The sequence below is a fragment of the Streptomyces puniciscabiei genome, from assembly GCF_006715785.1.
Classification (GTDB): domain Bacteria; phylum Actinomycetota; class Actinomycetes; order Streptomycetales; family Streptomycetaceae; genus Streptomyces; species Streptomyces puniciscabiei.
Window position 1 is genome coordinate 6,462,300 of the sequence record NZ_VFNX01000001.1, and the last position, 56,984, is coordinate 6,519,283.

The 56,984-nt window shown below is 72.8% G+C and carries 46 protein-coding genes and 4 pseudogenes (2 of these 50 cut by a window edge); 20 read left to right on the forward strand and 30 right to left on the reverse strand.

Annotation, left to right across the window (positions count from 1 at the left end; all coding sequences use genetic code 11):
* The 5 genes from FB563_RS29955 to xylB all read right to left on the reverse strand — a co-directional run.
* Nucleotides 1-231: the 5' end (the start) of an N-acetylmuramoyl-L-alanine amidase gene (locus FB563_RS29955; protein ID WP_055706096.1), read on the reverse strand. The gene continues 327 nt to the left of window position 1, outside the view; the window shows 231 of its 558 coding nt (coding positions 1-231); it begins with the start codon at nt 229-231; its stop codon lies off the left edge, out of view.
* A gap of 217 nt (nt 232-448) precedes the next feature.
* Entirely contained in the window at nt 449-1,462 is a 1,014-nt protein-coding gene (locus tag FB563_RS29960; RefSeq protein WP_055708291.1) for an acetamidase/formamidase family protein, read from the reverse strand.
* Between the two features lie 86 nt (nt 1,463-1,548).
* Complete coding sequence (locus FB563_RS29965) at nt 1,549-3,033, reverse strand: APC family permease (protein ID WP_055708290.1); 1,485 nt, start codon at nt 3,031-3,033, stop codon at nt 1,549-1,551.
* A gap of 275 nt (nt 3,034-3,308) precedes the next feature.
* Nucleotides 3,309-4,517, reverse strand: a complete 1,209-nt coding sequence (locus tag FB563_RS29970) for an ROK family transcriptional regulator (protein WP_055708289.1) — start codon at nt 4,515-4,517, stop codon at nt 3,309-3,311.
* Between the two features lie 34 nt (nt 4,518-4,551).
* Nucleotides 4,552-6,006: a xylulokinase gene (gene xylB, locus FB563_RS29975; protein WP_055708288.1), complete on the reverse strand. Its 1,455-nt coding sequence runs from the start codon at nt 6,004-6,006 to the stop codon at nt 4,552-4,554.
* A gap of 153 nt (nt 6,007-6,159) precedes the next feature.
* Between xylB and xylA the strand changes: the two genes are divergently transcribed.
* On the forward strand, nt 6,160-7,326 hold the full coding sequence (gene xylA / locus FB563_RS29980) for a xylose isomerase (RefSeq protein ID WP_055708287.1): 1,167 nt from the start codon (nt 6,160-6,162) through the stop codon (nt 7,324-7,326).
* Between the two features lie 84 nt (nt 7,327-7,410).
* Here the strand turns inward: xylA and FB563_RS29985 are convergent, their stop codons facing one another.
* Nucleotides 7,411-8,751 carry an esterase-like activity of phytase family protein gene (locus tag FB563_RS29985; RefSeq protein WP_055708286.1) on the reverse strand — a complete coding sequence of 447 codons (1,341 nt, stop codon included), beginning with the start codon at nt 8,749-8,751 and terminating at the stop codon, nt 7,411-7,413.
* Nucleotides 8,752-9,120: 369 nt separating this feature from the next.
* On the opposite strand from FB563_RS29985, the gene FB563_RS29990 reads away from it, so the two are divergent.
* The gene (locus FB563_RS29990) at nt 9,121-9,303 is read left to right on the forward strand and encodes a hypothetical protein (protein ID WP_055708285.1); all 183 of its coding nucleotides are present in this window, start codon (nt 9,121-9,123) and stop codon (nt 9,301-9,303) included.
* A 362-nt stretch (nt 9,304-9,665) separates the two neighbouring features.
* Here the strand turns inward: FB563_RS29990 and FB563_RS29995 are convergent, their stop codons facing one another.
* Nucleotides 9,666-10,523, reverse strand: a complete 858-nt coding sequence (locus FB563_RS29995) for a hypothetical protein (protein WP_055708284.1) — start codon at nt 10,521-10,523, stop codon at nt 9,666-9,668.
* A gap of 141 nt (nt 10,524-10,664) precedes the next feature.
* Complete coding sequence (locus FB563_RS30000; protein ID WP_055708295.1) at nt 10,665-10,961, reverse strand: hypothetical protein; 297 nt, start codon at nt 10,959-10,961, stop codon at nt 10,665-10,667.
* 98 nt (nt 10,962-11,059) lie between these two features.
* On the opposite strand from FB563_RS30000, the gene FB563_RS30005 reads away from it, so the two are divergent.
* Complete coding sequence (locus FB563_RS30005; protein ID WP_055708294.1) at nt 11,060-11,965, forward strand: oxygenase MpaB family protein; 906 nt, start codon at nt 11,060-11,062, stop codon at nt 11,963-11,965.
* Here FB563_RS30005 and FB563_RS30010 read toward each other — a convergent pair.
* Complete coding sequence (locus tag FB563_RS30010; RefSeq protein WP_055708293.1) at nt 11,942-12,475, reverse strand: PadR family transcriptional regulator; 534 nt, start codon at nt 12,473-12,475, stop codon at nt 11,942-11,944. The two genes, FB563_RS30005 and FB563_RS30010, sit on opposite strands and share 24 nt — an antisense overlap.
* 110 nt (nt 12,476-12,585) lie before the next feature.
* Here FB563_RS30010 and FB563_RS30015 point away from each other — a divergent pair, with 110 nt between their 5' ends.
* The gene (locus FB563_RS30015; protein WP_055708283.1) at nt 12,586-13,341 is read left to right on the forward strand and encodes an alpha/beta fold hydrolase; all 756 of its coding nucleotides are present in this window, start codon (nt 12,586-12,588) and stop codon (nt 13,339-13,341) included.
* Nucleotides 13,342-13,368: 27 nt separating this feature from the next.
* On the opposite strand, the gene FB563_RS30020 is transcribed toward FB563_RS30015, so the two are convergent.
* Complete coding sequence (locus FB563_RS30020; protein ID WP_055708292.1) at nt 13,369-13,968, reverse strand: class I SAM-dependent methyltransferase; 600 nt, start codon at nt 13,966-13,968, stop codon at nt 13,369-13,371.
* Between the two features lie 151 nt (nt 13,969-14,119).
* Here FB563_RS30020 and FB563_RS30025 point away from each other — a divergent pair, with 151 nt between their 5' ends.
* From FB563_RS30025 to FB563_RS30045, 5 genes are all read left to right on the forward strand, one after another.
* Nucleotides 14,120-14,893, forward strand: coding sequence for an MHYT domain-containing protein (locus FB563_RS30025; RefSeq protein WP_142218996.1), 774 nt, complete (start codon nt 14,120-14,122; stop codon nt 14,891-14,893).
* A 48-nt stretch (nt 14,894-14,941) separates the two neighbouring features.
* Entirely contained in the window at nt 14,942-17,485 is a 2,544-nt protein-coding gene (locus FB563_RS30030) for a sensor histidine kinase (RefSeq protein ID WP_208766316.1), read from the forward strand.
* Entirely contained in the window at nt 17,482-17,919 is a 438-nt protein-coding gene (locus tag FB563_RS30035; RefSeq protein ID WP_055708881.1) for a roadblock/LC7 domain-containing protein, read from the forward strand. The genes FB563_RS30030 and FB563_RS30035 overlap by 4 nt, the downstream gene beginning before the upstream one ends.
* Nucleotides 17,920-17,938: 19 nt before the next feature.
* Nucleotides 17,939-18,349 carry a DUF742 domain-containing protein gene (locus FB563_RS30040; protein WP_055708882.1) on the forward strand — a complete coding sequence of 137 codons (411 nt, stop codon included), beginning with the start codon at nt 17,939-17,941 and terminating at the stop codon, nt 18,347-18,349.
* A 197-nt stretch (nt 18,350-18,546) separates the two neighbouring features.
* Entirely contained in the window at nt 18,547-19,149 is a 603-nt protein-coding gene (locus tag FB563_RS30045; RefSeq protein WP_055708890.1) for a GTP-binding protein, read from the forward strand.
* A gap of 9 nt (nt 19,150-19,158) precedes the next feature.
* Here FB563_RS30045 and FB563_RS30050 read toward each other — a convergent pair whose 3' ends face one another.
* The gene (locus FB563_RS30050; RefSeq protein WP_055708883.1) at nt 19,159-19,587 is read right to left on the reverse strand and encodes a PPOX class F420-dependent oxidoreductase; all 429 of its coding nucleotides are present in this window, start codon (nt 19,585-19,587) and stop codon (nt 19,159-19,161) included.
* A 91-nt stretch (nt 19,588-19,678) separates the two neighbouring features.
* Between FB563_RS30050 and FB563_RS30055 the strand changes: the two genes are divergently transcribed.
* Together FB563_RS30055 and FB563_RS30060 are read left to right on the forward strand one after the other, a co-directional pair.
* Nucleotides 19,679-20,092: a roadblock/LC7 domain-containing protein gene (locus FB563_RS30055; RefSeq protein WP_055708884.1), complete on the forward strand. Its 414-nt coding sequence runs from the start codon at nt 19,679-19,681 to the stop codon at nt 20,090-20,092.
* Between the two features lie 127 nt (nt 20,093-20,219).
* Nucleotides 20,220-21,410: a DUF6397 family protein gene (locus tag FB563_RS30060; RefSeq protein WP_411573213.1), complete on the forward strand. Its 1,191-nt coding sequence runs from the start codon at nt 20,220-20,222 to the stop codon at nt 21,408-21,410.
* 30 nt (nt 21,411-21,440) lie between these two features.
* Here FB563_RS30060 and FB563_RS30065 read toward each other — a convergent pair whose 3' ends face one another.
* Nucleotides 21,441-22,310, reverse strand: coding sequence for an acyl-CoA thioesterase (locus FB563_RS30065; RefSeq protein WP_055708885.1), 870 nt, complete (start codon nt 22,308-22,310; stop codon nt 21,441-21,443).
* A gap of 52 nt (nt 22,311-22,362) precedes the next feature.
* Nucleotides 22,363-24,876, reverse strand: coding sequence for a DEAD/DEAH box helicase (locus FB563_RS30070; protein WP_055708886.1), 2,514 nt, complete (start codon nt 24,874-24,876; stop codon nt 22,363-22,365).
* A gap of 145 nt (nt 24,877-25,021) precedes the next feature.
* Here FB563_RS30070 and FB563_RS30075 point away from each other — a divergent pair, with 145 nt between their 5' ends.
* Nucleotides 25,022-25,816, forward strand: coding sequence for a metal-dependent hydrolase (locus tag FB563_RS30075; protein ID WP_055708887.1), 795 nt, complete (start codon nt 25,022-25,024; stop codon nt 25,814-25,816).
* Nucleotides 25,817-25,830: 14 nt separating this feature from the next.
* On the opposite strand, the gene FB563_RS30080 is transcribed toward FB563_RS30075, so the two are convergent.
* The 4 genes from FB563_RS30080 to FB563_RS30095 all read right to left on the reverse strand — a co-directional run bounded on the left by FB563_RS30080 (nt 25,831) and on the right by FB563_RS30095 (nt 30,998).
* Entirely contained in the window at nt 25,831-26,094 is a 264-nt protein-coding gene (locus FB563_RS30080; RefSeq protein ID WP_055708888.1) for a type B 50S ribosomal protein L31, read from the reverse strand.
* A 60-nt stretch (nt 26,095-26,154) separates the two neighbouring features.
* Nucleotides 26,155-26,622, reverse strand: coding sequence for a DUF5709 domain-containing protein (locus FB563_RS30085; RefSeq protein WP_055708889.1), 468 nt, complete (start codon nt 26,620-26,622; stop codon nt 26,155-26,157).
* Nucleotides 26,623-27,414: 792 nt separating this feature from the next.
* A complete protein-coding gene (locus tag FB563_RS30090) occupies nt 27,415-29,196 on the reverse strand; it encodes an ABC transporter ATP-binding protein (protein WP_055707312.1) in 1,782 nt (593 codons plus the stop codon).
* Nucleotides 29,193-30,998 (reverse strand): ABC transporter transmembrane domain-containing protein, encoded by a 1,806-nt coding sequence (locus tag FB563_RS30095; RefSeq protein ID WP_055707313.1) that lies wholly within the window; start codon nt 30,996-30,998, stop codon nt 29,193-29,195. Before FB563_RS30095 ends, FB563_RS30090 begins: the two co-directional genes overlap by 4 nt.
* 276 nt (nt 30,999-31,274) lie before the next feature.
* On the opposite strand from FB563_RS30095, the gene FB563_RS30100 reads away from it, so the two are divergent.
* From FB563_RS30100 to FB563_RS30110, 3 genes are all read left to right on the forward strand, one after another.
* Nucleotides 31,275-32,012, forward strand: a complete 738-nt coding sequence (locus FB563_RS30100) for a L,D-transpeptidase family protein (RefSeq protein WP_055707314.1) — start codon at nt 31,275-31,277, stop codon at nt 32,010-32,012.
* Nucleotides 32,013-32,196: 184 nt separating this feature from the next.
* Nucleotides 32,197-33,807: a peptide-N4-asparagine amidase gene (locus tag FB563_RS30105; protein WP_324615852.1), complete on the forward strand. Its 1,611-nt coding sequence runs from the start codon at nt 32,197-32,199 to the stop codon at nt 33,805-33,807.
* A gap of 171 nt (nt 33,808-33,978) precedes the next feature.
* The gene (locus FB563_RS30110; protein ID WP_055707316.1) at nt 33,979-35,355 is read left to right on the forward strand and encodes a cation:dicarboxylate symporter family transporter; all 1,377 of its coding nucleotides are present in this window, start codon (nt 33,979-33,981) and stop codon (nt 35,353-35,355) included.
* Nucleotides 35,356-35,530: 175 nt separating this feature from the next.
* Here FB563_RS30110 and FB563_RS30115 read toward each other — a convergent pair whose 3' ends face one another.
* Nucleotides 35,531-35,980 (reverse strand): MarR family winged helix-turn-helix transcriptional regulator, encoded by a 450-nt coding sequence (locus FB563_RS30115; protein WP_055707317.1) that lies wholly within the window; start codon nt 35,978-35,980, stop codon nt 35,531-35,533.
* A 113-nt stretch (nt 35,981-36,093) separates the two neighbouring features.
* Here FB563_RS30115 and FB563_RS30120 point away from each other — a divergent pair, with 113 nt between their 5' ends.
* Together FB563_RS30120 and mltG are read left to right on the forward strand one after the other, a co-directional pair.
* Nucleotides 36,094-37,902 (forward strand): ABC transporter ATP-binding protein, encoded by a 1,809-nt coding sequence (locus tag FB563_RS30120; protein WP_055707318.1) that lies wholly within the window; start codon nt 36,094-36,096, stop codon nt 37,900-37,902.
* 87 nt (nt 37,903-37,989) lie between these two features.
* On the forward strand, nt 37,990-38,874 hold the full coding sequence (gene mltG / locus FB563_RS30125) for an endolytic transglycosylase MltG (protein ID WP_055707319.1): 885 nt from the start codon (nt 37,990-37,992) through the stop codon (nt 38,872-38,874).
* A gap of 12 nt (nt 38,875-38,886) precedes the next feature.
* Here the strand turns inward: mltG and FB563_RS30130 are convergent, their stop codons facing one another.
* The 5 genes and pseudogenes from FB563_RS30130 to FB563_RS45545 form a co-directional block, all read right to left on the reverse strand.
* Nucleotides 38,887-39,966 (reverse strand): NAD(P)-binding domain-containing protein, encoded by a 1,080-nt coding sequence (locus FB563_RS30130; protein ID WP_055707320.1) that lies wholly within the window; start codon nt 39,964-39,966, stop codon nt 38,887-38,889.
* Nucleotides 39,967-40,143: 177 nt separating this feature from the next.
* A pseudogene (locus FB563_RS45540) lies at nt 40,144-40,257 on the reverse strand (alkanesulfonate monooxygenase); the annotation flags it as partial.
* A gap of 16 nt (nt 40,258-40,273) precedes the next feature.
* Nucleotides 40,274-40,435: pseudogene (locus FB563_RS30140) on the reverse strand (ABC transporter substrate-binding protein); the annotation flags it as partial.
* A 1-nt stretch (nt 40,436) separates the two neighbouring features.
* Nucleotides 40,437-40,853 (reverse strand): annotated as a pseudogene (locus tag FB563_RS44245) (ABC transporter permease); the annotation flags it as partial.
* A gap of 139 nt (nt 40,854-40,992) precedes the next feature.
* The gene (locus tag FB563_RS45545; protein WP_313884353.1) at nt 40,993-41,076 is read right to left on the reverse strand and encodes a putative leader peptide; all 84 of its coding nucleotides are present in this window, start codon (nt 41,074-41,076) and stop codon (nt 40,993-40,995) included.
* Between the two features lie 121 nt (nt 41,077-41,197).
* Here FB563_RS45545 and FB563_RS30150 point away from each other — a divergent pair, with 121 nt between their 5' ends.
* Both FB563_RS30150 and FB563_RS44250 read left to right on the forward strand, forming a co-directional pair.
* On the forward strand, nt 41,198-41,620 hold the full coding sequence (locus FB563_RS30150; protein WP_055707323.1) for a secondary thiamine-phosphate synthase enzyme YjbQ: 423 nt from the start codon (nt 41,198-41,200) through the stop codon (nt 41,618-41,620).
* Nucleotides 41,621-41,745: 125 nt separating this feature from the next.
* Nucleotides 41,746-41,970 (forward strand): annotated as a pseudogene (locus FB563_RS44250) (amidase); the annotation flags it as partial.
* Nucleotides 41,971-42,339: 369 nt separating this feature from the next.
* Here the strand turns inward: FB563_RS44250 and FB563_RS30160 are convergent.
* The 4 genes from FB563_RS30160 to FB563_RS30175 form a co-directional block, all read right to left on the reverse strand.
* The gene (locus FB563_RS30160) at nt 42,340-43,131 is read right to left on the reverse strand and encodes a helix-turn-helix transcriptional regulator (protein WP_055707324.1); all 792 of its coding nucleotides are present in this window, start codon (nt 43,129-43,131) and stop codon (nt 42,340-42,342) included.
* A gap of 210 nt (nt 43,132-43,341) precedes the next feature.
* The gene (locus tag FB563_RS30165) at nt 43,342-45,201 is read right to left on the reverse strand and encodes a hypothetical protein (RefSeq protein ID WP_055707325.1); all 1,860 of its coding nucleotides are present in this window, start codon (nt 45,199-45,201) and stop codon (nt 43,342-43,344) included.
* 8 nt (nt 45,202-45,209) lie between these two features.
* Nucleotides 45,210-49,004, reverse strand: a complete 3,795-nt coding sequence (locus FB563_RS30170) for a DUF5682 family protein (protein ID WP_167528515.1) — start codon at nt 49,002-49,004, stop codon at nt 45,210-45,212.
* Nucleotides 49,005-49,131: 127 nt separating this feature from the next.
* Nucleotides 49,132-50,304: an ATP-binding protein gene (locus tag FB563_RS30175; RefSeq protein ID WP_142218998.1), complete on the reverse strand. Its 1,173-nt coding sequence runs from the start codon at nt 50,302-50,304 to the stop codon at nt 49,132-49,134.
* Nucleotides 50,305-50,421: 117 nt separating this feature from the next.
* Between FB563_RS30175 and FB563_RS43140 the strand changes: the two genes are divergently transcribed.
* The gene (locus FB563_RS43140) at nt 50,422-50,664 is read left to right on the forward strand and encodes a hypothetical protein (protein WP_167528516.1); all 243 of its coding nucleotides are present in this window, start codon (nt 50,422-50,424) and stop codon (nt 50,662-50,664) included.
* Here FB563_RS43140 and FB563_RS30185 read toward each other — a convergent pair.
* The 3 genes from FB563_RS30185 to FB563_RS30195 form a co-directional block, all read right to left on the reverse strand.
* Complete coding sequence (locus FB563_RS30185; RefSeq protein ID WP_055707888.1) at nt 50,627-55,633, reverse strand: hypothetical protein; 5,007 nt, start codon at nt 55,631-55,633, stop codon at nt 50,627-50,629. The genes FB563_RS43140 and FB563_RS30185 overlap by 38 nt on opposite strands.
* On the reverse strand, nt 55,630-56,484 hold the full coding sequence (locus FB563_RS30190) for a DUF4132 domain-containing protein (RefSeq protein ID WP_055707889.1): 855 nt from the start codon (nt 56,482-56,484) through the stop codon (nt 55,630-55,632). The genes FB563_RS30185 and FB563_RS30190 overlap by 4 nt, the downstream gene beginning before the upstream one ends.
* A 194-nt stretch (nt 56,485-56,678) precedes the next feature.
* A protein-coding gene (locus tag FB563_RS30195; RefSeq protein ID WP_055707890.1) for a DUF5997 family protein crosses the window boundary here: on the reverse strand, nt 56,679-56,984 show its 3' portion. It continues 96 nt past the right edge of the window; only the last 306 of its 402 coding nucleotides appear in the window; the start codon falls outside the window, past its right edge; it ends in the stop codon at nt 56,679-56,681.

Genomic DNA, 56,984 nt, shown 5'->3' on the forward strand with positions numbered 1-56,984 from the left:
CACCTTTTTCTCCGGATTGCCGAAGATCGCCAGCGTGTTGGTGTACGTCTCCTGTGTGACGTGGATGATCACACGGTCGATGACGTAGCCGCCGGGGCGGTCGGACGCGGTGTAGTTGGAGGGGCTCGCCGGCCGCCACTCGGCGGGCGGGTAGTCGACGGTGCCGGACTGCGCACCGGCGCGCGGGTCGGGGAGCAGCGCGTAGGGGACGGCGGCGAGCGCCGCACCCATCAGCAGCCGGCGTCTGCTCACGCGCGGCCTGCCCTGTCTCGCCGGCTGCTCCGGCTCTCTTCGCTGTGCCGTTCCGGCCGGGTCCATGTCCATGCCCATGTCCATCGGCGGGTGCCTTTCGGGGGTGGGGGGCTTTCAGAGGTTGTGGGGGTGGGAGCGTCACGAGCCGGGAGCCGGGAGCCGGGAGCCGGGAGCCGTCGCCGGGGACGTGGTGCTGTCAGCGTCGAAGGGCCCGCGCGGTCTCCCGTAGCCGCGCGTGCATGCCCCGGTACGTCTCGCGTGCCGGCAACCACTCCTTGCGGAGCTTGGCCACACACGTGTAGTTCGTGTCGCACACGTTGGCCAACGGTGATTCGACCGCCTGGGTTGCGAATTGGTACGCGTCCGGCTCACTGAACCCGTAGTCGCGGGCCAGCCACTGCACCAGGTCCAGCTGCGATATGCGGAACGCGTCCTCCAGCGGGCGGGCCGAGCCGGTCGAGATGATGTGGGTGTCCGACTCCAGCCGGGGCCACGGCGTGGCGACGTCCTTGAGGAGCTCGACGACCACCACGGTGTTCATCGCGCACTCCACGGCCACGCCGCAGGTCTCGCCCTCGCCCTGCCGGGCGTGCCCGTCGCCGAGGCTGAGAAGGGCGCCCTCGACGTTGACCCCCAGATAGCAGGTGACGCCGGTCCGCATCTCGGGTGTGTCCATGTTCCCGCCGTGCGCGTCCGGCACCAGGGCCGAGCGCACCTCGAGATTGGCGGGGGCCACGCCGACCGTGCCGTGCATGGGGTCTATGGGCAGCTCCACCTCGATGTCGCTGTCCTGCGCCTGGAAGAGGGCGGTGCGCCGGGCGCGGTCCAGCTGCCAGATCCAGACGCGCTCCGGCAGCGGGGGCTGCAGCGAGGCCGTGGTGTGCGTGGAGGTGAGCGCGCCGAAGAGCGGGACCGTCGTCGACGCTGCCCAGTCGCGGGCCGGCTCGATCGAAACGAAGTGCACGGCCACCGTGTCGCCCGGCTCGGCGCCCTCGATGTGGAAGGGTCCAGTCTGCGGATTCAGGAACGGGAACTCGCAGACCTCGGAGACCAGGTCCTTCTCGGAGCGCACCCGGCCGGCGAAGCAGTCCTCCGTGTACAGGTCGAGAACCGTGCCGGGCGCGATCCGTGCCACGGGCGGTGCGCCGCCGAACGTCCAGGCGTATGCGTCCGGTTCCGGGCGCACGGTGAGGATCCGGGGGTCGGTCATCGTGGAGTGGTCCCTTCTGACGAGAGCGGTCGTGGGACGGGGCTTGCGCAGACCGGGGCCGGGAGCCCCCGCGCGGTGCCGGCGAGTCAGCGGGGGACGGTCCCGTCCTGCCGGGGACCGGCCGTGTCGTACGTGTCGAGGTGCACCCGAGCGGTCTCGGCCATGCGCTCGGGGTGGCGCCGTATCAGTACGACGAGCACGACCGCACCGGCCGCCATCCAGACGCCGACGATCGGGCCGGCGTAGGAGACCGGCGCGGTCAGTTCGGTGACGAAGTCGAAGACCGGGAGGCCGGCGGCCGTCAGCAGGGCGGGGACGAAGGCCGCGATGCCGAGCACCGGGAACAGCAGGTGCCGGACCGGCTTGACGGCGGCCCGGCCGGCCCGCAGGAAGTAGCCGGCGCAGGCGAGGTTCACGACGATGTAGACACCGACGACGACCGTGACGATCACCGTGGCGAGCAGCAGGAACGCGGTCACGGGCTCGTAGCCGAAACCGAGTCCCAGGACCGCCCCGACCGCTACGAGGGTCTGCAGTGCGATACCGGCGACGGGGGAGCGGTGCCGGGGGTGAAGGGTGGCGAGCAGGCGGGGCAGGACCCGGACGCGGGCCAGGGCGAAGGCCGTACGGGTCGAGACGTTCGCACACGCGTTGGCGTTGGCGATCGTCGAGTTGACCACCGCCAGGAAGACCAGCACCCAGAAGAGCCCGAAGGACGCCCGGGCGACGCCGTCCCAGGAGGCGGCACCCGAGGCGCCGAACTTCGCGAAGCGGTCCGGGCCGAAGTAGACGGTCATCGCGTAGGTCGTGATCACATAGAACAGGCCGATGCCCAGGGCCGCTCCGAGGACCGCGCGGTGCATCGTCCGCCGGGGATCGCGTGTCTCCTCGGCGAGCGGCGCTGCCGCCTCGAACCCCGCGAACGCCAGCACCGTGTACACGGACCCGGCGAACACGCCGCTGATCCCGGCGTAACCGTCGGCGGTGTGCGAAGTGCCGAACACCGTCAGGGTGTTGGCGCCGCCCGCCCTGCCGATGAGCAGGACCGCGAACACCAGGAAGACGAGGATCTCGAAGACGCCGAGGACGGTGCCGAAGCGGGCCGAGGCACGGATCCCCAGGTAACCGGCGACGGCGATCACACCGGCGCCCGCCAAGGACCACGGCCACCACAGGTCCGCCGGATACGAGGACCACTCCTCGTGCAGCGTGCCCGCCGCCGTGAAGCCCAGTTGGAGGAGCAGCAGTGGCGGGACCAGCATCTCCACGAAGACGTAACCCCAGCCGACGAGGAACCCGACGGCGGGGTGCAGCCCCCGCGCCGCATACGTGGCCACCGAGCCCGCCGCAGGCAGCTCCCGGGCCAGCTCGGCCACGCACGACGCAGTGAACAGACAGGCCACCAGGGCGATCAGCACCGCCAGCGGCAGGCTGCCGCCCGCGAAGGCGGCGCCGGCCGGGATCGACGCGGCCACGGCGGCCGCCGGGGCCATCGCCGTGACACTCTGGAAGAGCACCTCGCGCAACCCGATGGCGTCACGCCTCAGCGTCCCGGTCGTCTCCTGGTGCATGTGTCCCCCGATGTCTGTCAGCCCACTGCCACCCGGCGCTCGTGAAATACGGTCAACCGCTCGGCGACACGCCCTTGACGGGCCGTCGGCCGTGCCTCGCGTGAATCACGGTACGGCGCGGGCGGGTTGGGCAGAAGAGCGCACACCGCATCCGTGGAGAAGCCTCCACTTGTGGAAAACCCGGCCACCCGATCGGGTGAACACAGGCGGTCGCCGGCCCGTTCGTCCCCAGCCGGTTGCACAAGCCCGGACCCCGCTGGACCCGGCGAGGGACCTCAGGAACGTTCCGCCACCACCGCGGGATCGTCCAGCACACCCCGGACGACCGAGTGCGCCGCGCCCAGCAGGGGTCCCTCGGGCCCCAGCCGGGAGACCGTCACCGGGCAGGGCGGGCCCGCCGTACGGCTCGTCAGCTCCGTCTCCAGCGACGGCAGCAGCCAGGGGGAGAGGCCGGCCAGGGCGCCGCCCAGGACCACCGTCTCCGGGTCGAGGAGGTTCACCGCCCCGGTCAGGGCGATGCCGAGGGCCGTACCGGCGTCCCGCAGGGCTGCCCGCACGCCCTCGTCGCCCTGCTCGGCGCGCCCCGCGAGCAGGCCCACCAGGTCCTCGCGCGGCTCCAGCCCCGCCGCGCGCAGCACCGCCTCCTCGCCCGCGTACTGCTCCAGGCAGCCCCGGCCGCCGCACGGACAGGGCGGTCCGTCCGGCCGTACCGGCACGTGCCCCAGCTCGCCCGCGAAGCCGCGCGTGCCGCGCAGCAGTCCGCCGTCCACGACGACCGCGGCACCGATGCCGATCTCGGCCGACACGTGCAGGAAGTCACGCGCCGTTCCGTCACCCAGCCACAGCTCGGCGAGCGCGCCGAAGTTGGCCTCGTTGTCCACGGTCAGCGGCCAGGCGTGGGGCAGCAGGACGCCGAGGTCGGTGTCGTGCCAGTCGAGGTTCGGGGCCCGGACGACCGTACGGCCGTCCCGCGCCACGAGCCCGGGCACGGCGACCGCGAGACCGGCGGGCCAGAGCGCCTCCCCCTCCGCCTCCGCGACGACCCGGCGCACCAGTTCGGTCAGTTCCTCGACCACCGGCCCGGGTGGCCGGCCCCGGTTCGCTCCGTGCCGTACGGCCCGCGCCCGGACCACGCCGCGCAGATCGACCGCGCACACCGCGAGGTGGTCGACGCCTATCTCGGCGCCGATCCCAGCCGGCCCGCGGCCGCTCAGTGCGAGCGCCGACCCCGGCCGGCCCACCCGGCCCGGCCGCTCGGGACCCAGTTCCTCCAGCAGACCCCACCGGATCAGCTCGTCCACCAGCGTCGACACGGCCGCCCGCGTCAGCCCGATGCGCGAGGCGACGGCGGCCCGCGACAGCGAACCCTCCGCGCCGACGGCGTGCAGCACACGGGCCAGGTTGCGCCGACGCATGCCCTGCTGGGTGTCCGGCAGGGCGCGGCCGGCGCCCGGCGGGCGGGCCTCGTGCAGCGGTGCGGTCATGCCTGGAGTCAGTCCTCGGTGTCTGCGGCCCGGCTCATGCGCGCGGGGTGGTCTGCGTGCCCCGCTCCAGCAGCGGGGATGCGTCGGAGAGTACCCCGGTGATCCGCTCCAGTGTCTCCTGGTCCCGCTCCACGGCGTCCAGCACCGGCCCGGCAGCCGTGTTCCAGCGGCGGGCCACCGCGGCCGGGTCCTCGCCGGTGAGCAGGCCGGCGGCCTGTGCCGCGGCGCCGAGGGCGACCAGTTCGCGGGCCTCGGGGACCTGGACCGGCCGCCCGGACAGCCGCCGTACCGTCTGCTGCCAGGCCGTCCCGCGTGATCCGCCGCCGATCAGCAGCAGCGGGGTGCTGCGGTCCGCGTCCTCGTCCAGGACCAGGTCGAGTGCGCCGAGCAACGCGTGCACGGCGCCGTCGTACGCGGCCTGCAGAAGCTGCCCGGCGGTCGTGTCGTGACGCAGGCCGTGCAGCAGACCGGAGGCGTGCGGCAGGTTCGGTGTGCGCTCGCCGTCCAGGTACGGCAGCAGGGTCACGGAGCCGCCGGGCTCCACGGCCTCACGGTCCAGGCCCAGCAGCGCCGCGACGCGGTCCACGGCGAGTGTGCAGTTCAGGGTGCAGGCCAGCGGCAGCCAGTCCCCGTGCGCGTCGGCGAACCCCGCCACCGTGCCGGTCGGATCGGCCGGGCGGCGCCGGGAGACGGCGTAAACCGTGCCGGATGTGCCGAGGCTGAGCACCGGGGTGCCGGGCCGCAGGCCGAGCCCGAGCGCGGCCGCGGCGTTGTCGCCGGTGCCGGGGGCGACCAGCGTGCCCTTGGAGAACGGCAGGTCATGGCTGTCGCGCACGGTGCCGGCCACCTCTCCCGGCCGCACCACCCGGGGCAGCAGCGCCGGGTCGAGCCCGACGTGCGCGAGGGTCTCCGCGTCGTACGTCTCCGTGCCGGAGGCCCACCAGCCGGTGCCGGACGCGTCGCCGCGGTCGGTCGTGCCCTGCCCGGTCAGGCGCTCGGTGAGGTAGTCGTGGGGGAGCCTCACCGCCTTGGTGGCGCGGACCGACTCCGGCTCGTGCTCGGCCAGCCAAGCCCACTTCGTGACCGTGAACGACGCGCCGGGCACGCTGCCCGTGCGCTCCGCCCAGGCCTTCGGACCGCCCAGCTCCTCCACCAGCCGGCGGGCCTGCGGTGCCGAGCGGACGTCGTTCCACAGCAGCGCCGGACGCACCGGCTCGCCCCGCCCGTCCAGGGTGACCAGGCCGTGCTGCTGGCCGCCGATCGACACGGCGGCCGCCTCGTGCGCCGCGTCACCGCACTGGCGCAGGGCCTCGCACAGCGCGTCCCACCACTGCCGCGGGTCGCTCTCGCGGCCCGCGCCGGCGGACACGGTGTGCGGCGCCTGGCCGCTGGCCACCACCTGGCCGGTGGACGCGTCGACGACCAGTGCCTTCGTGGACTGAGTGGATGTGTCCACGCCGACGACGAGCGGACCCTCGGCTGCTGACATCGGGCTCTCCCTTTTCCGCGACGTTCCGCGACTTCGGTGACTTTCGACGGCTCTGCGGGACAAAGACATCTTGTCTCTTCCCAGAGGCGCGAGCGCATACTAATTTGTAAACGGCCATGACGAAATAGTCGCAACGCAGCAAGGAGCCGCGGCATGAGTTACCAGCCCACCCCCGAGGACAGGTTCACCTTCGGCCTGTGGACCGTCGGCTGGCAGGGAAGGGATCCGTTCGGCGACGCCACGCGCCGCGCCCTGGACCCGGTCGAGACGGTGCAGCGCCTGGCCGAGCTCGGTGCCCACGGGGTGACCTTCCACGACGACGACCTGATCCCCTTCGGGTCCTCGGACACCGAGCGCGAGTCGCACATCAAGCGGTTCCGGCAGGCCCTGGACGCCACCGGCATGACGGTGCCGATGGCCACCACCAACCTGTTCACCCACCCGGTGTTCAAGGACGGCGCGTTCACCGCCAACGACCGCGACGTGCGCCGCTACGCGCTCCGCAAGACGATCCGCAACATCGATCTGGCGGTCGAGCTGGGTGCGAGGACCTACGTGGCCTGGGGCGGCCGCGAGGGGGCGGAGTCCGGCGCCGCCAAGGACGTGCGCGTGGCGCTGGACCGGATGAAGGAGGCCTTCGACCTGCTCGGCGAGTACGTCACCACCCAGGGCTACGACATCCGTTTCGCCATCGAGCCCAAGCCGAACGAGCCGCGCGGCGACATCCTGCTCCCCACCGTCGGCCACGCCCTGGCGTTCATCGAGCGCCTGGAACGCCCCGAGCTGTACGGCGTCAACCCCGAGGTCGGCCACGAGCAGATGGCCGGCCTGAACTTCCCGCACGGCATCGCGCAGGCGCTGTGGGCGGGCAAGCTCTTCCACATCGACCTCAACGGCCAGTCCGGCATCAAGTACGACCAGGACCTGCGGTTCGGCGCCGGTGACCTGCGCGCGGCGTTCTGGCTGGTGGACCTGCTGGAGAGCGCCGGCTACGAGGGCCCGCGGCACTTCGACTTCAAGCCGCCGCGGACCGAGGACCTCGACGGTGTCTGGGCCTCGGCGGCGGGCTGCATGCGCAACTACCTCATCCTCAAGGAGCGCGCCAAGGCCTTCCGCGCCGACCCCGAGGTCCAGCAGGCGCTGCGGGACTCGCGCCTGGACGAGCTGGCCCGGCCCACCGCCGCGGACGGACTGCAGGCCCTGCTCACCGACCGCACCGCCTTCGAGGACTTCGACGTCGAGGCCGCGGCCGCGCGCGGCATGGCCTTCGAACGCCTCGACCAGCTCGCCATGGACCACCTGCTCGGCGCGCGGGGCTGAAGGCACGGAGGGCCGGTGTGCGGCATCCGCCGCCCCGGCCCTCCGTCAGTCCAGTTTCCGGACTGTCCGGTCAATGAGCGTCAGTCACAGGTCCTCGGGCAGCCGGACGTACACGACGGTCGTCTTGATGCCGCTGTCGACCAGCCGGCCCTGCGCGTCGAAGGCGCCGGAGCCGTCGGTCATCCCGAAGTCGTTGTCATTGATCAAGGCGAGCGAGTCGTGGTCCACGCGCGCGATGCCCTCGATCTTCTGCGGCACGCCGTCGACCTTGTTCAGGTCGACCACGAGCCGCTTGGCGAGCACCGGCACGCCGGCGGTGGCCGGATCGGCCAGCTGCTCCAGGGACGGCGAGGTCGTGTCGTTGTCCCAGGGGCTGCCCAGAATGCTCGACCTGCGCCCCAGCCGCACCAGCTGCAGCCGGGCCGCCTTGTCCGTGCGCTCCTCGACCAGTAGCCGGTCGCCGCCGATGGCGACGATCGAGGACATCTTGAGTTCGGAGGTGTCGTTCTCGCTCGGGTCGACCACGTTCACCGGGTCGAACCGGTAGGCGTACTCTGCGGTGACGGCCTTCTCGCGCGGCGAGAAGAGCAGCAGCCGGGTGGTGCGCGAGGCGCCCCCGGCGTCCGCGTCCGGCAGCGACAGCGGGCTCTGAAGGGCCATCACCAGATCACCGTCGGGAAACTGCGCCAGCCCCTCGAACCCCCGGTTGATCTTGCGGTGCAGGAAGATCGACGGGAGCGCCTCCACCACCGGGTAGTCGGCGCCCGTCAGGCCGAGCCCCTCGGGCACGTACCGGGTGAGCACCTGCCCGCGCGCGGAGACGTGGACCAGCGAGGGGCCGTACTCGTCGACGAGCCAGAACGTACCGTCGGCGGCGCGCACGATGCCCTCGGTGTCGAGTCCGTTCGGGTTGTACGAGAGCGGCGTCCTCGCGTCGTAGGTGTACGGCGCCTCGTCACGGCTCTGCTGATCGGGGAGCCCGGTGACGGCCTTCCCCGAGGAGGTGGTCAACGGGATCGCGTCGACGACCTGGACCGAGTCCCCGCGGACCCGGATCTTCACGATCGCGGGGTCGAATCCCGGCACCGGGAAGGTACGGCGCTTCTTGCCGTCCACCTTGACCTGCCCGTTGGGGCCGCGGTCGGTCACCGTCCAGTACTCGCCGTCGCGGCCCGCCGGGTAGATGTCACTGCCGATGCCGCCGAGCTTCACCCCGTGGTCGTCGTCGACGCTGCCGGGCAGCAGTGCGTTGCTGAACGCGCCGAGCGGGATCTCGCCGAGCGTCGCCGTGCGGATGACACGGGCGTCCCGGGACGGCGCCGCCGTGGCCGTTCCCGCGGCCACGAGCGCGGCCGCCAGGGCCAGGGGCAGGGCCGTGGCGACGGAACGGGGGACGCGGCGCCGGCCGGGATCGTGCGGGAACATCGGGCCTCCTGAGGACAAGTACGTTGACGGCGACCAGATTTGGGCCCCATGAGGAACGTCGTACGACCGCGGGGTGAACGGCTCGCGTCGACCGCTCATCGGACAGCGGTGGGGCGCGCTGCACCGGCAGCTGGGGCGCGGGCAGGGTGCGGCTCGACGTCGCCGTCCGTCGTGGGCACAGCAGATCGAGGACGGCCCCGGCATACGGCGTCGCGATCCGGGTCACTTCACAATCTGTTCGACTGTTGGCCACTGGTCCACTAGGGGGCGTGCCTCAGGGACATCTCAGGGGCGCGTTCTGGAACCGCGCGGGGCGGGGCGCCGTTCTCAGTGCAGAGAGCGGCAGTGGCCGCGAAGGAGGCGACGCTCATGTCCAACTACGCGAAGATCGCCGTCGGGGGTGTGGCGGTCGGGCTGATCCTGCTGATCTGGCTGCCCTGGTGGGTGGCGTTCCTGATCGTGGTCGGGGTTCCGGTGGCCGCGTATCTGGCGCTGGACCCCTCACAGCGGCGCAGGCTGCGCAGGGTCTCGCGCAAGGAACTCGGCCGCTGACGGGGCCGCTGACGCCGTGGGCAGGCGCGCGGAGGTGACCGCGGGGCCGGAGCCGGACGGGCCTCGGGCCGCGCGGCGGCAGGCGCGCTGTACGGGTGGACGACCGCGCCCGCGGGCTGGGCAGCCGTGCCGGCCGACAGACCCCGTGGCGCGAGGGGTCGTGCGGGCTCGGGTGGCGCGGGCCTGCGGTCGTCCGGCTTCGGACGGCGAGTTCGCCAACGCCTGCCGTCCCTCGGACGGCGACCGTATGCGCGTCCGGCAACAGGCCCGGGCCTTGGGGAGGCCCGGCACCAGGCGGTGGGCCTTGGGGAGCCCGCGCCTCGTCTGCCGGCCCGCCCCGCCTGCCCCGGCGCCCTCCGGCCTCAGAGGGGCCGTACGGCCATCTTGTCGAGTGCCTCCAGCAGGCCCGGCAGCTCGGGGCCCCGGCCCACCGGCAGGACCTCGCCGGGCTCCTCGTCGAGCAGGACGAAGGCGATGTCGTCGGTGCGGGCCACGATCGACCAGCCGGGGCCGTCGGCGCGCAGCGTACGGGCGTCACCTGGGGCGAAAGAGGAGCGGACCCGGCCGAGCGGCGGCGGTGCCTCGACGTAGGCGCGGGCCTCCGCGAGCACCCGCCTGATCCCCTGGTGGCCGCGGTGCGGCGCACCCTGCCCGCCCTCCGGTGACGACTCCCCGGCCCTCTCCGGCTCGCCCGGCTGCGTCTGCCCGTCCGCCGAGAAATCCTCGTCGTTGATCTGCTCCCGCCATGCCGCCCACTGCAGGGCTATCTCGTCGGCGCCCAGGCGGCGCTGGGCCGGTCCCCAGGAGCTGGTGTCCGGCGGGCTCAGCGCAGGCCGGCCCGCCACCTCGGGAGCGGGGTCGTGCGGGGCGGGGACACCGGGAGCCGAGACGGCGACGGCCAGTGGCCAGCCCGGAAGGGCGGCCACAACGGCGCGCTCGTCCGGGGACAGTTCGTACTCCATGCCGCAGTCCCAGGACGCGATCGCCACGGCGACCAGCGAGACGTCGTCGATCACGACCGTCCAGCGCGCACCCTCACCGTCCTGCCCCAGCACCAGGCCGTATCCGTCGGCGAGCGGCGCCAGTCCCAGCGCCGCACACGCCTCCGGATAGTCGTCGCCCAGAACGCTCGGAAACTGCGCCGGCGTCAGCAGCACCGCCGTCAGTACGTACAGCGCATCGTCCGCGGCGGCGACGGCCTCATCGGCTGTCCCGGCCATCCCTGCCTCCCAGTGGTTCGTCCATCGGCGCGCACCCTAGTGCGAGCGGAAGCCGCTTGTCACGACTCCTCACACCACGCGGAGCTGCAGGTTTCCGCCTGGAGGGGGGCGAAACGACCACGATGGACGGGGAGCTTCCGGTCAGCCCGTGGGCAGCCCGAGGAGATCCCGGGCGACCACCGCGGGCGACTGGGCGCGCTCCCGGGCCAACGCCACGACGGCCCGGCAGGCGAGCTCGCTCACCCCGAACGACAGCGCCTCCGGCGGCACCCATGCCGCCGCCTCCTCGATCCGGTCCTGATCGTCCTCCGCACGGGCCACGACATAAGTGGCCGCCGCTTCGAACAAGTTGTGCGCGCGACTCTCCCCAGTGATCGCCGGCTGCGCCTGCGTGGAGGTGCGTAGTCTGGCTGCGTATTTGCGAATCTGGACGAACACGCGGACCATCCTTCCCCCGAACGGGGTCATTGTCGATCGTTCATCTGCTCTCCTTCAACGTAGAGTTGGACTTTCCGTGGCAGAAGGGGGACGGCATGGTGAAGCGCTTCGAGCGGCTCCGGCAGATCCGCCGGCTGGACCCGGTGGCGGACGCTCTGGAGATCTACCGGCTCAGTGTGGCGTTCGAGTTCCCCTGGGACTACACCCGCGCCCTGGAGCTGGCCCTGTACCGCACGTACGCAGTGCCGAGCATCGGGCGGCTGCTCGCGCGGACGGCAGAGCTGACCGAGCGCACCCAGAAGCGGTACGACGACACCGTGCTGCTCCTCGACACCGTTGTCGAGCACGGTTTCGCCACCGACGAGGGCCGCAGCGCGATCCGCCGCATCAACCAGATGCACCGCAGCTACGACATCGGTGACGACGAGATGCGGTATGTGCTGAGCACCTTCGTCGTGATGCCGAGGCGCTGGATCGACGCCTACGGCTGGCGGCGGCTGTCGCGGCACGAGATCGTCGCCGGCACCGAGTACTACCGCACCCTCGGCCGGCACATGGGCATTCCCGGTATCCCCGAGACGTACGAGGAGTTCGAGGCGCTCCTCGACGCGTACGAAGAGGAACACTTCGGCTGGGCCGAGGAGTCCCGGCGGGTGTCGGACGCCACGCTCGACCTGATGGCGTCCTGGTATCCGCGCCCTCTGGCGCCGCTGCTGCGTACCGCGACGCTCGCCCTGCTCGACGAACCCCTGCTGCGCGCCTTCCGGTACACCCCGCCCGGCGCGGCCACCTCCGCGTTGGTACGCGGGGCGGTACGCGCGCGTGGCCGGTGCGTCCGGCTGCTGCCACCCCGCCGTGCCCCGCACTTCGCACGGCAGAACCGGGAGGTCAAGGGCTATCCGGACGGCTACCGGGTCGCCGACCTGGGCACCCGCCCGGTCCCCGGGCTGCGTGGCTGCCCGGTGCGGAACCGGGACACCTCAGCCGCCGACGTCGCCGAGTGAGGCCAGGGTGTCGCGCAGCCAGGTCAGTTCGGCCCGGCTCGTGGCACGGGCGATGGTGAGGACACCGCGCCGGAACGGATCGTCCAGTTCCTCGGCGCGCAGCGGCCGGTCGCCGGCGTAGAAGAAACTCGCCGGCTCCTCCAGGAAGGCCAGCCGGCGCCGCAGCACGGCCGCCTGGGCGGCCGGATCCTCCAGGTGCCGCAGAAATGCGAGCAGCGTGAACCACTGGTTCTCATCGGTGATCTCACGCTGCGCGGGATCGGCGAGCCGGCGCCTGAGCTCACGCCTGCCCTCCTCGGTCAGCCGCAGCACATGACGCGGCGCGGCCACGGCGCCCGGCTCGGTGGCCCGGACCAGCAGGCCCGCCTTCTCCAGCCGCTTGATCGCCGGGTACAGCGTGCTCTCGGCGACGGGCCGCACATGACCGGTGAGGGCTGCGATGTGCCGGCGCAGGACGTAACCGTGCAGCGGGGCGTCGTAGAGGAAACCGAGGATGGCGAGTTCGAGCACGGCCGCATTCTCGCGCGCGACCGGGTACCTCGCCAAGTTGATACTCCCTTGACGCTATACCTCGCATCCGATGTATGGTCGGAACGCCGGATGACGTCAGGGAGGGCGACATGAAGCAGGCCGTGTTCGACCGTGAGGGCAGCCGGATCCGCTGGACCGAGACGCCGGGGGAGGAGCCCGCGCGGGTGTATCTGCACGGGCTCGGCTCGATGTCCGCCGTCTATCACGCCCACATCGCGGCCCGTGCCGAACTCGCGGGCCGGCGCAGCCTGTTCGTGGACCTGCCGGGACACGGCATCAGCGACCGGCCCGGCACCTTCGGGTACACGCTGGAGGAGCATGCCCGCGCGGTGGCGGTCGCGCTGGACGAAGCCGGCGTCCGAGGCGCCGAGTTGATCGCGCACAGCATGGGTGGCGCCGTCGCCATCGTGCTCGCTCACCGGCGGCCCGACCTCGTCTCGCGGCTGGTCCTCACCGAGGCCAACCTGGACGCCTTCCCTCCGCTCACGGCCGCCAGCAGCGGAATCGCCGCCTACGAAGAGGAAGAGTTCGTCGACGAGCAGCACGCGCGCGTGCTCGAGGCCGTCGGTCCGCTGTGGGCGGCCACCATGCGGCTGGCCGACCCGCGCGCCCTGCACCGCAGCGCCGTCGGCCTGTGCCGGGGCTCGGACCCGGTGATGCGCACGATCCTGGAGAAGCTGCCCGTGGAGCGGGTCTTTCTCCAGGGTGAGCTGAGCGGCGAACTGGCGGGGCGGGAGGGCCTGGAAGCCGCCGGGGTGCGCGTGGTGACGGTGCCGGGTGCCGGGCACAATGTCATGTTCGACAACCCCGACGCCTTCGTGGCGGCCGTCGCCGGTACGGACTGAGCTGCCCGGCTCCCAGCAGGGCGGCGTTCAGCCCGCGCGCACCGCGAGGGTGAGGAAACGGGCGTCCTCGTCGACGTAGGACGTCATGCTCCACCGCGAACGGGCCAGCAGCGGGCGGAGGTTGGCCTCGGCGCGCAGGTCGTCGGGTGTGATCTGCCGGCCCTGACGTGCCGCCAGGGCCGCGCGCCCGATGGGGTGGAACAGCGCGAGGATGCCGCCGGGTCGTACCACGCGGGCCAGCTCACGCAGGTTCTTCTCCGGATCTGGCAGATGGGCGATCAGGCCGGCCGCGAACACGGCGTCCAGCGCCCCGGACCGCAGCGGCAGCGCGGCGACGTCCGTGAGCAGCAGCCGTCCCTCCCGGTCCCGGCCCGCCCGTATGGCGGCCGCGAGCATCGCCGGCGTCAGATCGGCGCCCAGCACCACCCCGGACGCGCCGACGGCGGCGCGCAGCGGCGGCAGGGCGCGCCCCGTCCCGCAGCCCGCGTCCAGCACGCGGTCGCCCGGCCGCAGCCCGAGATCGGCGACGGCCGCCGCGTAGGCGGGGCCGTCGTCGGGGAACCGGCTGTCCCAGTCGGCCGCACGGGCGGTGAAGAACTCCTGCACGTGTGTGTGGTCGTCGCTCATGTTCCGCATAATTCCTCACCGTCGTGGGGGATACGTAGGTGCACATGTTCGGGCCGGAGTCGATCGTTCTGTCGCATCCAGGTGTCATATTCCAACAGCTTTCGAAATGCGCCCCCTTTGTGCGCCCATGCCCCCCTAGCGTCCCTTGGCCATGGGACACCTGGACCACGCCGCCTTCGGCTGGCTGACCCCCGCGCTGTCGTACGTCATGGCCTGCGTGGGCGCCGCGCTCGGACTACGCTGCACCGTCCGCGCGCTCGCCACCACCGGCCGCTCGCGCCGCAACTGGCTCGTCACCGCGGCCTCCGCCATCGGGACCGGCATCTGGACCATGCACTTCGTGGCCATGCTCGGCTTCCGCGTCAGCGGCACCGACATCCGCTACAACGTGCCGCTGACCATCCTCAGTCTCCTCGTCGCCATGGTCGTCGTCTGCGCCGGCGTCTTCGCCGTCGGCTACAGCCGCGACCGCACCCGGGCGCTCCTGCTCGGCGGACTCACCACCGGGATCGGCGTCGCCAGCATGCACTACCTGGGCATGGCGGCGGTCCGGCTGCACGGCGACATCAGGTACGACCCCGTCCACGTCGGAGTGTCGGTGCTGATCGCCGTCGTGGCGGCGACCGCGGCACTGTGGGCCGGCCTCAACATCAAGTCGCCCCTCGCGGTCACCGTCGCCTCCCTCGTCATGGGAGCGGCCGTCAGCAGCATGCACTACACCGGGATGTTCGCGGTGAGCGTGCATGTGCACCCCTCCGGCGAGACCCTGCCCGGGGCCACGGCGATGCAGTTCATCTTCCCCCTCGCCGTCGGCCTCGGGTCCTACCTGTTCATCACCTCGGCCTTCGTCGCCCTCTCGCCCACGGCCGACGAGCGGCAGGCGTCCGCCTCCGCGCAGCGTCCCGTCGAGAGCATCGCCCGCTAGCGGGAGCCCGGCCCGAGCGCCCCGACCCACGTCCCGAGCGAGGAGGCCATGCGCCCACCCCGTACCACCCCGAAAGCCGGCACCCCGGCCCACCCGCCGCGCGGCCGCCGCGCACACGCCGGCCCACCCGCCGACGAGGGAGCCGACCGCCCGCTCGGCACGCAGTCGGCCAAGGCAGGTGCGCCCGGCAGCCGTTGGCACCTGCGCCCCCGCACGGTGCGCGCCAAAGTGGTCAGCCTGCTGATGGTGCCGGTCGTCTCCCTGCTCGCCCTGTGGGCGTACGCCACCGTCACCACCGCCCAGGACGTGGCCCGGCTGCGGCAGTCCCAGCGGGTCGACGCCGAACTGCGCACCCCGGTGGCCGCGGCCGTCACCGCCCTCCAGGCCGAACGCACCGCAGCCGTGCGCTACGCCACCGCACCGGGCACGAGCGACGGCGGCGACCTGCGCAGTCTGGCCGCGCGCACCGACCAGGCGGTGGCCAAGCTGCGGCTCGGCGACCACAACACCGTGGCCGACAGCGAGGAACTGCCCCCCGGTACCCAGGGGCGCCTCGGCTCCTTCGTCACCGGCGCCGAGCACCTGCGCGCCCTGCGCACGGCCGTACTCGACCGCAAGGCCGGCTGGGAGGCGGTGTACGCGCAGTACACGAAGACCATCGGCGCGGCCTTCGCCGTGGACGGCGCCCTCACCAGCATCCAGCGTGCCGACCTCGGCTCCGACGCGCGCGTGCTGCTCGAATTCAGCCGGGCCGCCGAGGCACTGGCCCAGGAGGACACCCTGCTCGGCAGTGCGCGGACCGCCGGGCAACTGCAGGGCGAACGGCTACGGCTGTTCGGCGCCGCCGTCGCCGCGCGCCGTACGCTCACCGAGGCCGCCGTCGCCGATCTGCCCGCCGCCCAGCGCGCCGCCTGGCAGGACCTGGCCCGCAGCGACACCTATACGGCCCTGGGCGCCACCGAGGACAGGATCATCACCGCCGGGCCCGGCGGCAGGCCGGCCGACGCGGCACAGCAGGCCGTCTGGAACGCCGCCCACGCGCGCGTGCAGGACGGAATGCAGGGCATCGCGGCGGACACGGGCCGGGCGGTCGCGGGCCGTGCCGACCCGTTCGCACGTGGCCTGCTCAGCCCCGCCGGTGCCGCGGTGCTCCTGGGACTGGCCGCCGTCGCCGCCTCCCTCGTCATCTCCGTCCGCATCGGACGCGGTCTCGTGGTCGAACTCGTGAGCCTGCGCAACGACGCCCTGGAGATCGCCCGCCGCAAACTCCCCGAGGCCATGCGCCGGTTGCGCGCGGGCGAGGAGATCGACATCCAGGCGGAGGCGCCCGCCGGACCACCCGCGGAGGACGAGACGGGGCAGGTCTCGGAAGCGCTGACCACCGTCCACCGAGCCGCCCTGCGCGCCGCCGTGGAACGCGCCGAACTCGCCAGCGGCATCTCCGGCGTCTTCGTCAACCTTGCCCGCCGCAGCCAGGTGCTGGTCCACCGCCAGCTCAGTCTCCTGGACAGCATGGAGCGCCGCTCGGACGACCCCAACGAACTGAGCGACCTGTTCCGCCTGGACCACCTCACCACGCGCATGCGGCGGCACGCCGAGAGCCTGATCATCCTCTCCGGCGCCGCACCCGGCCGGGCCTGGCGCATGCCGGTGTCCCTGACCAACGTCGTACGGGCCGCCGTGTCCGAGGTCGAGGACTACGCGCGCGTGGAGGTACGTCAGCTCCCCGAAGCCCAGGTCATCGGGGCCGCCGTAGCCGACCTCACCCACCTGCTCGCCGAACTCGTCGAGAACGCCGCCCAGTTCTCCCCGCCCCACACGCGCGTGCGCGTCACCGGCGAGCCCGTGGGCAACGGCTACGCCCTGGAGATCGAGGACCGGGGACTCGGCATGGGCGCCGAGACCCTCGCGGAGGCCAATCGCCGCATCGAGCAGTCGGAGGCCCTCGACCTCTTCGACAGCGACCGGCTCGGACTCTTCGTGGTCAGCCGGCTCGCCTCCCGGCACGACGTCAAGGTGCATCTGCGGACCTCCCCCTACGGAGGAACCACCGCGGTCGTCCTGCTGCCCACCGCGCTGCTGCACAGCGGTCCGGAGGAACGTCCCTCCCGCCAAGGGAAGCAGTCCCCTCAGGAGCTGGAACGGGAGTACGCGCGCGTGCCCGGCGCCCGTCCACCTCAAGAGGCCGTCGCCGCACGGTCGGACCGGCCTGCCCTCGCGGCCACCGCGCCCGGCCCGTACGGCGTCGTCGACCAGCCGGGCCCGCAAGGCACAACCGGCGACGAAACCCCACCCCCCGGAGTCACCGCCTTGAGGCTGCACCGACCGCCGGACGACTCCGAGAGCTCCGAGGACCTCCCACGCCGTGTGCGCCAGGCGAGCCTCGCACCGCAGCTGCGGCAGCAGCGCACCGAAGCGCCGGCGCAGGAGACCGCACGGCACAGTGACGAACGGCGCACCCCAGAACTCGTACGGGACCGCATGGCGGCCTACCGCGACGGCTGGGCTCGTGGCGGTGGCAGACAGCCCGGGCGCGGCGCCGCCCCGGACCCCGGAACGGGAAGAGACAGCAGCGAAGGAGACCCGGCATGATCCAGGACCCGAACACGAGGGCCGGCCAGCGCTCCGGCGAACTGGACTGGTTGCTCGACGACCTGGTGATGCGTGTGAGCGAGGTACGGCACGCCGTCGTCCTCTCCAACGACGGACTGGCCGTCGGCGCCTCCAGCGGCCTCGCGCGGGAGGACGCCGAGCACCTCGCCGCCGTGGCCTCCGGATTCAACAGCCTCGCCAAGGGCGCGGGACGGCACTTCGGAGCGGGCGGCGTGCGGCAGACCATGGTCGAGATGGACGACGCCTTCCTCTTCGTGGCCGCCGCCGGCGACGGTTCCTGCCTCGCTGTGCTCACCGCCGTCACCGCCGACATCGGACTGGTCGCCTACGAGATGGCGCGCCTGGTCAAACGGGTCGGCGAGCACCTGTACACGCCGCCGCGGGTCGCCGCGCAGCCGCCCGCAGCCGGCTGAACGGGAACGGACGGCACAGATGACCGAGAACGAGAGCGCCGGTCCGTGGGAGCCGGGGAGCCAGTGGTACGACGGCGAGGCCGGACCACTCGTGCGCCCGTACGCGATGACGGGCGGGCGCACCCAGCCCGGTCCCACCGGGGTGCGCTTCGACCTGATCGCGCTGGTCACCCTCGATCCAGCGGCACCGGCACTGGAGGAGGCCGCGCTCGGCCCCGAACACCGGACCCTGATCGAGCTGTGCCGCACGGAGACGCAGTCCGTCGCCGAACTCGCGGCGGACGCCGACCTTCCCGTCGGCGTCGTCAGGGTGCTCCTCGGTGACCTCCTGGAACTCGGCTGCGTGGTCATCAGCCGTCCGGTGCCGCCGGCCCACCTGCCCGACGAGCGGATTCTGCGCGAGGTCATCGCGGGATTGCGAGCGCTGTAGATGAACGTTCCGAAGCCGCCGTACGCCATGCGGCATCCCGCTCCGTACGCGTTCGGGCACCGACCGGACGCGAGTCGGTCACATCAGGTGCATTCCGGTCCGACAGCCCCGAGGCGCGGCTCCGTTGTCATGATGCTGCCTTCGCGCCCGCAGCGGACGGGCGCCGACCGAAGCCGGCCCTCCCGAGAGAAGTGATCATGGTCACCGAGCACTCCGAAGCCGTCGGCGACACCACCGCCCTGGCGCTGAAGATACTGGTCGCCGGCGGATTCGGCGTCGGCAAGACGACACTCGTCGGGGCCGTCAGCGAGATCCGGCCGCTGCGCACCGAGGAACTCCTCAGCGAGGCGGGGCAGCTGGTGGACGACACCGACGGCGTGGACCACAAGGTCACCACCACCGTCGCCATGGACTTCGGCCGCATCACCATCCGCTCCGGGCTGTCCCTCTACCTCTTCGGCACACCGGGTCAGGACCGCTTCTGGTTCCTCTGGGACGAGTTGTCCCAGGGCGCCCTCGGCGCCGTCGTCCTCGCGGACACCCGGCGCCTGGAGGACTGCTTCCCCGCGGTCGACTACTTCGAGCACCGGCGCATCCCGTTCGTGGTGGCCGTCAACTGCTTCGCGGGCGCACGCACCTACGGCGCACACGACGTCTCACGTGCCCTCGACCTCGACCGTGGCACCCCCGTGGTGCTGTGCGACGCCCGTGACCGGGACTCCGGCAAGGAAGTCCTGATCCGGCTCGTCGAGTACGCCGGGCGGATGCACACCGCCCGGCTCCTGGACTCGGTCGGCTGACCCCGCCGCTCAGGCCGCCAGATCCTTCACGGCCACCACCTGGTCGACCGGGACCCGGACCAGCAGCTCACCCGGAACGCCGTTGCGGGCGCCGTACTCCTCGGCGCGGTCCTCACCCATGTACCGGGCGGCGATCCGGGTGGCCCAATGACGCAGCTCGTCCAGGTTCTCCGACAGCCGTGCGCGGCCGTTCATCACCACGAAGTGGAACGGCGGCCGATCGTCGTCCACGCACAGGGCGACTCGCCCGTCTCGGGCGAGATTGCGCCCCTTTACCGTGTCCTTGCCCGTGTTGAAGACCAGTTCGTCCCCGTCCAGCAGAAACCAGATCGGGGCCACATGAGGGCTCCCATCGGCGCGAACGGTGGACAGTTTGCCGGTACGGGTGCCGTGCGAGACGAATGCCCGCCATTCCTCGTCGGTCATCTTCTGTGCCATGCGCCCATCCTGCTTGCCCGGACGCCGGACGTGGGGAAGGCTGGCGGGCAGTTCCTCCAGCCAGGGGGAGACATCACACGGGGAGACGGAGATGGCGCAGAACCAGGGACTCGGCTGGCTCCTGGACGATCTGACCGAGCGAGTGGACGACGTGCGGCACGCGCTGGTCCTGTCGACCGACGGGCTGGTCACGGGCGCGAGCACGGGCCTGCGTCGTGAGGACGCCGAGCATCTGGCCGCGGTGGCTTCCGGGTTGCACAGTCTCGCCAAGGGATCGGGCCGCCACTTCGGCGCCGGCGGGGTACGCCAGACCATGGTCGAGTACGACGACGCGGTGCTCTTCGTGACGGCGGCGGGCACCGGCAGCTGTCTGTGTGTGCTCAGCGGAGCGGAGGCGGACATCGGCCAGATCGCCTACGAGATGACACTGCTCGTCAATCGCGTCGGCGAGCACCTCGGTGTCGACGCCAGACAACCCGAGCGCACTCCCACCGCAGACGCCTGACCTGCGCCTTCTCCAGGCGGCGTGGAGTTGTCCACAGGGTCACCACGCCATGCCGCGCATTGGCTACGGTGTGTGCACGGCGAGCGCGCAGGGCGTGAGCCAACGACTCCACGGGGGAGTACGACCCATGTCGGCAAGCACCTTCGGCCCGCCCCGGCCCACCACCTGTAGTCCGAGCCATGCCGCTCGGGAACTGGGGCTCAAACGAGGCGAGTTCGACCTCGCCGTGCACCTCGGCCACATCCGGACCCTGCCCGACGAGGGCGGCGGAGGAGGCCGCAGGGTGGAGCGCGCGGAGATCGACCGCCTTCGCGCACGGGAGGGCGGTCCGGACACCCTCCGTGAGCGCGTGCGGGTGGTCGGCACCACCGAGGGCGCCGCGCTCATGGAGATCTCGGCCGGACGGTTCACCCGTCTCGCCCGCCTGGGCCTGGTGGTGCCGGCGAAGTGGTACCTGAACCGGTACCGAGCCGTCGTCTGGCTGTATCTGGCCGAGGACCTGTGCAACTTCACCGCGGACACCAAGAACGCCCACCTGCTCAAGGGGCGTACGCCCGAGAACCTGCGGGGACAGCTGGAGGCCGGGGTGGACCTGCGCGCCCGCAACTGGCGGGGACGCCATCTCGGGTTCCTGATGCGGCAAGCAGAGGAGCCATGGGCTCGGGCCGGCGACGTGGCAGCGTTCCTCCCGCCCGTCGAGATCGCCGATGTCGTCAAGGATCCGTACGAGCGTGCCCATCTGCATCGGTTCCGGCCCGCGCCACCCGGACAGGGCACTCCGGGATCCCCTGCGGCGCACCTCGCCGAGCGGATCGCGATCGCGCAGGACGCGGATGAGATCGAGTGGTTCCGCAGCGAACTGGCCCAGGTGCTCGAGGAGGCCCGCGCCTTCTCACGGGCCCCGCGCCCGGCCGCCCGCCGCGCCGCACCGGCCGAGCGAGCTGTCGCACGGCCCATCCCACCCATGGCCCGCACGGTCACAAGGCCCCCCGAGCCCGCGGTGCCGACGTCGTCGGAGCCCGGGACGGAGCCGGCCGTGGCCCGGGCGGCCGAGCCGCTGCCAGGACCGCCCGGACGGGAGAGCGGGCGGGCGACGCCGGCGTCCGGGCCCGGTGGCGGACCGCCACCGGGGCTGCCCGAGCCGACGGACGCGCCCGTGGTCCGAGCGTTCGAGTGGCACGGCACACCGGTGATGCGCGCGGCCGCGCCGTCGTCGGCCCACCGCGGACACCGCAGCGCCGAGCAGTGCCCGAGCCGGACCAAGCGAGGCCTGCGCGCCTGGCTGCGGGGGAGAAGGCCGCGGCCCGCGCGGGTCTGAACTCGCTGGCGCAGGCCGGCCGTCGGCTCGCTACAGGGACCTGAAGAGTCCCTCCTGGACGACCGAGACGAGCAGACGCCCCTGCAGGTCGTAGATGCGACCGCGGGCCAGCCCCCGGCCACCGGTGGCGATCGGCGACTCCTGGTCGTACAGGAACCACTCGTCCGCGCGGAAGGGCCGGTGGAACCACATGGCGTGATCCAGCGAGGCAAGGTCGAAGTTCCGTGGGCCCCACAGCGGTTCGACCGGGATGCGGACCGCGTCCAGGAGGGTCATGTCACTGGCGTAGGTCAGCGCGCAGGTGTGCACCAGCGGGTCGTCGCCGAGCGGTCCGACCGCGCGCATCCACACGGCACTGCGCGGCTCGGCCCCCTGGATCTCCTCGGCGTTCCAGCGCAGCCGGTCGACATAGCGGATGTCGAAGGGCTGACGGCGCGCCATCCGCTCCAGCTGCTCGGGCAGCGCGCCGAGGTGCTTGCGGATCTCCTCGGTGACCGTCGGCAGCGACTCCGGGTGCGGCACCTCACGGGCCGGCGGCAGCTGGTGCTCGAACGGTCCTTCCTCGGGCTTGTGAAAGGAGGCGGTCAGATTGAAGATCGTGCGGCCCTGCTGCACGGCCGTGACCCGGCGCGTGGTGAACGACCGGCCGTCGCGGACCCGCTCCACCTGGTACACGATGGGCACGCCCGGGCGGCCCGGGCGAAGGAAGTACGCGTGCAGCGAGTGCACCGGGCGGTCGCCGTCCGTGGTGCGGCCGGCTGCGACCAGTGCCTGGCCCGCCACCTGGCCGCCGAAGACCCGCTGCAGCGACTCCTGCGGGCTTCGGCCACGGAAGATGTTGACCTCGATCTGCTCCAGGTCGAGGAGGTCGACCAGTCGCTCGGCCGGATTCGTCGTCATCGGTGGGATTCTCCTGGGGTCACAACTGATCACACAACTGGTCGTCAAGGGTTCACAGTTGACCGACATCGGTGACGCGGACGACCGCTCGGCCCTCGGCGTCCGAGGCGGCGAGATCGATCTCGGCGCTGATGCCCCAGTCGTGGTCGCCGTTCGGGTCGTCGAAGATCTGGCGGACGCGCCAGAGGCCGTTCTCCGGCTCCTCGTTGATGACCAGCAGCTTGGGACCGCGGGCGTCAGGACCGGTGCCGAGGTCGTCGTACTCGTCCCAGTACTTGTCCATCGCCTCGCCCCAGGCGTCGGCGTCCCAGCCGGACTCGGCGTCCATCTCGCCGAGCTCCTCGACCTGGTCGAGGGCGGCCAGCTCCACGCGGCGGAACATGGCGTTGCGGACCAGGACCCGGAAGGCGCGCGCGTTGGCGGTGACCGGCTTGACCTCGTCGGCCTTCTCCTGGGCCTCCTCGGCGGTCATCTCCTCCGGGTTCGCCAGCTGCTCCCACTCGTCCAGCAGGCTGGAGTCCACCTGCCGCACCATCTCGCCCAGCCACTCGATCAGGTCCTGCAGGTCCTCGGACTTCAGGTCGTCCGGGATGGTGTGGTCGAGGGTCTTGTAGGCGCTGGCGAGGTAGCGCAGCACGATGCCCTCGGTACGGGCCAGCTCGTAGAAGGACACCAACTCCGTGAAGGACAGGGCCCGTTCGTACATGTCGCGGATCACCGACTTCGGCGACAGCGGATGGTCGCCGACCCACGGGTGGCTCTTGCGGTAGGTGTTGTACGCGTGGAAGAGCAGCTCCTCCAGCGGCTTCGGGTACGTGATGTCCTGGAGGCGTTCCATGCGCTCCTCGTACTCCACGCCGTCAGCCTTCATGGCGGCGACGGCCTCGCCGCGCGCCTTGTTCTGCTGGGCGACGAGGATCTGTCGCGGGTCGTCCAGGGTGGACTCGACGACGGAGACCATGTCGAGGGCGTAGGAGGGCGATTCGGGGTCGAGGAGCTCGAACGCGGCGAGGGCGAATGTGGACAGCGGCTGGTTGAGCGCGAAGTCCTGCTGCAGGTCGACCGTGAGCCGGACGATACGGCCCTCGGCGTCGGGCTTGTCGAGCTTCTCCACGATTCCGCCGTCGAGCAGCGACCGGTAGATCGCGATCGCCCGGCGGATGTGCCGGAGCTGCTGCCTGCGCGGCTCGTGGTTGTCCTCCAGGAGGTGGCGCATCGCCTCGAACGCGTTGCCCGGGCGGGCGATCACCGACAGCAGCATCGTGTGCGTCACCCGGAAACGCGAGGTCAGAGGCTCCGGTTCCGATTCGATCAGCTTCTGGAAGGTGTTCTCCGTCCAGCCGACAAAGCCCTCCGGCGCCTTCTTGCGCACCACCTTGCGCCGCTTCTTGGGGTCGTCGCCCGCCTTCGCCAGCGCCTTCTCGTTCTCGATGACGTGCTCCGGCGCCTGTGCCACGACGAGCCCCGCCGTGTCGAAACCGGCTCGGCCGGCCCGACCCGCGATCTGGTGGAACTCCCGCGCCCGCAGGGTGCGCACCCGGCTGCCGTCGTACTTCGTGAGAGCCGTGAACAACACCGTGCGGATGGGCACGTTGACGCCCACACCGAGCGTGTCCGTGCCGCAGATGACCTTCAGAAGGCCCGCCTGGGCGAGCTTCTCCACCAGGCGCCGGTACTTGGGCAGCATGCCCGCGTGGTGGACGCCGATGCCGTGCCGGACGTAACGGGAGAGGTTGCGGCCGAACTTGGTGGTGAAGCGGAAGTTGCCGATCAGCTCGGCGATCTGGTCCTTCTCCTCGCGCGAGCACATGTTGATGCTCATCAGCGCCTGGGCCCGCTCCACGGCCTGCGCCTGCGTGAAGTGCACGATGTACACCGGAGCCTGCTTGGACTGCAGCAGGTCGGTGAGCGTCTCGGTGAGCGGAGTGAGCTTGTACTCGTAGGAGAGCGGCACCGGGCGGGTCGCCGAGCGGACCACCGACGTGGGGCGGCCGGTGCGACGGGTGAGGTCCTTCTCGAAAAAGGAAACATCGCCCAAAGTGGCCGACATCAGGATGAACTGCGCCTGGGGGAGTTCCAGCAACGGGATCTGCCAGGCCCAGCCACGGTCGCCCTCCGCGTAGAAGTGGAACTCGTCCATGACGACCTGGCCCACGTCCGCGTCCTTGCCGTCGCGCAGCGCGATCGACGCCAGCACCTCGGCGGTGCAGCAGATCACGGGCGCGTCGGCGTTCACGGAGGCGTCGCCGGTGAGCATGCCGACGTTCTCGGTGCCGAACAGCTTGCACAGCTCGAAGAACTTCTCCGACACCAGCGCCTTGATCGGGGCCGTGTAGAAGGTGACCTCGTCCCGGGCCAGCGCGGCGAAGTGCGCTCCCGCGGCGATCATGCTCTTGCCGGAGCCGGTGGGCGTCGAGACGATCACGTTCGCCCCGGAGACCACCTCGATCAGCGCCTCCTCCTGATGGGGGTAGAGGGTGAGGCCGCGCTCCTGCGCCCACGACTCGAAGGCTTCGTACAGGGCGTCGGGGTCGGCGGTCGGCGGCAGCTGATCGATGAGGGTCACGCCCCCATCTTGCCCGGCCTTGCCCCCGAGAGGGGAATCGGCTGCGGGCAGGAAGATCATGACCGCTACTCTGTGTCGCCGACAGGATGTCAGCGCACCAGGTCAACTGGACAGCGGTACACGAGGAATGGGGCGGGAAGCGGCCATGATGGGACCAGCACACTCACTGTCGGGGGCCGCGGCCTGGCTCGGCGTCGGGGCGGCAGCCGCCGCGGCAGGTCACCCGATGCCCTGGCCGGTACTCCTGTGCGGCGCCCTGATCTGCGCCGGTGCCGCGCTCGCCCCCGATCTGGACCACAAGGCGGCCACGATCTCGCGCGCCTTCGGGCCGATCTCGCGCTGGATCTGCGAGATCGTGGACAAGCTGTCGTACGCCGTCTACAAGGCGACCCGGATGAAGGGCGACCCGCGCCGCTCCGGTGGGCACCGTACGCTCACGCACACCTGGCTGTGGGCGGTCCTGATCGGTGCCGGCTGCTCGGGAGCGGCGATCGCGGGGGGCCGCTGGGCCGTGCTCGCGATCCTGTTCGTGCACATGGTGCTGGCGATCGAGGGACTGTTGTGGCGGGCGGCACGCGGCTCCAGCAGCGATGTCCTGGTCTGGCTGCTGGCGGCGACCACCGCCTGGATCCTCGCGGGCGTCCTGGACAAGCCGGGCAACGGCTCCGACTGGCTGTTCACGGCACCGGGCCAGCAGTACCTGTGGCTGGGGCTGCCGATCGTGCTCGGCGCTCTGGTGCACGACATCGGGGACGCGCTGACGGTGTCCGGCTGCCCGATCCTGTGGCCGATCCCCGTGGGCCGCAAGCGCTGGTACCCCCTGGGTCCGCCCAAGGTGATGCGGTTCCGCGCCGGAAGCTGGGTGGAGCTGAAGGTGCTGATGCCCGTGTTCATGCTGCTCGGCGGCGTGGGCTGCGCGGCGGCCCTCAACGTCATCTGAGGTACCCCGCGGGCTCAGGTCGCTTCGCCGGCCCCCGCCTCGCCGTACCGGCGCTCGAAGCGGGCGATGCGGCCCTCGGTGTCGACCGTGCGGGCCTTGCCCGTGTAGAAGGGGTGGCTCTCCGAGGAGATCTCCACGTCGATCACCGGATAGGTCCGGCCGTCGTCCCACTCGATGGTCTGCTCGCTCCGCGCGGTGGAGCGGGTCAGAAACGCGTAGCCGGCGGCGCGGTCGCGGAACACCACGGGGTGGTAGTCGGGGTGCTTGTCCTGCTGCATGGCGGCTCCTCGGGCGGGGCGGTCGGGCAGGGCGTGGGCGGGCCCGCCGGGGACGGCGGGTCAGCCGGGCAGGGAATCCTCGTCGACGATGTGCATTGCGGCCTCCTCCGCCGAGGCGGCCGCGCCGTCGATGCCGACGTCGGTGGCGACGAGGGCGGCCTCCTCGTCCTCGTGCGCTCCTTCGTCCGGGGCCACCAGCCGGCCGGAGCGGAGGTTGCCGACCTCGTTGTCGAGGAGTTCCCCGTCGCTGTCGCGGTCACCGATGTCGTCGCCGGCGGGGGCGACGAGGTCGGGCTGCTCCTCGGCCAGCCGCTGGTCCAGGGTCTCGCCCGCCTGGCGTTCGGCCGCTGTCACCCCGATGTGCTCCACCGCCCAGGGCCGCTCGGGAGGGGACCAGCCACGGTCGAGCGGGTCGGCGACGCCGTCGAAGTCCAGTGTGTCCTCGACGTCGAGCACCCCCGAGTCCTCCCGGATCTCCGAGGGATCGGGCTGGTAGACGTCGTCCCCCCAGCCGTCGGCGCTGTCCACGAGTACCTCCAGGTGGTGAGGACGGCCATGTGCCGCCGCGAGGGGCGGCGGGCCGCCGGCACGCGTGGCACGAGGACGAGGGTCACACGCCGTGAAGCGGGTGGTTCCGGGGCGTTCCTCGCGCCTGTGCCGTTTTCCAGACTTCCACCCCTGCTCGGCACCGCGCAACGGCACGGGCGCGGGTCATTGCCGGCGGTCTCCCACCGGCACCGATCACACCCCCTTGCGTGCCCTCGCGCCCTGTCCCGGCTGCCCGAAGTGCCGGGAGGGGCGGCTGTGTGCCGCTCCGTCGTGATGCGGCGGGGCCGAAGGCCGGCGCTGGCCCTCGTCGGGCGCCCGCCCTCGGCGGCCAGGCCGTCCGGGGGTCCGGCAGCCGTGCCTGCGGCACCCGGTGGTGCGCAACCGGTCACTGTCGGCAGCGGTGCGGTGATCGCGGGGAGCGGCCTTGCCGGCGGGCACTGCGCCGCGGCACCGATCACACCCCCCTTGCGTGCCCTCGCGCGCCCCGTGGCCCGGCTGCCCGAAGTGCCGGGAGGGGCGGCTGTGTGCCGCTCCGTCGTGATGCGGCGGGGCCGAAGGCCGGCGCTGGCCCTCGTCGGGCGCCCGCCCTCGGCGGCCAGGCCGTCCGGGGGTCCGGCAGCCGTGCCTGCGGCACCCGGTGGTGCGCAACCGGTCACTGTCGGCAGCGGTGCGGTGATCGCGGGGAGCGGCCTTGCCGGCGGGCACTGCGCCGGCGGTCTTGCCGGCGGGCGCTGCGCCGCGGCATCGGCCGCCCGAGCGCTCGCCGGCTCCTCAGCCGTGCCAGGACCGCCACAGCGCCGCGTAGGCGCCGTTCGCCGCGACCAAGGCGTCATGGCTGCCCAGCTCACTGATGCGGCCGTCCTCCACGACGGCGATCACGTCGGCGTCATGGGCGGTGTGCAGACGGTGGGCGATGGCGACCACGGTGCGGCCGTCCAGTACCCGGGCCAGCGAGCGTTCCAGGTGCCGGGCCGCGCGCGGGTCCAGCAGCGAGGTCGCCTCGTCCAGGACCAGCGTGTGCGGATCGGCGAGCACCAGCCGGGCCAGCGCGATCTGCTGGGCCTGTGCCGGGGTGAGCGCAAGACCGCCGGAGCCGACCTCGGTGTCCAGGCCCTCGTCCAGTGCCCGTGCCCAGCCGTCCGCGTCGACCGCGCCCAGCGCCGCCCACAGCTCGGTATCCGTGGCGGTGGTGCGGGCCAGCAGGAGGTTGTCGCGCAGGGAGCCGACGAAGACGTGGTGCTCCTGGTTGACCAGGGCGACGTGCGACCGGACGCGTTCCGCCGGCATCCGGGACAGCTCGGCGCCGCCCAGGGTGATCCGGCCGTCGCGGGGTGCGTAGATCCCGGCGAGCAGCCTGCCCAGGGTCGACTTGCCCGCGCCCGAGGGGCCGACCAGGGCCAGGCGGGTGCCCGGGGCGACGTCGAGGGACACCTTGCGCAGCACGTCGACACCCTCGCGGTAGCCGAAGTGGACCCGGTCGGCCCGCAGGTCCCGCCCGTCCGGTGCCAGCGAGCCGTCCCCGGCGTCCGGCTCGATGTCCCGCACACCGACCAGGCGGGCCAGCGACACCTGGGCGACCTGCACCTCGTCGTACCAGCGCAGGATCAGGTTCACCGGGTCGACGAGCATCTGCGCGATGAGCGCACCGGTGGTCAGCTGCCCGACCCCGATCCAGCCGCTCAGGACGAAGGCCCCGCCGACCATGAGGACCGAGCCGAGCACGATGATGTGCACGGCGTTGATGACCGGGAACAGCACGGACCGCAGCCACAGCGTGTACCGCTCCCAGGAGGTCCACTCCTTGATCCGCCGCTCCGACAGGGCGACGCGACGGGCACCGAGCCGGTGCGCCTCGATGGTGTGACCCGCGTCCACCGTCTCGGCGAGCGCGGCGGCCACGGCCGCGTACCCGGCGGCCTCGGAGCGGTAGCCGGAGGGCGCCCGCCTGAAGTACCACCGGCACCCGGCCACGAGCACCGGCACGGCGAGCAGTACGGCCGCCGCAAGCGGCGGAGCCGTGACGACGAGCCCGCTGAGCAGCAGCAGGGCCCACACGACACCGATCGACAGCTGTGGCACGGCCTCGCGCATCGCGTTGGCCAGGCGGTCGATGTCGGTGGTGATGCGAGAGAGGAGATCGCCCGTCCCTGCCCGTTCCAGCACGCCCGGCGGCAGGCCGACCGACCTGATGAGGAAGTCCTCGCGCAGGTCGGCCAGCATCCGCTCGCCGAGCATCGCGCCGCGCAGCCGCACCTGCCGGGTGAACACGGCCTGTACGGCCAGCGCGAGCACGAACAGCCCGGCGGTCAGGCCCAGATGAAGGACCCGAGACCGGTCGGACACCCGCTCGACCAGGCCGCCGAGCAGGTAGGGACCCACCATGGAGGCGATCACGGCCACCGTGTTGACGCCGATGAGCAGCAGGAACGCCCGGCGGTGCCGACGGAACAGCTCGGTGACGTAGACGCGCACGGTCGCGGTCGCGCCGACGGGCAGGGTGGTGGCGGTCGTCGGGGCCGCCGGGTCGTACGCCGGCGGCGCTACGCCGATCATGCGCTCTCCTCGATCTCTTCCAGTTCCTGGCCTGCGCCCACCAGGGCGCGCTCGTCGGCCGAGGCCGGCTCGTCGTCCGTCTCCCGGGTGACCACGGCCCGGTATCGCGGCTCGCTGTCGACCAGTTCGCGGTGCACGCCGACCGCCACGACCTCGCCCTCATGGACCAGGGCGACCCGGTCCGCGCGGTCGAGCAGCAGCGGGGAGGAGGTGAACACCACGGTCGTGCGGCCCGAGCGCAGCCGGCGCAGTCCGTCCGCGATCCGTGCCTCGGTGTGCGAGTCGACCGCGGAGGTCGGCTCGTCCAGCACCAGCACCTCCGGGTCGGTGATCAGCGACCGGGCCAGCGCGAGCCGCTGGCGCTGGCCGCCGGACAGGGACCGCCCGCGCTCGGTGATGCGGGCGTCCATCGGGTCGGCGGCGTCCAGCGATCCCTGGACGAGCGCGTCCAGGACGTCGCCGCACTGCGCCGCGGCCAGCGCGTCCGCGGCCCGTACGGCTCCCGAGGCGGGCACGTCGAGCAGCTCGCGCAGCGTGCCGGAGAGCAGCACCGGATCCTTGTCCTGGACGAGGACGGCGGTACGCGCGCTGTCCAGGGGGAGGTTGTCCAGCGCCACCCCGCCGAGCAGCACCGAACGGCCCGGCTCGGTCGGGTGGCCGCCCAGCCGTTCCGCGAGTCTGCCCGCCGCGTCCGGGTCGCCGCAGACCACGGCGGTGAGCCGGCCGGCGGGAGCGAGCAGACCGGTGCCGGGGTCGTACAGGTCGCCGCCCGGCACCTCTGCCTCGAGGGTGCCCTCGGTGGCCGTGGACCGCTCCAGCGACAGCACGCGGGCCGCCCGTTTGGCCGAGGGGCGCGAGAAGGAGTACGCCATGGCGATCTCCTCGAAGTGCCGCAGCGGGTAGTTGAGGATCATGACCGCGCTGTAGACGGTGACGAGTTCGCCGACGGTGATGCGGCCCTGCCGGGCCAGGTGGACGCCGTGCCAGACGACGGCGATGAGCAGCAGTCCGGGCAGCAGCACCTGGACGGCGGAGATCAGCGACCACATCCGGGCGCTGCGCACCGCGGCGTGCCGCACCTCCTGCGAAGCACGGCGGTAGCGGTCGAGGAACAGCTCCTCGCCGCCGATGCCACGCAGCACCCGCAGCCCGGCGACCGTGTCCGAGGCCAGTTCGGTGGCCCGGCCGGCCTTCTCGCGCTGCACATCGGCGCGGCGCGTCGCCCGGGGCAGCAGCGGCAGCACTGCGAGGGCCACGACGGGCAGTCCCACGGCGACGACCACGCCCAGGGCGGGCTGGTAGACGAGGAGGGCGACACAGACCACGACGACCGTGAGCGCGGCCGCGGTGAACCGGGAGACGGCCTCGACGAACCAGCCGATCTTCTCGACGTCACCGGTGGAGACGGCCACCACTTCGCCGGCCGCGACCCGTCGGGTCAGGGCGGAGCCCAGCTGGGCAGCCTTGCGCGCCAGCAGTTGCTGGACGCGGGCGGCGGCGGTGATCCAGTTGGTGACGGCGGCCCGGTGCAGGAAGGTGTCGCCGAGGGCGATTCCCGTGCCGCACAGCAGCATCAGACCACCCGTCAGGGCGAGCTCGGTGCCGGAGCGCTCGACGACGGCCTCCACGGCCTGACCGACGCAGAAGGGCAGGGCCGAGACGGAGACGAAGTGCAGTATGCCCCAGGCGAGCGACTTCAGCTGTCCGGCCAGCTGGTTCCGCCCGAGCCACCACAGGAATCGGGGACCCGAACGTGCGTCCGGGACGCCCGGATCGGAGTACGGAAGGTCTTGAATCTGCATGACGTCCCAGTTGCTCGTGTCAGGAGGGAAGGGGTGACGAGGGGATGGGGTGAAGGGAGGACGGGAGAGGAGCGGTGACAAGCCGTGAAAGGTTCGCGTCGCCGAGTGGTGGATTTCAAACGGTTTTCCCGACGGAGCGGCGAAATCCACCGGCTTCCGGCCACTGGCCGGGCGGTCGACGGAGCGCGAGGCCGTCACCCGAATGTCCAGAAGATCGCACAAACACCCGTTATGTGATGCCACGATGGGTGCGTGCGGATCCAGAGTGTGCGGCGAATGGCGGTCGCGGTGACGGCTTTTGGAACTCTGCTGGCGACTCTGTCGGCGTGCGGCACGGGCACCTCCGGGCCGGCCCGCGCCGGCGGGGCGACGGGTTCGCGCGGCGAGGCCGGGTCGAGCCCGTCGGTGCCGGCCCTCCCCACGGCCGACCCGACCCGCATCCCGGGCGTCGGTCACCGGCTCTACCGGCAGATCCCACGTGACTCGGACCAGGTCGTCGTGGTGTATGGCGAGGCCGAGGACTCGGCCGACTCCACGGTCGTGCTGTACACCCGGGAGGGCGCGCAGTGGCGGCCGGTGGCCGACTGGCCGGGGCACAACGGCCGGTACGGCTGGACCACGGACCATCACATGGGTGACGAGCGCAGTCCCGTCGGCGTGTTCGGTCTCTCCGACGCGGGGGGTGTGCTCGGCAACCCCGGCACCCGGCTGCCGTACGACCAGGACGAGGGCGCCTACGCGCCGCCGAACGACTGGGACGAGGCGCACCAGCACGACTTCGACTACGTCATCGCCATCGACTACAACCGTCTCCCGGGCACCCCGCCGCACGACCCCACGCGCCCGGAGGGCGACGACAAGGGCGGCGGCATCTGGCTGCATCTCGACCACGGCGACGGCACGTCCGCGTGCGTCAGCGTGTCCAAGGACGCCATGGAGTACCTGCTGCGCACGCTGGACCCGGTCCGGCACCCCGTGATGGTGATGGGCGACCGGGCGGAACTGCGCGCCTGAACGCACCGCCGCGTTGGCGCCGTCCGGCGGCCAGGACAGGCCCGGCCCCGATGGGGGCGGCTGGGCGCCGACGCACACGATGAGCGACTCCGCGCCGACGCGGCCGACGCGCCCGACGTACGATCGCGCCGTTGTTCCCGAGGCGTCATTGCGCCGGGTCCCGACTGGCCGTAGAACACCGGCCATGAGAAGACGGATAGTCATGTCCATGCTTGCCGGAGCGACCCTCCTGGCGAGTGCGCTCTTCGGCACCGGAGCCGCTACGGCCCAAGCGGCCGATGTTCCAGCCGAGTTCGGTACCGATTGGCACGACCCGGTCACCGCGGCGCCGCCCGTCGAGCGGCCGCACACCAAGTCGTGCCAGGTCACCCTCGCCGACGCCCAGTTCCGCGACTTCACGCCGTACCGGGGCGCGTACACCCCGCCCCAGGGCTGCGGCGACCACTGGAGCAAGGTCGTGCTGCGACTCGACGGCAAGGTGAAGGGCCGTCAGTACGACCGCCTCGGCTATCTGCACGTCGGCGGGGTCGAGATCCTGCGCACCTCCACCCCGGAGCCCTCGCCCGACGGCATCGCATGGCACGTCGAGAAGGACGTCACCCGCTACAGCGACACCTTCCGCAGCCCGCAGGACGTCGAGATGCTGATCGGCAACGTCGTGGACGACACCTACACAGGCGTCATCGACGTGCACGTCACCCTGACCTTCTACGCCGGCCGCCCCACGCAGCGGACCCCCGACCGCGTGCTCACCCTCGCCGACACGCCCGGCGGCACGACCCTCACCACCCCGCGCAACAGCGAGCGGATCGTCGCCGAGGTCTACGCGACCGGTTCGGGCGGCGGCTGCGAGGAGTTCTGGTACCTGACCGTGGCCGACCCGGCGTCGTACTCCTGCAAGGCCGATCACGGCCCGTACCGCGAGGTGCAGATCAAGGTCGACGGCCAACTCGCGGGAATCGCCGCGCCGTTCCCGAACGTCTGGACCGGCGGCTGGTCCAACCCCTTCCTCTGGTACGTCATTCCGGCGCCGGGCGCCTTCGACGTCCGGCCGATCGAATACGACCTCACGCCTTTCGCGGGCCTGCTCGACGACGGGCGCCCGCACCGCGTCGAGGTCTCCGTCGTCGGAGTGCCAGCGGGCCAGTCGGGCTGGAGCGCACCGGTGAACGTCCTGGTCTGGCAGGACGCGTACCGCTCCCACCTGACGGGGGCGCTCACCGGGAACAGGGCGACGGACATCGCCAACTCCTCCGTCTACACGCCCGGTACCGAGAACCGCGTGAACACCGAGGCCGGACACCGGCTCACCGTGTCCGGCTACCTCGACACCTCGCACGGCCGCGTGACCACCACCGTCACCCGGACGCTCGCCAACACCTCCGTCCACCGCTGGACCGACGGCGAGAACACCGACGGACTGGACGCGACCTGGTCCGACGACCAGACGGTCACCGTAGGCGGCCACGGTCCCGCCCGGACCACGCACACCGACCGGACGTACACGATGCACGGCGCGACGACCGTCGGCACGGACGACAGGCTGCGCACTGTCCTGACGCTCGGCGACCGCGCGTCGGTCGTGGAACTACGAGAGGGCCGGCGCATCGCGTGGTCCCGGCTCGACGACACCTACAGCGGTGACGCGGCGTACACCATCAACGTCCCGCGCGACCAGCGGCATGCGGTCGGCACGTCGAGCGAGCGCTATCGGCTGTACGGCTCCGACGGCTGCTACGACCGTTCGCTGACCACGGTTCAGGGAGTGCTGACGGAGGATCGCGAGCGCTGCTGAGCACGGCGCGATGTCAGGTGCGCCACGCGGCGGGTGATTTACACGGCTGTGACACGGGCGTCTCCATGGGGATCAACAACGCCTCCAGAGTGATCGACGCGGAAACTGCTTTCCGCATCACAGAAGTCCCGTCCGGCTTCCGTGAGTCGACGTCCCCTTCCAGGAGTGCCCGTGCCGCAGTCCGTACCGTCCCTGCCGCGACGCGTCGCACGCATACTGCGTACCTCCCTCTTCGCGCAGGTCGCCTGTGCGCTCGTGCTCGGCATCGTCGTCGGGAAGCTGTGGCCCGGCGTGGCCACGGACCTTCAGCCGCTCGGTGACGGTTTCACCCGGCTCATCAAGACGATAATCTCCCCGCTGGTGTTCTGTGTTGTCGTCGTCGGCATCGCCAAGGCCGGTGATCTGAAGGCGTTCGGCCGGATCGGGCTCAAGGCCCTGATCTGGTTCGAGGTCGCGAGCACGGCGGCCCTGATCATCGGCCTGATCGCCGCCAACGTCGTCCGGCCCGGCTCCGGCATGCACGTCGACCCGTCCGCGCTGAGCGCCAAGGCGGTCGACGCGAAGACGGGCGGCGGCTCGCTGCCCACGACGACCGAGTTCATCGTAAATGCGCTGCCCACCAGTTTCATCGGCGCCTTCGCCGAGAACTCCCTGCTCCAGGTGCTCGTCCTGGCCTGCCTGGTGGGCGCCGCGCTGCTGCACCTCGGGCACACCAAGGTGCCGCAGGTGCTGCCCGCCGTCGAGCAGGCCCAGGAGGTCATCTTCGCTATCGTCGGCTTCGTCATGCGACTGGCGCCGATCGCGGTGTTCGGCGCGATGGCCGTCCTGATCGGCCAGTACGGGCTCGGTGTGATCGAGACGTGCGCCGAGCTGATCATCCTGTGCTACGTGGCCGCGGCGCTGTTCATCGTGCTGCTCGCCGTCGCCCTGCGCATGCTCACCGGGCTCAGCCTGTGGAAGTTCCTGCGCTACATCCGCGAGGAGATGCTGCTCGCGCTCGGCACCGCCTCCACCGAGTCGGTCATGCCGCGCGTGATGCAGAAGCTGCGCAAGGCCGGCGCTCGCGACGACGCGGTGGGCCTGGTGCTGCCGACGGGCTACTCCTTCAACCTCGACGGCGCCTCGCTCTACCTCTCCATCGGCACGCTCTTCATCGCCCAGGCGGTGGGCGTCGACCTCGGCCCGGGCCGCCAGATCACGGTGATCCTCGTGCTGATGCTGACCAGCAAGGGCATGGCGGGCGTGCCCGGTTCGGCCTTCCTCGCGCTGTCCGCGACCGCGACCTCGCTGGGTGTCGTCCCGGCCGGAGCGGTCGCCCTGCTGCTCGGCGTCGACCGGATCATGGACTCCATGCGGGTCACCACCAACCTGCTCGGCAACTGCGTCGCCGTGTTCGCGGTCTCGCGCTGGGAGGGCGCGCTGGACATCGCGCGGGCGAAGAAGGTGCTGGACGGGGAGATCGCGTCCATACCCGACGAGGGTCAGGGGTCGGAGCCCGCAGTCGGGGTACGGCCGGCCGCCAAGGAGCCCGCGCCGGAAGCGCGCTGACCGTCGAGAGCTCGCTCCGCAACGTCGGCTGAGCGTCGAGGAACTCGTTCTGCAACGTCGGCTGAGCGTCGAGGAGCTTGCTCCACACGTGGGTGATCGCAAACCGGCGGGCCGTGCGTGCACCGAGGGCGGTGTGCGGCCCGCCGCGCTGTACACGGAGCCCGGTGCGCCGCGTTCAGCAGCGCTGGCCGCCGTCCCCCTCGATGAGGGTGTCCAGCAGCACGCCGAGCACCTGGCGCTCCTTCTCCGTCAGCGGAGCGAGGATCTCCTCGGCCGCCGAGCGGCGTGCGCCGCGCAGTTCGCGCAGGGTCGTGCGCCCTTCGTCCGTCAGCTCGATCCGGGTCACCCGTCGGTTCGCCGGATCCGCCACCCGCCGTACCTTCCCGCTCGCCTCCAGCCCGTCGACCAGCGTCGTCACCGCGCGCGGCACCACCTCCAGGCGCTCGGCGAGGTCGGCCATGCGCGGCGGCGAGGCGTAGTGCGCGAGGGTGCGCAGCAGCCGGGACTGGGCCGGGGTGACGCCCAGGTCGTGCCGTTCCAGATGGCGTTTCTGGATGCGGTGCACCCGGCGGGTCAGCCGCAGCAACTGCTCGGCGAGCAGGCCGTCGGAATCGGGGGTGGTCATGCGGGAACAATATCAGGATGCCGTTCATTGTGAGTATAGGTAACAATGAGCTACGATCCGTTCGTCATCGTCGGCCGACCCCGGCCGACGCCCGTTCACCTCCGTAGGAGCCCATGCATCCCGACCGAGAACCGTCCTGGACCCCGCCTGCCGACGCCAAGGAACAGCCCCGGCAGGTGCGCCGCATCCTGAAGCTCTTCCGCCCTTACCGCGGGCGGCTCGCGATCGTCGGCCTGCTGGTCGGCGCCTCCTCGCTGGTTTCGGTGGCCACGCCGTTCCTGCTCAAGGAGACGCTGGACGTCGCGATCCCCCAGGGCCGCACCGGCCTGCTCAGCCTGCTCGCGCTCGGCATGATCCTCAGTGCCGTCCTCTCCAGCGTCTTCGGCGTGCTCCAGACGTTGATCTCGACCACCGTCGGCCAGCGCGTCATGCACGACCTGCGCACCGCCGTCTACGGCCGCCTGCAGCGCATGTCGCTCGCCTTCTTCACGCGCACGCGCACCGGCGAGGTGCAGTCCCGGATCGCCAACGACATCGGCGGCATGCAGGCCACCGTCACCTCGACCGCCACCTCCCTGGTCTCCAACGCCACCAGCGTGGTCGCCACGATCGTCGCGATGGTCGCCCTCGACTGGCGGCTCACGATCGTCTCCCTGCTCCTGCTGCCGGTGTTCGTGTGGATCAGCCGCCGCGTCGGCAACGAACGCAAGAAGATCACCACACAGCGGCAGAAACAGATGGCCGCGATGGCGGCCACCGTCACCGAGTCGCTCTCGGTCAGCGGCATCCTGCTCGGCCGCACCATGGGCCGCTCCGACTCGCTCACCGCGTCCTTCGCCGAGGAGTCCGAGCGCCTGGTCGACCTGGAAGTGAGGTCGAACATGGCCGGGCGCTGGCGCATGGCCGTGATCACCATCGTCATGGCCGCCATGCCCGCCGTCATCTACTGGACGGCCGGCCTGGCCCTGCAGTTCGGCGGCCCCAAGGTCTCCCTGGGCACCATCGTGGCGTTCGTCTCGCTCCAGCAGGGACTGTTCCGGCCGGCCGTGAGTCTGCTCGCCACCGGTGTCCAGATCCAGACCTCCCTCGCCCTGTTCCAGCGCATCTTCGAGTATCTGGACCTGCCCATCGACATCACCGAGCGCGAGCGGCCCGTCCACCTCGACCAGGTCAAGGGCGAAGTCCGCTTCGAGGGCGTGGAGTTCCGCTACGACCATGACAGCGGGGCCCGCGCCGTCCTCGACGGCGTCGACATCACCGTGCCGGCGGGCGGCAGCCTCGCCGTCGTCGGCCCGACCGGTGCCGGCAAGTCCACGCTCGGCTATCTGGTGCCCCGCCTCTACGACGTCACCGAAGGCCGCGTCACCATCGACGGGGTCGACGTCCGGGACCTAGACTTCGACACCCTCGCCCGCGCGGTCGGCGTCGTCTCGCAGGAGACGTACCTCTTCCACGCCTCGGTCGCCGACAACCTCCGATTCGCCAAGCCGGACGCCACGGACGAGGAACTGCAGGCGGCGGCCAGGGCGGCGCAGATACACGACCACATAGCCGCGCTGCCCGATGGCTACGACACGGTCGTCGGCGAGCGCGGCCACCGATTCTCCGGCGGCGAGAAGCAGCGCCTCGCGATCGCCCGCACCATCCTGCGCGATCCGCCGGTCCTCATCCTCGACGAGGCGACCAGTGCGCTCGACACCCGTACGGAGGCGGCCGTACAGGAGGCGATCGACGCCCTGTCGGCCGACCGGACGACGATCACCATCGCCCACCGCCTGTCCACGATCCGCGGCGCCGACCAGATCGTGGTCCTCGACTCCGGACGGGTCGCCGAACGCGGCAGCCACGAGGAACTGCTGGAACTGGACGGGCGGTACGCCGCGCTGGTGCGCCGGGACGCGCAGCTCGAACCGGCGAGCTGAAGGCGGCCGGGACCGACGCGCTGACGCTGTGACCGACAGACCGAACAGATGCCGGGTTCATGGTGATATGCGTATTACCGTTCCCGCATGCAGACGAACATTCCGCCACGGAGCACGATCCGACTGACACGCCGGGGCAGACTCGTCCTCGTCGTGGCCGGCGCCGTCGTGGCCGGTACCGCCGTGGCGGTGCCGCTGCTGACGATGAACAGCGGACCCGAGCAGACACCGGCCGCCACACTCGTCGTCCCTGAGGGCTGGCGTGCGAGCCAGGTGTACGACGCGATCGACAAGGCCCTGAGGCTGCCTCCCGGAAGCACACGCAGGTCCGTCGCAAAGGCCGGTCTGAAGCTGCCGAGGGACGCCGCCGGGAACCCGGAGGGCTATCTCTACCCGGCGACATATCCCCTACGGAAGGGAGCGACCCCCGAGTCCCTGCTGCGCTTCATGGTCGACACCGCCGACAGCAAGTTCGACGCGGCGCCGATCGCGGCCGGGGCGCAGCGCAACGCGACGAACCTCTACCAGACCGTCACCATCGCCAGCATCGTCCAGGCCGAGGCCGCGACCAAGGCGGACATGGGCAAGGTCGCCCGGGTCGTCCTCAACCGGCTCGAGCGCGGGATGCCGCTGCAGATGGACTCGACGATCAACTACGCGCTGAACCGCAACACCGTCCACACCACCCAGGACGACACCCGCATCGAGAGCCCCTACAACTCCTACCAGCGCATGGGCCTGCCGCCCACACCGATCGACAACCCCGGCGAGGACGCGATGCGCGCCGCGCTCAACCCGACGCCGGGCGACTGGCTGTACTTCGTCACGGTCAAGCCCGGAGACACCCGCTTCACCTCCGAGTACGCGACGCACATGCGCAACGTGGCGGAGTTCAACTCCCTCCACGAGGGCACCGGCCGGCCGCAGAGCCCGAGCCGGACTCGGTCCTCCTCGCGGTCCTCGGCCCGCTGAGCCGGCGGTACGTCACGCGGCGACCGGCTGTTCCCCGGCCAGCAGTCGCCTGATGTCCCGGACGGCCGCGCGGCCGGCCCGGTTCGCGCCGATGGTGCTGGCCGACGGCCCGTAGCCGACGAGATGGACGCGCGGATCGGCCACCGCCCGGGTGCCCTCGACCCGGATCCCGCCGCCCGGCTCGCGCAGCCGCAGCGGACGGAGGTGATCCAGCGCGGCACGGAACCCGGTCGCCCAGAGGATCACATCGGCGGTGACGTGCCGTCCGCCGTCCCACTCCACACCGTCCGGGGTGATCCGGTCGAACATCGGCTGCCGGTCCAGTACTCCGTCCGCGAGCCCCCGCCGGACGGCGTCGTTGAGGGGCAGCCCGGTGACCGAGACCACGCTGCGCGGGGGCAGACCCTGGCGCACCCGCTCCTCCACTAGCGCGACGGCCGCGCGGCCCGCCTCCGGGTCGAACGAGCCCTCGCGGAACACGGGAGGCCGCCGGGTCACCCAGGTGGTCGCGGCCGCGTACGGGGCCAGCTCCAGCAGGTGCTGGGTACCCGAGGCGCCGCCGCCCACGACCACGACACGCCGGCCGGCGAACTCCTCGGGTCCGGCGTACTGCGCGGTGTGCAACTGCCGCCCACGGAAGGTCTCCTGGCCGGGATAACGGGGCCAGAACGGCCGGTCCCATGTGCCGGTCGCATTGATCAGGGCGCGCGTCGACCAGGTGCCGGCCGAGGTCTCCACGAGCAGCCGCCCGCCGTCTCCCTCCCGTACCGCGCGTACGTCGACGGGCCGTCGCACGCGCAGGCCGAAGGTGCGCTCGTACCGGTCGAAGTACTCACCGATCACCTCCGCCGAGGGGCGCGCGGGGTCGGCGTCCGTCAGCTCCATGCCGGGCAGCGCGTGCATCCCGTGCACCTTGCCGTACGTCAGCGAGGGCCACCGGAACTGCCAGGCGCCGCCCGGCGCGGGGGAGTGGTCGAGGACCACGAAGTCGCGGTCCGGCTCGAAACCGGTGCGCCGCAGATGGTAGGCGCTGGACAGCCCGGCCTGACCGGCGCCGATGACAACAACCTCGACCTCACTCGATTCGTTCACGATTCTACTAACCTGGTTCCGGGCGTGGATCTTCCCGAGTGCCCGATGGGCAGGGCCCCGGAGCCGGACAGGGCCCCGCCACGCCCCGGCTCAGCGTCCGCCGGAGACCAGCAGTGGCGTCTGGCCCCCTGCGACCGGAGTCGCCGTACGGTCCAGCAGGCCACGGGCCGACATGCCCGGGGCCCGGACCCCGGCGGCCTTGCGGGCGCCGGTGGGGCCGTAGGCATGCCGGTCGACCAGCGTGCGCCCGTCGCCGCCGGTCGGCGGGAACCCATGCGGTCGTACGGTCATGCCGATGTCTCCTTCCTCAGCCCTTGGCCGGGGTCGTCGACGGCGGCAGATCACCGTTGAACCGCGTGTCCACGAAGTTGCCGAAGTCCACCTTCTGCGGGATGAGCCTCAACTTGGCGAAGCTGTCGACGATCTGCTGCTCGGAGGCGACGAGCGGCTTGTCTACGGCGACCGCGACACTCCACCAGGTCCTCACCGACGCTGAACAGCCCCGAGACCAGGGCGAGTCCGGTACCGATCAGGGTCCCGAACAGCAGCCCGAACGCGACCCGCTGCAGCGAGGTGCCCAGGGCCGACGGCAGCGAACCGTCACTGACCAGGTCCCAGCCGACCTGACCGATACGGCCCGGTGACGCGAGCACATCCGCCGTCAGCACGCCAGCGGCGCTGAGGAGTTGCCACAGGGCGAGTAGCAGGACCGGGCCGGCGGTGCGGCGCAGCCAGCGGGGGATGCGCAGGCCGCGGAAGGAGGCGGGGACGACGGGCTGGAGGTCCGGGGCGGAGCGTTCGGAATGCGCCGCCCCGCGATCGTCGGAGTTGGGTATACCGGAAATATCCGGATCGGAAGAGCTGGGTGGGGCATGGCTGATGCTCATGGGCTGCTCCACGGAGGGGAAGAGCACGGGTGGGGAGTACGGGGGACTCGGCTCGTACGCCGACAGGTCATGCCCGCCTCAACGTGAGGTCACGGGCGGGGCAGCGGAGCCCGGGAGGGGGGAGAAACGGAAAAGGGCGTCAGCGGCCGCGGCGACACGCGGCGGAGGCCACCCGCAGCAGGTCGATATGACCGCGCGTGGTGAGCAGGGCTGAACGCAACATGCGGCAGAACGTAGCCAGATGCCCGGCCCACGGTCAATGGCGTCTCGATCTGTGGACCGGCGTCTCAGGACGTGCTCCTGCCACACGGTGCGGAAGCCGGCGTATGAGCCAGGATGGGGGCATGCCAGATGCCTTCACCACCCGCATGCTGCACATCTCCACCGGTTCCCGGGAGCGCGTCGTCGACCTCACCGCCGACTGCGAGGACTTCCTGCGCGAGGCGGCGGCCGGCCGCGACGGCCTGCTCAGCGTCTTCGTCCCGCACGCAACGGCCGGAATCGCCGTCATCGAGACGGGCGCCGGCAGCGACGACGACCTCCTTGCCGCCCTGCACACCCTGCTCCCCGCCGACGACCGCTGGCAGCACCGCCACGGCAGCCCCGGCCACGGCCGCGACCACGTCCTCCCGGCCCTCGTCCCACCCCACGCCACCCTGCCCGTGATCGCCGGCCGCCTGGAGCTGGGCACCTGGCAGTCGGTCTGCCTGGTCGACACCAACAGGGACAACCCCAGCCGCCAGGTGCGGCTGAGCTTCCTCGGCTGACGCATGTGCCGCAGCTGCGTCGTCCTGGCCCAGGTCGGGGCGCCGGCATGAGGTGGTCTCGCGGGGTGCGCGGCAGGCGACGGCAGGAGATCGTCTCTCGGACGATCCAAAATCGACTCGTGGGCCCGGGCACGCTTGGTGTGGCGCACAACGTGACGCTGCCGCCCCCGCGCCACGAGCGCCTCCCTGACTTCCGGGTCCTGGTCCTCGACAACCATCCGCTCATTCCGACCGGTTCCGCTGTGCGGACGGGCGTGAACCGGGTGGCCGACGCGCTGGTCGACGGCGGCACACGCGTCGAACGGCACAGTCCCCTGCTGCCCGACCTGACCGAAGCCGCCACGGTCTGGCCCGGCGGCTCCCGGTGTCCAGCCCGACCAACTGCCAGCCCTGACCGGCACGTTCGGCAACCGGGTCGCCGAGCTCGACCGGATGAACAGCCTGTGCGGCGAACCCGGCAGGGTGCGGCTCGCCGTCCTCGCCGGGCTGCCCGGGGTGGGCAAGACGGCGCTCGCCTGCCGCTGGGCGGACACCCGGCGCGCGTACAGCTGCGAGGCCGACGCGCGGGAGGAGCTCGCCGGCCTCGCGCGGCGGACCGGCCGCCACCGGGACCGGGTGCGCGCTTGGCCGACCCGCGTCCTCGGGAACCTCGAGACGAGCATCGGCTCGGCTCCGGCGGACCGCTCCACAGCAATGAATCGCGCAAGTCGCGCTCTGGCTCAGGGTGGACCGGGTGACGGCACCAGACCGAGTCGCTGGGCGCGCAGCACGGTGCCCAGCCGGTCGCGGGTGCCCAGCTTGCGGTAGATGTTCTCGACGTGCTTGTGCACCGTGCGGACGGAGATGCCGAGGCGACGGCCGATGGCGTCGGCGGTGAGCGCGTCGGTGAGCAGCAGCAGGACGGTCGTCTCGCGGGGCGTCAGCGCGCAGTCCGCCGCCCGCTCGTCCGGCGCTCCGCCCGGCCCGAGCCCGCGCCGCCACTCCTCCAGCAGCAGCCGCTGCCGCTCCACGGCCGCCAGCAGCGGCTGCGCGCGCTCCGCCATGGCGAGATGGTCGTCGGTGAAGTCCCTACCGGCGCGGTAGACCAGGCACCCGGTGACCGGGGTGGTGCTCTCGGGAAGCGGCACGCCCAGCACCTGATCGACGTCGAGCGCTTCGCCCAGCAGACGCGCCGTGGGACTGCCCGGCCAGCGCCGCCCCGCCGCCCGACGGGCGGTGACGGGCAACCGGTCGGTCCTGTCGGCATAGTGCCGGGCGAAGGGATATCCCGCGCGGAGCAGGGCCAGGTCCGATTCCCCGAGCCGGCCCAGCTCGGCGGCGGCAGCATCGGGCGCCGCACCGATCGTGCCCGCGTGCTCGCTCCAGTCGTCCAGTTTGTGGATCGCCGCCTCGCCGCCGCACAGATCCGTCAGGGCGCCGGCGAGCATCGGCCACAGGTGCGCGGGCTCCCGATCGTGCAGCGCCGCCACGGCGACCGCCGTCATGCGCTCATAAGCCTTGTCCAGCCCCACCTGTTCCTCTCCGGTCGCCTCGCGGCCCGTCCTCGGCCGTCCACGTACGTACTTGTACGCATACCCCCGCGGCCCCCGGCTGTCGCACACTGCAACCCGCGGCACCGGCCTGTGCGGACCTCCGTGCGGCGGGCCGCCGGCACGGGGGAACGGCGGCCCGTCCGGTGTCGCGTCCCTTCACCCCCGCACTCCGGCCGGGGCCCTCTCGCGCTATCCCGACCAGGCCGCGACGCACAGCGCGCGGTCCACCTCCTCGGTGTAGCGGGCCGCAGCCAGCCAGGCGCGGGCGAAGCGGTCCGGGTCCACCGGGAGGAGACGGCCGAAGACGTCCCGGGAGCGCTCCGCCGCCGACGCGTGCAGTTCCTCCAGCAGACCGCCCGCCGTGGCCAGCCCGGACCGGCTCAACCGCCGGGCGTCGGCGCCCGTGTCACCCGGGAAGGACAGCACCCGCCGGCCTCCCGAGACCGCCTGCTGGACGCGGCGGCGCAGCAGATGGAGCGGAGCCTCCTCGACGCTCGGCGCCTCCCGTACCGGGGACGCGGACGCGGTCGGCAGGTCCGCGCGCTGCAGCCGGTCCAGGCCCACGTCGACCCGGGTACCGGACCGCGCCGGATGCTCGGTGGCCAGGAGCTGGGCCCGGGGGTGCGGGGCCGGGACGAGCCGGGCGACGACCCGGAGCGTGGCGCCCCGGGCGGCGGCCAGCAGCCGCAGGTTGTCCCGGTGCGCGAGCGCGGGGTGGTCGTGGGCGGCGGTCAGCCGCAGTACGACACCGCCGCACCCGGCGAGCAGACAGTCGCCCGCCGCCTCCACCGCCGTACCGAGCAGGGTGACCTCCAGGAACAACAGGTCATGGCCGCCGTTCAGGGCGCGGATGAGCTGCTCGGCCATGGGGGCCGCCCAGAGCCGGTCCAGCGGCTCCTCGCGCCAGCCGGCACCCGACGCCCTCACCGCCCGCACGCCGGCGCCCGCCCCGAGCCGGCCGGTGGGGGAGACGGTGGCCCCCGACACCGCGAGGCCCGCGCGCGACAGCTCACGGTGGGTCAGGGCCGTGTCACCGAGCCGGACCGTCCGGTCGGCCGCCTCCACCGCACGCCCGGCACCACCCGGAGCGACATCGGACACCTGGTACAGCCGCCCCTCGGCGTCGGCGGTCCAGGTGACGGCACCCGCGTAGCCGCTCGCGGTGAGCACCGGCTCGGAGAACAGGCCGTACAGCCGCAGCGAGCCGTCCGGGCGGTACGGCTGCCGTGCGGTGCCGCGCAGGTCGGCCAGTTCGGCGCCGGTGGCGTGCGGGACGCGGTGCGCCACGGAGAGGACGTCACGCAGACCACCGACCAGGTCCACCAGACGGTGGGCGGGGTCGCCCGCGCGGGCCGCGCGCAGCGCGGTGACCACGGAGACGGCAGAGGCGGCCGCTCGGTGCAGGCCCGCGAGCCGCGCCGTGTGCGCGGCCCGCAGCAGCTCCGCCTGGAGCACCGCGCCCGCGCCGTCCGCACCGGCGTCGAGCACGGCTGCCGCGGCCGCACGGAGCGCGAGGACGGCGGAACGCCGCCCGGCGCCGGCCCGCTCACCCTCCGACACCTCTTGCTCGGCTCCCGATGTCGTCGGCTCGACCGCGCCTTGCCGGGCTCCGGCCTTCTCCTGGGCGCCCGCCCCTCGCTCGGTGCCGTCCGGCCTCCGCTCGACGGCCTCTTGCCCGGCGCCCGGCGTCTTCGGTCCGACCGACGCCTCGGCGGGGGGCGTCGACTCCTCGGAACTCTGCGCGGCAGCCCCGGAGTCGGGGTCGGCGATCGGTGCCATCGAGGCGGCCGCCGCACGGTGGAGGCAGTCCGGGGCCAGCAGGCAGCCGCAGCGGATGCCGTCCGCGTCGGTCACCGTGCCGTCCGGTGCGTGCAGTTCGAGGTCGGTGTCGTCGTCGACGGCTATGCACACCGTGTCGCCGTCTCGGCGGGTCGGCCGGTCCGCCAGCTTGGCGATGCCCGCGTCGAGGCGTTTGCGCAGCCGGGGCGGCAGCGCCGCGACGAGACCGGCGGTCACGGACGGGGCGACCGGTGGCAATTCCTGCCGCATGCCCTGGCTCATGCGATCTTCTCCCCTACCCAGCGGGCGAGTTCGAGCGGACTGAGAGCGGCCACGGACATGCCCGCCGACACCAGCTGGGCCGCCACCCCGGTGGAGTAGCGGGGCAGACCGGCGTCGTCGAGGCTCGCGCAGCCCAGCACATGGCAGCCGGCGCCGACCAGGGCGCGGACCTCGGCGAGCAGCCCGCCGACCGGGTAGCCCTCCTCGAAGTCGCTGATGACCACGACGAGCGTGCGCGAGGGCACGGTGACCAGTTCGCGTGCGTGCCGCAGCCCGGCGGCGATATGGGTGCCGCCGCCGACCCTGACCTCCAGGAGGAGGGAGAGCGGGTCCTCGACGTGGTCGGTCAGATCGATCACCTCGGTGGAGAACGCCAGGAAGTGCGTGGACAGGGTGGGCACCCCGGCCAGCACCGAGGCGGTGAGCGCCGCCCAGATCGTGGACGCCTCCATGGACCCCGACACGTCGGTGACCAGGATCAGCCGCCAGTCGGCCGACCGCCGGGCACGGCTGCGGAAGACGGGCCGCTCGGGCACGACCCGGATCGTGCCGTCCGGCATCCGGCGGGCGGTGGCCAGGTTCGCCCGCAGGGTGCGGGGCAGATCGAGGCCGCCACCGGGGCGTCGGCTGGGGCGGGGCAAAGCGGTGCCGTGCAGCGCGGGGCGCAGCCGGGTCGCCAACTGCCGGGTCAGGGCCTCCACCAGGCGCCGGACCAGCGGGCGCAGCGCGGCCAGCCGGGCCTCCGGCAGGCCGCCGGCGTGCCGCAGCACCGAGCGCAGCAGGTCGACGGACGGCCGTACGGCGTCCGGGTCCAGCTCGGCGAACACATCCTGGCGGCCGGCCGCCGCGGCCGCCGCCAGCACCTCCTCCCGGATGCCCGGACCGAACAGCGCCACGAGCTCCTCGGACCACTCCCGTACCCCTGGATACGGCGCCCCGCGCCCGCCGCGGGACCCCGCGCCCCCTCGGCCCGAGAGATCCCCACGGCTGCCCTCGCCGTGTCCGCTGCCGTACAGCTCGTCCAGAGCGGTGGCCAGGCGCTGCGCCGGGCCGGGCAGCCCGCTGCTCCTGCGGCCCAGCACCAGACGCCATCGGGCGGCCGGGGCGAGCCGGTGGTCGTCGTCCGTGAGCGGGAGACACTCGGGTTCCCCGGTGTTCGGTGCGACGGTGCCCTCCGCGGGCCGGTGGGACGGGAGGAGTCCCCAGGCGGCCAGGGTCTCGCGGGCCGCCAGGTCGGCGCGGGTCCACACGGCGAGGGCCGCGGGATCGAGGCCGCCGGTGTTGTGGGGACTCTCCACGCCCAGGCGCTGCTCGACGGTGTCCAGCAGCCGGTCCCGGGCGGCCGGGCTGAGCGTGTCGAACCCGCCGCGCAGCGCCGGCAGCCGGTCGAGGAAGTCCCGGTCGGACAGCTCGACCATCCGCCGCAGCAGCGGTTCCAGCGCGGGCGGCGCCGATTCCAGCAGTGGACCGGCCGCCGTGAGCAGACCGGTCAGCCGCGCGGTGAGCGCCGCCCGGGAGCCGGCGTCGCAGGCACCGTCCACCCAGGAGGCGACCCGGTCGCCGAACGCCTGTGCCTCCTGCTGTCCCAGCAGCACGCGTACGGCTCCGGCGGCGCCCCGCATCAGCGGGGAACCGCCGTCCGCCAGCCGGGTGAGCGCGTCGGTGAGCCGTATCCCGCCCAACGCATCGGCGCGGTGGGCGAGTTCCAGCAGAGCGTGTGCGTCGCCCCGGTCCTCGGAGCCTGCGAGCCCCTCGACCTGGCGCACCGCGGCGGCGGTCAGCAGTTCGGCGACGGCCGCCGCCCGCGCCGTACGTTCCTCGTCGCTGCCGAGTCCGGCGATGTGCCCCGCCCGAAGCCGGTCCAACAGGGCGAGCCCGGAGAGGAGTTCGGGCAGTGTGCCGGAGGCCGGCAGCACCTCGGCGGTGTCGGCCAGCCGCTCGTCCGCGAGTTCGGGCAGGCCGCACTCCGCCGCCCGTTCCAGCCCCCGCAGGGTCTGCGCCGCCGTGGGCCCGCCCTCGTCCCGCTCGACGCGCCGGGCTTCCCGCAGCACACCCTCGGCGGCCTGCGCCGACGTGACTCCGCGCAGGCCGGCCGCGGTCAGCATGGCCGCGGTGGCCGGCGTCCAGCGCACCTCCCACCGCGAGCTGAGCGCGTCGGCACCACCCGTGCCGGCGACCGCCCTCGGCTCGCCGTACGGCACCGCACACACGGCCAGGCGCCGCAGCAGCAGTTCACGGCGCCGGTCCAGGTCCGAGCGGAGCGGGTCCAGGCGCAGATCCCGCGCGGCATCCCGGCCCGAGTCCGCCGGACCGGGCAGCCCCAGCTCGGCGAGTTCCGCCTCGACCGCCGGTGCCAGGCCGCAGCGCGGCGCGGCCGGGGCCGGACGGCCGGTGCGCGTCCCGACGAGCACCCTCTCCATCGCCCGGGCCACGGCCCGCCCCCGACCGTACGGCTCGCCCTGTGCGAGCACCGTCTGCACCGCCTCGACCAGCTCACCCCGGCCCGCCGCGGGCAGCCCCCGCAGCCGGGCGAGATCGCCGGCCAGCCGCGCGATCTCCCGTGCGTCGGCGGGCCCGGACGGATGGCCCAGCGCCCGCAACTCGGCGCACACCCGCACGGCGGCCCGCGTCAACGCGTCCTCCAGCGCGAGCGGGTCACCGGCCGCGTCCAGCACCAGGTGCTGCCACTCCGGGTCACGGATGCCGGCCGGATAGCCGGACCGTTCGTCGAGCAGGGCGTAGCTGTAGGGGATGAGGGAGGTCGTCCACGCCGGGGCAGGGCCCGGTGCCTTCCCGGCAGGGGAAGCGGGCGCCGTCGCAACGGCGTCTCCGCGGTCCGGCGGTGGCAGAAGCGCCGGTGCGTGGAAGGCGCCGACGACTACGGCGGCCCGCTCGCCGTGCGCCGTGGCCGCGGCGAGGCACGACCGCATCCACCGCTCGCGCCGCAGGTCCAGCTCCGGCACCCCGCCCGAGGCCATCGCCTCCGCCCGCAGCGCCCACCCCGTCAACAGCGCGGCCCGCCGCAGAGCCTCCGGCGGCGAGCCGGGAGCGCCCGCCTCGACGAGCCGGTCCCACAGGTCCTCACCGGGGCGGCCGGTGAGCCGAGCACGCAGGCCGGAGGTGAGCCCGGCCGCGGTGGAACCGACGCGGGGCCCACCGGTCGCCACCGCCGGGACGCCGGGCGTTCGGGGTCGTTCGCCTGTGTGTGAGGTGGGGGTGCCGCGCGTCCCTGTGATCCAGTTGGCTTGCGCGGGTGGCGAGTTGGGTGCCCAGGCTCTTGCGTCGGATTCCGGCTCCTGCGCAGGTGCAACGGGTGCGCCGCGCTCCCCGCCGGCCGCCGGTGCCGGGGTGTGGGGCGATCCGGTTGCCTCCGCTTCCGCATCCTGGTCCTGTGGTGAGGCCGCCGGGTCCGGCCCGGCCGCCCCCGCCCAGGCCCGGTCCGCCAGCGGCAGGTCGCACGCGATCACCGGTACGCCGTGCCGCGCCGCCCAGCGCACGGCCGCCAGTTCCGGTGAGAAGTCGGCGAAGGGATAGAACGCCGGGCCGCCGGCACCGTTCCCGGGCGCGGCGGCGAGAGCGACCGGAGCCCTGGTCTCCTCGTGGGCGAGCCAGGGAAGCCACTCCTGCATCTCGGCGGGGAGCTCGACCAGCAGCACCTCAGGTCGGGCCGCGTCCAGCAGTGCGGGCACGGCCGCGGCCAGGGAGGGCGCGTGGTGCCGTACCCCGATGAGATAGGGCACCGCCGGGTCGGTCAGGGCGGCCACGGCAGCCTCGGGATCGGCAGAAGACACAGAACCCACCGTCGTCGCGGCGATCACCGCGTGCGCACCTGGACCGGCGACGGTCGCGGATCCCGCCTCCGGCCCGGGTTCCGGCGTGGTCGGCGTGTCGAGTGGGGAGACAGGGGAGGACACGGCGTCAGCCCTCCAGGACCGTGCGCAGATCCCACAGCGTGCGCCAGGTGGCCGAACCCTGCTCGGCGCGGCGTCGGACCGGGCCGTCCCAGTAGCCGCGCAGCCGCGCCGCGTCCGCCGGGTCGTCCTTGCATACGACACCGAGGAGATGCCCGGGCAGCAGCCCCAGCACGTCCCGGTCGCCCGGGAAGTACGCCGCGGCCAGCCCGAGTGCGCCCGCCACGGAGACGGCCTCCGCGGTGCTCATCACCGTGGACGGCCGCTCAACCTCCCAGCCCTCGGCCGACCGGCCCTCCCGCAGATCACGGAAGACGGTGACCAGGGCCTCCAGGACGGCATCGTCCACCTGGAAGGGCGCACCCGCGCGTTCCACCGACGCGCGGGCCTGGCCGCGCACCAGTGCCGTCTCGGCGTCGAGGTCCGAAATGGGGCCGACCGTCTCGAAGTTGAAGCGGCGCTTGAGCGCGGCCGACATCTCCGAGACGCCCTTGTCCCGCAGGTTGGCGGTGGCGATGAGGTTGAAACCGGGCGCCGCGTGGGCCAAGGCTTCTTCGCCGCCCGCCAGTTCGGGTATGGCGATCCGCCGCTCCGACAGCAACGACACCAGGGAGTCCTGCACTTCCGGCAGACAGCGGGTGACCTCCTCGACCCGGGCGATCGCGCCCCGGGCCATCGCGGTGAGCACCGGAGACGGGACGAGCGCCTGCCGACTGGGTCCCTGCGCGAGCAACAGGGCATAGTTCCAGCCGTACTTGAGCTGGTCCTCCGTCGTCCCGGCCGTCCCCTGCACGACCAGCCCGCTGGTGCCGCACACCGCGGCCGACAGCAGCTCCGACAGCATGGACTTGGCGGTGCCGGGTTCGCCCACGAGCAGCAGGCCCCGCTCACCGGCCAGCGTGACGACACACCGCTCCACCAGCGCGCGGTCGCCGACGAACTTGCCGGTGATCTCCAGCCGGCGCGGCACGCCCTCCGGCGCCTCCGCGTCGTCGGGCAGCCGCAGCGCACGGCCGCCGCTGCCCACGACGAACGTGACGACGGCCCGGGGCGTGAGCCGCCACGCGGGCGGCCTTGGACCGGAGTCCTGTGCGGCGAGGAAGGCCAGTTCGACGGCGTACCGGTCCTCGGGCGGGACGATCTGGCGGGTCGCGTCGGCCGCGAGTGCGGTGGTCGTCATCGGCAGGATTCCTTCGAAGCGTTGCGGGAGGAGGTCGGAGGGAGGACGCGGCCGGACGGCGCGACGAGAGCGTGGCAGCAGCCGGTGGCCGGGGAAAGGGCGCAGGTGGGCGCCGGCGTGGTGGGGCTGGACCTGGGCGGGTCCGATGGGGTGGGGCTCGGCGTGGCGGTGCTGGATCCGGTGGGGCTCGATGGGGTGGGGCTCGGCGCGGTGGTGCTGGATCCGGTGGGGCTCGATGGGGTGGGGCTCGGCGTGGCGGTGGTGGACCCCGTGGGGCTCGACCCGGTGGGGCCCAAGCGCGTGAGGCCCGGCGCGGTGGATGTCATCGGCGCCGCCCCCGTCGGTTCGCGCGGGTGGTGAGCTGTTCGTATGCCGGGGCGTCGCCCGCGCGGACGCGGGCCCAGGCACGCGCGAACAGCTCCGGCACCGGGACCAGCGGTATCGCGCGCTGGTGGCCCGGAATCGGGTACAGGCCCTCCTTCCAGGTCTCCACCGGCAGCGCGGGCGACTTCAGATCGCGCCAGCCGCACGGCAGGAACAGGGTCCGCCCGGCACGCGGCCGCTTGGCCTCCACCACCAGGTCCGTCGCCGCCAGTTCGGCGCGGGTCTTCTTCAGGCGCGCGGGCTTCCAGCCGGTCCAGCGGGCGCAGTTTCGGTCCGTCGGATCCGGCAGGGCCAGCAGCTGGAGGTAGAGCGCGGCCGCGTCCTCGCCCAACCCGTGCGCGGCGGCCACCTCGGTGACGAGCGCCGGAACGCTCACCGTCGGGTCCTGGGCGTACCCCGCGGGTCCCTCGGTGCCGGCCGCGACCGCGCGGCCCAGCTCCTCGCCGAGAAGCGTGCGCAGCGTGCGCAGGCCGTGGCCGCGCTGCGACCCCACCAGGCCTTCCAGCAGCCCGAACACCGCGTCCTCGGGCCCCGTCAGCCCGGCCGGCCGGACCAGGACGGTCTCGGTGTCGCGGTAGGAGGGGCGCAGGGCTAGGGCCTCGCCGACCCGGGTGGTGCCGTACGCGTCCGCGCCGCCGGTCGCGGGCAGCCCGTACACCTTCCGCAGTTCCACGGCGGTGGAGCCGCCCTTCTCGGTGAACTCCACGTCGAGGCCGAGCATCAGCTCCGGGTCGGACATCCGGCGGCGCACCGCGGCGAGGCCCTCCGGCAGGGCGGCACGCAGCGGATGGCCGTACGGCAGGACGTACGCCAGCGCCGAGAGCGCGCCGACGGCACCCGTCAGGGCGTAGCGGTTCGGCATCGCCTGGGGATCCTCCGGGACGAGGTCGCCGTCCTTGTCCGGACGCAGCACCGTGGTGCGGCTCAGCCATGGTGTGAGGGACGGGTTGAGCACGTCCCCGGCGCCTCCTGCGCCCAGGCCGGCCAGTTCCGCGCAGAGCTCCTCCGGCAACCGGACCAGCGAGCCGAACAGCTCGGTCCACGCGCGTCCCGCGGCCTCGGTGTCCGGTCCCGCCGTCCACAGGGCAGCGGGGTCTTCCGGCAGCAGGGCGCCCATCAGCGCCGCCCGCCGTTCCAGGCCCAGGCCCTGCAGCAGCGCGGCGCCGAAGTCACGCTGCCGGGGCTTCAGCCCGATCGCGGCGAGGGCCTCGGTGCCGGGCTCCTGCGGAAGCCCGGCGAGCAGCACGGTGGACTGCAACGGGCCCAGTGCGCCGCCGGTCGCCGCCTGAAGTGCCCCGGGTGCCGCGGGCTGCCAGGGCGCGGCACCCTTGCCGCGGACGAGGCGGATGACGGCAGCCGTGTCCTCGGCGGAGATCGTCGGGCCGTACCGGGTCTCCTGCTCCAGCGTGAAGTGCGCGACCGAGCCGAACGTCCCGGACGGATCGTGGTCCAGCGCCCGCCACTTGACGCGCTCCCGGTGGACGTCGACCCCGTGAGAGCCGAGGATCACCACCGTGCGTCCGGCCCGGCGCAGCACCTGCCCGGTGCGCTGCTGCTGCTCCTCCTGGGGCTCGCTCAGCACGACCTCCCGCAGCCTGCCGCCTGCCTCGACGAGCGGTCCCTCGGCCAGGGCCTCGGCCAGCAACAGCAGTGCTTCCCGCTGGGCGTCGGTGAGTACGGGCGAGGCGGCCCGGTACAGCAGCGCCCGCAGGGCGCCGAGGACGGGCGGCCACACCATGCCGATGGCCGGGACGGTGAACTCCTCGCTCAGCCAGCCGTCCGTGAGGGCGCCGATGCGCGCCAGGCCGGGCAGCGGCCTGCCGTCGGCGGGCTTGCCGGACAGCACGTGGTTCACCGCGCGGACCTGGCGGAGCACGCTCCACTGCTCGCCGTACCACCAGCCGTGCAGTCCGATGACGCCGGACAGGGCGTCGTACAGGGTGCGGTCGTCGCCGCGCGCGGGGCTGTAGTCGGCGAACATGCCCTCGGTCCGGTTGTGCGGCTGTCGCGGCCGTTCCTGCGGAGGGGTGGCGAAGGCGGTGGCCGAGTCGGTGATGCGCAGCGCCGACCTGACCAGCGTGGCCACGCCGATGCGCAGGCGTTCGTCCGTCAGGCCCGGGAGGACCTGTTCGACGGTCTGCAGGGCGACGGCGTCCGCGGTCGGCACGGCGGCCTTGGCCGCTTCGTCCGCGCCCGCTGCCGTCAGCTCCTCCTGACGCCTCGTCAGAGCTTGGGCGGTGAGCCGCAGCAGCTCCGCGGCCTGTTCGTCGGCGAGGGTGCGCAGCACCGCCGAGCCCTGTTCGTCGCGCGGACGCAGGGCGTGCCAGAAGGGCAGCGGGGGCACGAGCCGGGTACCGGCGGCGAACTCACCGCCGCTGCCGTTCGGCGTCAGTCGGCCCAGCAGACCGGCGGGAGAGGTGTCGTCCTCCGCGTACAGGCCGATCGCTCCGGACAACAGCGGGCGGTGGCCGCCCAGTTGGGCGACGACCGGCTCGGCGCCGCCGGGCAGCCGCAGCGCACCGAAGGGCACGCCCACCCAGCCGTCGCGGTCCATCGTGACCGACACGGTCCGCCCGTCCGGAGTCCCGGCCGTACGGCGCTCCTCGGCGCCCTCGCCCTCCTTGCGCACCCAGCGCCCGAGCACCGTGCCGTCGGTACCGAACGGGCTGTCTTGCAGGCCCGGTTGGAGCGGCAGCACCTCGCACACGCCGGGCAGCAGCTCGGCGTCCTCGCGGACGGCCGAACGCAGCAGCGCGGGCAGCGATGCGCGGCCGTGCGTCCCGGTGACCGGGTCGTACTCCAGCCACACCGTCTGCCTGCCCTGCCGGCCCTGGCGCCACAGGGTGGTGCCGTCGCCGATGATCGCGCGGCACGGCGGCAGGTCCGTGTCGCCCGCGTGCAGGGTGCGGCCACCGGTCGCACGTCCGCCGCCGGCCAGCGGGATCGACGGCACGACCGCCTCCTGGCCGGACCACCATGAGGGCAGCTGTTCGCCGCCGAGCTCGAACACGTCGGCGGGCCGCGCGGACCAGTAGCCGTACTGTTTGCTGCCGTGCCGCCACATCACGAGCAGTTCACCGTCCACGTACCGGAAGCGGGTGCGCTGCCAGCGGTCCAGGTCGTGGGGGAGGCGCAGGTCGTGATCGAGCAGGATCCGCTCGGGGCCGACGACGACCGCCTTCCGCCCGCGGCAGAGGATCAGCGCGGGCCAGGCGTCGTGCACCGCAAGCGCGTTGTCCTCGCCCTTGCGGGTCTGGCCGTCGAGCAGCGTCAGCGCCTCGTCGAGGGCGGGCCAGCCCAGCTCGTCGAGGATGCCCGCCCGCACGGTACGGCCGAGCAGGGGCGCCACCTCGCGGCCGGCCACCCGGGCCACCGCGTCCGGTGCCACCTCGGAGGCGATCACCCGGAAGGGGCGCAGCCGGTCCAGCGCCGCACGGGCGCCCGGCAGGCCCGCCGCGCGCGTGAAGTCGCCGACGGCCTCACCCAGCCACTCCCGCAGCACCTCGGAGAGAACCGGATGGGCGGCGATCGACTTCAGCATCCGCTCGCCGCTCTGATGGCCGCCGACCTTGTCCACGGCCTGGTGCAGCAACCGCCGCAGCCGCGGGTCGGCCGCGACGGCCGCCAGGTCACGGGCGCCGGCGCGGGTGTCCAGCAGCCACTCGGGCAGCGGCAGGTACACGGGGACATCGGGGCCCGGCAGCGTCAGCGGGACGCGCTCGGCCGCGCACAGGTCCAGCAGGTCGAGATCGGCGCCCGCGTGCCAGCGTCCGGTGCACAGGTCCACCGGACGGCCGGCGGCCCGCAGCAGCGGGGCCATCCGCTCGACCAGCGCGAGCGTGGCCGGGCAGCGGCGGGAGTACGAGCCGCCGTGCTTGCGGAAGGACGCCCAGCGGGTCAGCCAGTCCGCCGGATCGGCGCCGTGCTCGGCCGCTGCCGACTCGTCCGTCAGCAGCCGGTCGGCGCCGGTCTCCGCGAGCAGGGCCAGCCAGAACTCCCCGTCCTCGGCGTCCCGGCCCAGACCGGCGGGCATGATCTCCAGCAGCCGGAGCCGGATCTCGGGCCGTTCCTCGGCGAGGACCGACAGCACGGAGCGGTAGGCGGTCCAGAAGGAGCGCGGTGCGCGGACCGCGGCGGGGGAGGCGATCAGGTCGGCGACCAGGGCACACTCCTCGGTCACCCGGGGCAGGCCCGCCGCCTTGATCAGTCCCCGCGCGTCCTGCGGCAGCGAGGCGTACGGCGGCATCCCGGCCGCACAGCGCTCCACGATCAGCTGCCGGAACTGCGCCCAGGCCGCGGCCGGTTCGAGCCGCCCGGCCAGGTCCCGCACATGTTCCTTGAGGGCCTTGACGGTCAGCGCACCGGCGAAGGCGAACTCCAGGAAGACGGCGCGCTGGCGCTCCTCGTCCACCGGGAGCGCGTGCACCCGCTCGGCCTCGCGGGCCTTGCCGAAGAACGCGGCGGCGTACGTGGTGTTCTCGTGTTCCAGGAAGACGCGCGCGGCCTGTTCGTGGAACGTCGGAAGGAAGTGCGGCACGGCCCGGCCCAGCCGCTCGCCGAGCGCCTCGAAACCCTCCTTGGCGGTGCCCGGACGGGACTTGGCCTGCCGGGCGAGTCGCTCCACGTCCTTCACCAGGGCGAGCGCGTGATGCCCGTTGGCCGGGTCGTTGACCAGCGCCCAGGCCGGGAAACCCAGCGTCTCCCGGCGCACCTGCCCCACCTCGGGCGCCCGGGCCTCACGGGCGAGGCCCAGGAACTCCAGCGCCAGGTCCTCCGCCTCGCCCAGTGTGCCCGGCACCAGCCGCACCACCGGCCGGCCGTCCAGGGCGGGGTGCGTGTACGTGCGCACGGTGAGGCTGTCGGCGTCCTCACGCGCGGTGCTGCCCGGGGGCAGGACGGCGCCGGCGTCCAGCAGCGCGGCCACCGTGGTCTCGTCGTACGTCATGCCGCCCGCTCCTCGTCCTCGATGTCCCGCCCCGCGTACAGAGCCGCCGCCATGCGCATGCCCTCCGACCAGGCCACCGGCCCGACCTGACCGAGCTTCAGCACACGGCCGGCGGGGCCGGACCAGACCAGCGGGCCGGTCTCGGTCTCCAAGTAGCCGTCGTAGTCACCGACCCACACCCTGGCCTCGGTGCCCCGGCCGTCCTCCAGGACCGGGCAGACGGCGTATCCGCCGCGCACCCGGTAGCCGAGCTGGGTGGCCCGGCCGTGCAGGAAACGGAGCTCCTTGAACGAACCGCCGGCGTAGTCCTCGACCTCGGTGGCCTCGGCGTCGAGCGCCGCCGGCCGGTGCCAGACCTCGCGGAAGAGCTGCTGCGCCCCCTGCTCGACCCCCAGCTCGACGGCGAACTCCCGCAGTTCCTCCAGGTCTTCGAGGAGGACGGGGTGCGGGACGCGGACGAGGTCGGGCGCGATGCGGACGGTGTCGCCGTCGAGGTCGACCAGGCCCAGGCCGCGCTCGGGATCCGCGTCCCGCAGGAAGCCGGCGACCTGCCCGTCGGCACCGGTGACCACGAGGTCGCGCAGCGCCGCCTGCCAGGCCGGGTCGGGCCACACGCGCGTGACGACGGCGAGCGGTACCGGCAGCGAGCGGACCATCCACCGCTCGGCCGTGTCCAGGCACTGCCGTTCGTGCCGCTCCAGCCACTCGACGAGCTGCCTGAGGCCCACGACCGCGGGATCGTCGGCGATCTTCGGCGGCACCGACTTCAGCCGCCGACCGGACGCGTTGCGGCACACCACCTTTGCGCCGTCGAGGGCGACTTCGTAGTCACCTGCCGACACCCACCCCATACGTGCCTCCCGCACCCGTGTTGATCAAGTGACGGGAACTGTAGGGCAGGCCACTGACAACGCCCTCCGGCGGTCGGAGGGCGTTGTGGAGAAACGGTTCTGGGAAGGCCGTTCGGAGATCGGCGTTCGGAAAAGCCGTTCGGAAGGGTCGTTCGGGAAAGGCTGTTCCGGAAAACCGGAACAGTGGAGGAGGATCAGCCGCGCCCGGCGTCGCGCTCCTGCTTCTCCCTCTTCTGCTGCTTGATCCGCGCGCCCTCCTTGCGGACCTCGGCCTGGGTGGCGCGCTCCTTCTCCAGCCACTCGGGCCGCTCCTGCTTGAGCGCCTCGATCTGCTCGGTGGTCAGCGGCTCGGTGACCCCGCCGCGCGCGAGGCCGGCGATGGACACGCCGAGCTTCGCCGCGACCACCGGGCGCGGGTGGGGGCCGTTGCGCCGCAGCTCGCTCAGCCACTCCGGCGGGTTCGCCTGCAGCTCGTTCAGCTCGGCGCGCGTGACGACGCC

Coding starts and splice junctions, on each gene's coding strand:
- FB563_RS29960 (WP_055708291.1), bottom strand. CDS start 1,462: ATGACCGACCCCCGGATCCTCACCGTGCGCCCGGAACCGGACGCATAC.
- FB563_RS29965 (WP_055708290.1), bottom strand. CDS start 3,033: ATGCACCAGGAGACGACCGGGACGCTGAGGCGTGACGCCATCGGGTTG.
- FB563_RS29970 (WP_055708289.1), bottom strand. CDS start 4,517: ATGACCGCACCGCTGCACGAGGCCCGCCCGCCGGGCGCCGGCCGCGCC.
- xylB (WP_055708288.1), bottom strand. CDS start 6,006: ATGTCAGCAGCCGAGGGTCCGCTCGTCGTCGGCGTGGACACATCCACT.
- xylA (WP_055708287.1), top strand. CDS start 6,160: ATGAGTTACCAGCCCACCCCCGAGGACAGGTTCACCTTCGGCCTGTGG.
- FB563_RS29985 (WP_055708286.1), bottom strand. CDS start 8,751: ATGTTCCCGCACGATCCCGGCCGGCGCCGCGTCCCCCGTTCCGTCGCC.
- FB563_RS29990 (WP_055708285.1), top strand. CDS start 9,121: ATGTCCAACTACGCGAAGATCGCCGTCGGGGGTGTGGCGGTCGGGCTG.
- FB563_RS29995 (WP_055708284.1), bottom strand. CDS start 10,523: ATGGCCGGGACAGCCGATGAGGCCGTCGCCGCCGCGGACGATGCGCTG.
- FB563_RS30015 (WP_055708283.1), top strand. CDS start 12,586: ATGAAGCAGGCCGTGTTCGACCGTGAGGGCAGCCGGATCCGCTGGACC.
- FB563_RS30020 (WP_055708292.1), bottom strand. CDS start 13,968: ATGAGCGACGACCACACACACGTGCAGGAGTTCTTCACCGCCCGTGCG.
- FB563_RS30025 (WP_142218996.1), top strand. CDS start 14,120: ATGGGACACCTGGACCACGCCGCCTTCGGCTGGCTGACCCCCGCGCTG.
- FB563_RS30030 (WP_208766316.1), top strand. CDS start 14,942: ATGCGCCCACCCCGTACCACCCCGAAAGCCGGCACCCCGGCCCACCCG.
- FB563_RS30035 (WP_055708881.1), top strand. CDS start 17,482: ATGATCCAGGACCCGAACACGAGGGCCGGCCAGCGCTCCGGCGAACTG.
- FB563_RS30040 (WP_055708882.1), top strand. CDS start 17,939: ATGACCGAGAACGAGAGCGCCGGTCCGTGGGAGCCGGGGAGCCAGTGG.
- FB563_RS30045 (WP_055708890.1), top strand. CDS start 18,547: ATGGTCACCGAGCACTCCGAAGCCGTCGGCGACACCACCGCCCTGGCG.
- FB563_RS30050 (WP_055708883.1), bottom strand. CDS start 19,587: ATGGCACAGAAGATGACCGACGAGGAATGGCGGGCATTCGTCTCGCAC.
- FB563_RS30055 (WP_055708884.1), top strand. CDS start 19,679: ATGGCGCAGAACCAGGGACTCGGCTGGCTCCTGGACGATCTGACCGAG.
- FB563_RS30060 (WP_411573213.1), top strand. CDS start 20,220: ATGTCGGCAAGCACCTTCGGCCCGCCCCGGCCCACCACCTGTAGTCCG.
- FB563_RS30065 (WP_055708885.1), bottom strand. CDS start 22,310: ATGACGACGAATCCGGCCGAGCGACTGGTCGACCTCCTCGACCTGGAG.
- FB563_RS30075 (WP_055708887.1), top strand. CDS start 25,022: ATGATGGGACCAGCACACTCACTGTCGGGGGCCGCGGCCTGGCTCGGC.
- FB563_RS30080 (WP_055708888.1), bottom strand. CDS start 26,094: ATGCAGCAGGACAAGCACCCCGACTACCACCCCGTGGTGTTCCGCGAC.
- FB563_RS30090 (WP_055707312.1), bottom strand. CDS start 29,196: ATGATCGGCGTAGCGCCGCCGGCGTACGACCCGGCGGCCCCGACGACC.
- FB563_RS30095 (WP_055707313.1), bottom strand. CDS start 30,998: ATGCAGATTCAAGACCTTCCGTACTCCGATCCGGGCGTCCCGGACGCA.
- FB563_RS30100 (WP_055707314.1), top strand. CDS start 31,275: ATGGCGGTCGCGGTGACGGCTTTTGGAACTCTGCTGGCGACTCTGTCG.
- FB563_RS30105 (WP_324615852.1), top strand. CDS start 32,197: ATGAGAAGACGGATAGTCATGTCCATGCTTGCCGGAGCGACCCTCCTG.
- FB563_RS30115 (WP_055707317.1), bottom strand. CDS start 35,980: ATGACCACCCCCGATTCCGACGGCCTGCTCGCCGAGCAGTTGCTGCGG.
- FB563_RS30120 (WP_055707318.1), top strand. CDS start 36,094: ATGCATCCCGACCGAGAACCGTCCTGGACCCCGCCTGCCGACGCCAAG.
- mltG (WP_055707319.1), top strand. CDS start 37,990: ATGCAGACGAACATTCCGCCACGGAGCACGATCCGACTGACACGCCGG.
- FB563_RS45545 (WP_313884353.1), bottom strand. CDS start 41,076: ATGTTGCGTTCAGCCCTGCTCACCACGCGCGGTCATATCGACCTGCTG.
- FB563_RS30150 (WP_055707323.1), top strand. CDS start 41,198: ATGCCAGATGCCTTCACCACCCGCATGCTGCACATCTCCACCGGTTCC.
- FB563_RS30165 (WP_055707325.1), bottom strand. CDS start 45,201: ATGCGGCAGGAATTGCCACCGGTCGCCCCGTCCGTGACCGCCGGTCTC.
- FB563_RS30175 (WP_142218998.1), bottom strand. CDS start 50,304: ATGACGACCACCGCACTCGCGGCCGACGCGACCCGCCAGATCGTCCCG.
- FB563_RS30185 (WP_055707888.1), bottom strand. CDS start 55,633: ATGACGTACGACGAGACCACGGTGGCCGCGCTGCTGGACGCCGGCGCC.
- FB563_RS30190 (WP_055707889.1), bottom strand. CDS start 56,484: ATGGGGTGGGTGTCGGCAGGTGACTACGAAGTCGCCCTCGACGGCGCA.